This is a genomic window from Caulobacter sp. GW821-FHT10E02, assembly GCF_059415225.1.
Window position 1 is genome coordinate 731302 of the sequence record NZ_JBWKMV010000003.1, and the last position, 52508, is coordinate 783809.

General features: G+C 68.1%; 64 protein-coding genes, 1 other RNA gene and 1 pseudogene (2 of these 66 only partly in view). 30 read left to right on the plus strand and 36 right to left on the minus strand.

Going from position 1 to position 52508, the window contains the following annotated elements; translation table 11 throughout:
• Both AC07NI_RS18550 and AC07NI_RS18555 read left to right on the plus strand, forming a co-directional pair.
• On the plus strand, positions 1-4 hold the final stretch of the coding sequence (locus AC07NI_RS18550; protein WP_494621771.1) for a bifunctional diguanylate cyclase/phosphodiesterase. Its footprint begins 2162 nt before the window's first position; the window shows 4 of its 2166 coding nt (coding positions 2163-2166); the start codon falls outside the window, past its left edge; it ends in the stop codon at positions 2-4.
• A 74-nt stretch (positions 5-78) separates the two neighbouring features.
• On the plus strand, positions 79-1518 hold the full coding sequence (locus AC07NI_RS18555; RefSeq protein ID WP_494621773.1) for a GH1 family beta-glucosidase: 1440 nt from the start codon (positions 79-81) through the stop codon (positions 1516-1518).
• A gap of 4 nt (positions 1519-1522) precedes the next feature.
• On the opposite strand, the gene AC07NI_RS18560 is transcribed toward AC07NI_RS18555, so the two are convergent.
• On the minus strand, positions 1523-2386 hold the full coding sequence (locus AC07NI_RS18560) for a hypothetical protein (RefSeq protein ID WP_494621775.1): 864 nt from the start codon (positions 2384-2386) through the stop codon (positions 1523-1525).
• Between the two features lie 270 nt (positions 2387-2656).
• Here AC07NI_RS18560 and AC07NI_RS18565 point away from each other — a divergent pair, with 270 nt between their 5' ends.
• The 5 genes from AC07NI_RS18565 (at position 2657) to AC07NI_RS18585 (ending at position 6625) form a co-directional block, all read left to right on the plus strand.
• The gene (locus tag AC07NI_RS18565; RefSeq protein WP_494621777.1) at positions 2657-3352 is read left to right on the plus strand and encodes a TerB family tellurite resistance protein; all 696 of its coding nucleotides are present in this window, start codon (positions 2657-2659) and stop codon (positions 3350-3352) included.
• Between the two features lie 99 nt (positions 3353-3451).
• Positions 3452-3766: a hypothetical protein gene (locus tag AC07NI_RS18570; RefSeq protein ID WP_494621779.1), complete on the plus strand. Its 315-nt coding sequence runs from the start codon at positions 3452-3454 to the stop codon at positions 3764-3766.
• A 179-nt stretch (positions 3767-3945) separates the two neighbouring features.
• Entirely contained in the window at positions 3946-4236 is a 291-nt protein-coding gene (locus AC07NI_RS18575; protein ID WP_494621781.1) for a putative quinol monooxygenase, read from the plus strand.
• 6 nt (positions 4237-4242) lie between these two features.
• Complete coding sequence (locus tag AC07NI_RS18580) at positions 4243-5454, plus strand: acyl-CoA dehydrogenase family protein (RefSeq protein WP_494621783.1); 1212 nt, start codon at positions 4243-4245, stop codon at positions 5452-5454.
• A 79-nt stretch (positions 5455-5533) separates the two neighbouring features.
• Positions 5534-6625 carry an NADH:flavin oxidoreductase gene (locus AC07NI_RS18585; RefSeq protein WP_494621785.1) on the plus strand — a complete coding sequence of 364 codons (1092 nt, stop codon included), beginning with the start codon at positions 5534-5536 and terminating at the stop codon, positions 6623-6625.
• Between the two features lie 206 nt (positions 6626-6831).
• Here AC07NI_RS18585 and AC07NI_RS18590 read toward each other — a convergent pair whose 3' ends face one another.
• Together AC07NI_RS18590 and AC07NI_RS18595 are read right to left on the minus strand one after the other, a co-directional pair.
• The gene (locus AC07NI_RS18590; RefSeq protein WP_494621787.1) at positions 6832-7623 is read right to left on the minus strand and encodes an SDR family NAD(P)-dependent oxidoreductase; all 792 of its coding nucleotides are present in this window, start codon (positions 7621-7623) and stop codon (positions 6832-6834) included.
• 106 nt (positions 7624-7729) lie between these two features.
• Entirely contained in the window at positions 7730-8641 is a 912-nt protein-coding gene (locus tag AC07NI_RS18595; RefSeq protein WP_494621789.1) for an SMP-30/gluconolactonase/LRE family protein, read from the minus strand.
• A gap of 347 nt (positions 8642-8988) precedes the next feature.
• Here AC07NI_RS18595 and AC07NI_RS18600 point away from each other — a divergent pair, with 347 nt between their 5' ends.
• Together AC07NI_RS18600 and AC07NI_RS18605 are read left to right on the plus strand one after the other, a co-directional pair.
• On the plus strand, positions 8989-10008 hold the full coding sequence (locus AC07NI_RS18600) for a hypothetical protein (RefSeq protein WP_494621791.1): 1020 nt from the start codon (positions 8989-8991) through the stop codon (positions 10006-10008).
• An 82-nt stretch (positions 10009-10090) separates the two neighbouring features.
• Positions 10091-10519: a hypothetical protein gene (locus AC07NI_RS18605; RefSeq protein WP_494621793.1), complete on the plus strand. Its 429-nt coding sequence runs from the start codon at positions 10091-10093 to the stop codon at positions 10517-10519.
• Here AC07NI_RS18605 and AC07NI_RS18610 read toward each other — a convergent pair.
• Positions 10516-11025, minus strand: a complete 510-nt coding sequence (locus AC07NI_RS18610) for a dihydrofolate reductase (protein WP_494621795.1) — start codon at positions 11023-11025, stop codon at positions 10516-10518. The genes AC07NI_RS18605 and AC07NI_RS18610 overlap by 4 nt on opposite strands.
• Positions 11022-11861: a thymidylate synthase gene (locus tag AC07NI_RS18615; RefSeq protein ID WP_494621797.1), complete on the minus strand. Its 840-nt coding sequence runs from the start codon at positions 11859-11861 to the stop codon at positions 11022-11024. The genes AC07NI_RS18610 and AC07NI_RS18615 overlap by 4 nt, the downstream gene beginning before the upstream one ends.
• Positions 11862-11935: 74 nt before the next feature.
• Between AC07NI_RS18615 and AC07NI_RS18620 the strand changes: the two are divergent.
• Positions 11936-12064: pseudogene (locus AC07NI_RS18620) on the plus strand (hypothetical protein); the annotation flags it as partial.
• 10 nt (positions 12065-12074) lie between these two features.
• On the opposite strand, the gene AC07NI_RS18625 reads toward AC07NI_RS18620, so the two are convergent.
• Both AC07NI_RS18625 and AC07NI_RS18630 read right to left on the minus strand, forming a co-directional pair.
• Positions 12075-13025, minus strand: coding sequence for a CsgG/HfaB family protein (locus AC07NI_RS18625; RefSeq protein ID WP_494621799.1), 951 nt, complete (start codon positions 13023-13025; stop codon positions 12075-12077).
• 79 nt (positions 13026-13104) lie between these two features.
• On the minus strand, positions 13105-13665 hold the full coding sequence (locus tag AC07NI_RS18630) for a DUF924 family protein (protein ID WP_494621801.1): 561 nt from the start codon (positions 13663-13665) through the stop codon (positions 13105-13107).
• 109 nt (positions 13666-13774) lie between these two features.
• Here AC07NI_RS18630 and AC07NI_RS18635 point away from each other — a divergent pair, with 109 nt between their 5' ends.
• Positions 13775-14755 carry an RcnB family protein gene (locus tag AC07NI_RS18635; RefSeq protein ID WP_494621803.1) on the plus strand — a complete coding sequence of 327 codons (981 nt, stop codon included), beginning with the start codon at positions 13775-13777 and terminating at the stop codon, positions 14753-14755.
• A gap of 42 nt (positions 14756-14797) precedes the next feature.
• Here the strand turns inward: AC07NI_RS18635 and AC07NI_RS18640 are convergent, their stop codons facing one another.
• The gene (locus AC07NI_RS18640; RefSeq protein WP_494621805.1) at positions 14798-15733 is read right to left on the minus strand and encodes an NADPH-dependent FMN reductase family protein; all 936 of its coding nucleotides are present in this window, start codon (positions 15731-15733) and stop codon (positions 14798-14800) included.
• A 167-nt stretch (positions 15734-15900) separates the two neighbouring features.
• On the opposite strand from AC07NI_RS18640, the gene ilvC reads away from it, so the two are divergent.
• Entirely contained in the window at positions 15901-16920 is a 1020-nt protein-coding gene (gene ilvC / locus AC07NI_RS18645; protein WP_494621807.1) for a ketol-acid reductoisomerase, read from the plus strand.
• A 128-nt stretch (positions 16921-17048) separates the two neighbouring features.
• Positions 17049-17630, plus strand: a complete 582-nt coding sequence (locus AC07NI_RS18650) for a YceI family protein (protein ID WP_494621809.1) — start codon at positions 17049-17051, stop codon at positions 17628-17630.
• Here AC07NI_RS18650 and AC07NI_RS18655 read toward each other — a convergent pair whose 3' ends face one another.
• The gene (locus AC07NI_RS18655; protein ID WP_494621811.1) at positions 17631-18431 is read right to left on the minus strand and encodes a CAP domain-containing protein; all 801 of its coding nucleotides are present in this window, start codon (positions 18429-18431) and stop codon (positions 17631-17633) included. It abuts the gene before it with no gap.
• Positions 18432-18484: 53 nt separating this feature from the next.
• On the opposite strand from AC07NI_RS18655, the gene AC07NI_RS18660 reads away from it, so the two are divergent.
• A complete protein-coding gene (locus AC07NI_RS18660; protein ID WP_494621813.1) occupies positions 18485-19045 on the plus strand; it encodes a nucleoside 2-deoxyribosyltransferase in 561 nt (186 codons plus the stop codon).
• A 4-nt stretch (positions 19046-19049) separates the two neighbouring features.
• Here the strand turns inward: AC07NI_RS18660 and AC07NI_RS18665 are convergent, their stop codons facing one another.
• Together AC07NI_RS18665 and AC07NI_RS18670 are read right to left on the minus strand one after the other, a co-directional pair.
• Positions 19050-19460, minus strand: coding sequence for a DUF6180 family protein (locus AC07NI_RS18665; RefSeq protein WP_494621815.1), 411 nt, complete (start codon positions 19458-19460; stop codon positions 19050-19052).
• A gap of 70 nt (positions 19461-19530) precedes the next feature.
• On the minus strand, positions 19531-20274 hold the full coding sequence (locus tag AC07NI_RS18670; protein ID WP_494621817.1) for a tRNA1(Val) (adenine(37)-N6)-methyltransferase: 744 nt from the start codon (positions 20272-20274) through the stop codon (positions 19531-19533).
• Between the two features lie 98 nt (positions 20275-20372).
• Here AC07NI_RS18670 and AC07NI_RS18675 point away from each other — a divergent pair, with 98 nt between their 5' ends.
• The 3 genes from AC07NI_RS18675 (at position 20373) to AC07NI_RS18685 (ending at position 22464) form a co-directional block, all read left to right on the plus strand.
• Complete coding sequence (locus AC07NI_RS18675) at positions 20373-21383, plus strand: polyprenyl synthetase family protein (RefSeq protein WP_494622271.1); 1011 nt, start codon at positions 20373-20375, stop codon at positions 21381-21383.
• Positions 21383-21979 carry a hypothetical protein gene (locus tag AC07NI_RS18680; protein WP_494621819.1) on the plus strand — a complete coding sequence of 199 codons (597 nt, stop codon included), beginning with the start codon at positions 21383-21385 and terminating at the stop codon, positions 21977-21979. The genes AC07NI_RS18675 and AC07NI_RS18680 overlap by 1 nt, the downstream gene beginning before the upstream one ends.
• A 98-nt stretch (positions 21980-22077) precedes the next feature.
• Entirely contained in the window at positions 22078-22464 is a 387-nt protein-coding gene (locus tag AC07NI_RS18685; RefSeq protein ID WP_494621821.1) for a YccF domain-containing protein, read from the plus strand.
• Here AC07NI_RS18685 and AC07NI_RS18690 read toward each other — a convergent pair.
• The 4 genes from AC07NI_RS18690 to fumC form a co-directional block, all read right to left on the minus strand.
• On the minus strand, positions 22461-22775 hold the full coding sequence (locus AC07NI_RS18690; protein ID WP_494621823.1) for a CcdB family protein: 315 nt from the start codon (positions 22773-22775) through the stop codon (positions 22461-22463). The genes AC07NI_RS18685 and AC07NI_RS18690 overlap by 4 nt on opposite strands.
• Positions 22772-23002, minus strand: a complete 231-nt coding sequence (locus tag AC07NI_RS18695) for a type II toxin-antitoxin system CcdA family antitoxin (protein ID WP_494621825.1) — start codon at positions 23000-23002, stop codon at positions 22772-22774. The genes AC07NI_RS18690 and AC07NI_RS18695 overlap by 4 nt, the downstream gene beginning before the upstream one ends.
• An 87-nt stretch (positions 23003-23089) precedes the next feature.
• Positions 23090-23533 (minus strand): GNAT family N-acetyltransferase, encoded by a 444-nt coding sequence (locus AC07NI_RS18700; protein ID WP_494621827.1) that lies wholly within the window; start codon positions 23531-23533, stop codon positions 23090-23092.
• Positions 23533-24924, minus strand: a complete 1392-nt coding sequence (gene fumC / locus AC07NI_RS18705) for a class II fumarate hydratase (RefSeq protein ID WP_494621829.1) — start codon at positions 24922-24924, stop codon at positions 23533-23535. Before fumC ends, AC07NI_RS18700 begins: the two co-directional genes overlap by 1 nt.
• 93 nt (positions 24925-25017) lie before the next feature.
• Between fumC and AC07NI_RS18710 the strand changes: the two genes are divergently transcribed.
• Genes AC07NI_RS18710 through AC07NI_RS18725 form a run of 4 tightly spaced genes read left to right on the plus strand, consistent with a single transcriptional unit; the run spans position 25018 to position 27452 of the window.
• Entirely contained in the window at positions 25018-25338 is a 321-nt protein-coding gene (locus AC07NI_RS18710) for a YbjQ family protein (RefSeq protein WP_494621831.1), read from the plus strand.
• Complete coding sequence (locus AC07NI_RS18715) at positions 25339-25878, plus strand: DUF1697 domain-containing protein (protein ID WP_494621833.1); 540 nt, start codon at positions 25339-25341, stop codon at positions 25876-25878.
• A 22-nt stretch (positions 25879-25900) separates the two neighbouring features.
• Positions 25901-27061, plus strand: a complete 1161-nt coding sequence (locus tag AC07NI_RS18720; protein WP_494621835.1) for an acyltransferase family protein — start codon at positions 25901-25903, stop codon at positions 27059-27061.
• Position 27062: 1 nt separating this feature from the next.
• Complete coding sequence (locus AC07NI_RS18725) at positions 27063-27452, plus strand: RusA family crossover junction endodeoxyribonuclease (RefSeq protein WP_494621837.1); 390 nt, start codon at positions 27063-27065, stop codon at positions 27450-27452.
• On the opposite strand, the gene AC07NI_RS18730 is transcribed toward AC07NI_RS18725, so the two are convergent.
• The 8 genes from AC07NI_RS18730 to AC07NI_RS18765 form a co-directional block, all read right to left on the minus strand.
• The gene (locus tag AC07NI_RS18730) at positions 27420-27806 is read right to left on the minus strand and encodes a hypothetical protein (RefSeq protein WP_494621839.1); all 387 of its coding nucleotides are present in this window, start codon (positions 27804-27806) and stop codon (positions 27420-27422) included. The two genes, AC07NI_RS18725 and AC07NI_RS18730, sit on opposite strands and share 33 nt — an antisense overlap.
• A gap of 85 nt (positions 27807-27891) precedes the next feature.
• Positions 27892-30048 (minus strand): serine hydrolase domain-containing protein, encoded by a 2157-nt coding sequence (locus AC07NI_RS18735; RefSeq protein WP_494621841.1) that lies wholly within the window; start codon positions 30046-30048, stop codon positions 27892-27894.
• Positions 30049-30127: 79 nt separating this feature from the next.
• Positions 30128-30898 (minus strand): C13 family peptidase, encoded by a 771-nt coding sequence (locus tag AC07NI_RS18740; RefSeq protein ID WP_494621843.1) that lies wholly within the window; start codon positions 30896-30898, stop codon positions 30128-30130.
• Positions 30899-30908: 10 nt separating this feature from the next.
• Positions 30909-31382, minus strand: coding sequence for a PaaI family thioesterase (locus tag AC07NI_RS18745; protein ID WP_494621845.1), 474 nt, complete (start codon positions 31380-31382; stop codon positions 30909-30911).
• The gene (locus AC07NI_RS18750) at positions 31379-31864 is read right to left on the minus strand and encodes an SspB family protein (protein ID WP_494621847.1); all 486 of its coding nucleotides are present in this window, start codon (positions 31862-31864) and stop codon (positions 31379-31381) included. The genes AC07NI_RS18745 and AC07NI_RS18750 overlap by 4 nt, the downstream gene beginning before the upstream one ends.
• Positions 31865-31990: 126 nt before the next feature.
• Positions 31991-32355: a transfer-messenger RNA gene (gene ssrA, locus AC07NI_RS18755) on the minus strand.
• 5 nt (positions 32356-32360) lie between these two features.
• On the minus strand, positions 32361-32603 hold the full coding sequence (locus AC07NI_RS18760) for an Atu4866 domain-containing protein (RefSeq protein ID WP_494621849.1): 243 nt from the start codon (positions 32601-32603) through the stop codon (positions 32361-32363).
• On the minus strand, positions 32600-32752 hold the full coding sequence (locus tag AC07NI_RS18765) for a hypothetical protein (RefSeq protein WP_494621851.1): 153 nt from the start codon (positions 32750-32752) through the stop codon (positions 32600-32602). Before AC07NI_RS18765 ends, AC07NI_RS18760 begins: the two co-directional genes overlap by 4 nt.
• Before the next feature lie 187 nt (positions 32753-32939).
• Between AC07NI_RS18765 and AC07NI_RS18770 the strand changes: the two genes are divergently transcribed.
• The gene (locus AC07NI_RS18770; RefSeq protein WP_494621853.1) at positions 32940-33848 is read left to right on the plus strand and encodes an AraC family transcriptional regulator; all 909 of its coding nucleotides are present in this window, start codon (positions 32940-32942) and stop codon (positions 33846-33848) included.
• Between the two features lie 97 nt (positions 33849-33945).
• Positions 33946-34608, plus strand: coding sequence for an aquaporin (locus tag AC07NI_RS18775; protein ID WP_494621855.1), 663 nt, complete (start codon positions 33946-33948; stop codon positions 34606-34608).
• A gap of 51 nt (positions 34609-34659) precedes the next feature.
• On the opposite strand, the gene AC07NI_RS18780 is transcribed toward AC07NI_RS18775, so the two are convergent.
• From AC07NI_RS18780 to AC07NI_RS18805, 6 genes are all read right to left on the minus strand, one after another.
• Entirely contained in the window at positions 34660-35100 is a 441-nt protein-coding gene (locus tag AC07NI_RS18780) for a hypothetical protein (protein WP_494621857.1), read from the minus strand.
• A gap of 87 nt (positions 35101-35187) precedes the next feature.
• Positions 35188-36015: a hypothetical protein gene (locus tag AC07NI_RS18785; RefSeq protein WP_494621859.1), complete on the minus strand. Its 828-nt coding sequence runs from the start codon at positions 36013-36015 to the stop codon at positions 35188-35190.
• A 3-nt stretch (positions 36016-36018) separates the two neighbouring features.
• On the minus strand, positions 36019-36576 hold the full coding sequence (gene ilvN / locus AC07NI_RS18790) for an acetolactate synthase small subunit (protein ID WP_454759230.1): 558 nt from the start codon (positions 36574-36576) through the stop codon (positions 36019-36021).
• The gene (locus AC07NI_RS18795) at positions 36573-36917 is read right to left on the minus strand and encodes a GIY-YIG nuclease family protein (protein WP_494621861.1); all 345 of its coding nucleotides are present in this window, start codon (positions 36915-36917) and stop codon (positions 36573-36575) included. The genes ilvN and AC07NI_RS18795 overlap by 4 nt, the downstream gene beginning before the upstream one ends.
• Positions 36918-37062: 145 nt before the next feature.
• On the minus strand, positions 37063-38868 hold the full coding sequence (locus AC07NI_RS18800) for an acetolactate synthase 3 large subunit (RefSeq protein ID WP_494621863.1): 1806 nt from the start codon (positions 38866-38868) through the stop codon (positions 37063-37065).
• A gap of 112 nt (positions 38869-38980) precedes the next feature.
• Positions 38981-39028, minus strand: a complete 48-nt coding sequence (locus tag AC07NI_RS18805; protein ID WP_024265762.1) for a hypothetical protein — start codon at positions 39026-39028, stop codon at positions 38981-38983.
• A gap of 173 nt (positions 39029-39201) precedes the next feature.
• On the opposite strand from AC07NI_RS18805, the gene AC07NI_RS18810 reads away from it, so the two are divergent.
• A complete protein-coding gene (locus tag AC07NI_RS18810; protein WP_494621865.1) occupies positions 39202-40269 on the plus strand; it encodes a serine hydrolase domain-containing protein in 1068 nt (355 codons plus the stop codon).
• On the opposite strand, the gene AC07NI_RS18815 is transcribed toward AC07NI_RS18810, so the two are convergent.
• Together AC07NI_RS18815 and miaA are read right to left on the minus strand one after the other, a co-directional pair.
• Positions 40266-40760, minus strand: a complete 495-nt coding sequence (locus AC07NI_RS18815; RefSeq protein WP_494622273.1) for a CinA family protein — start codon at positions 40758-40760, stop codon at positions 40266-40268. The genes AC07NI_RS18810 and AC07NI_RS18815 overlap by 4 nt on opposite strands.
• 22 nt (positions 40761-40782) lie before the next feature.
• Positions 40783-41676: a tRNA (adenosine(37)-N6)-dimethylallyltransferase MiaA gene (gene miaA, locus AC07NI_RS18820; protein WP_494621867.1), complete on the minus strand. Its 894-nt coding sequence runs from the start codon at positions 41674-41676 to the stop codon at positions 40783-40785.
• Here miaA and serB point away from each other — a divergent pair.
• On the plus strand, positions 41657-42535 hold the full coding sequence (serB, locus tag AC07NI_RS18825) for a phosphoserine phosphatase SerB (protein ID WP_494621869.1): 879 nt from the start codon (positions 41657-41659) through the stop codon (positions 42533-42535). The genes miaA and serB overlap by 20 nt on opposite strands.
• Positions 42532-43212 (plus strand): HAD family hydrolase, encoded by a 681-nt coding sequence (locus AC07NI_RS18830; protein WP_494621871.1) that lies wholly within the window; start codon positions 42532-42534, stop codon positions 43210-43212. Before serB ends, AC07NI_RS18830 begins: the two co-directional genes overlap by 4 nt.
• On the opposite strand, the gene AC07NI_RS18835 is transcribed toward AC07NI_RS18830, so the two are convergent.
• Genes AC07NI_RS18835 through AC07NI_RS18845 form a run of 3 tightly spaced genes read right to left on the minus strand, consistent with a single transcriptional unit; the run spans position 43209 to position 46407 of the window.
• Positions 43209-43388 carry a hypothetical protein gene (locus AC07NI_RS18835; RefSeq protein WP_494621873.1) on the minus strand — a complete coding sequence of 60 codons (180 nt, stop codon included), beginning with the start codon at positions 43386-43388 and terminating at the stop codon, positions 43209-43211. The genes AC07NI_RS18830 and AC07NI_RS18835 overlap by 4 nt on opposite strands.
• Positions 43389-43425: 37 nt before the next feature.
• Positions 43426-45780 carry a putative bifunctional diguanylate cyclase/phosphodiesterase gene (locus AC07NI_RS18840; RefSeq protein WP_494621875.1) on the minus strand — a complete coding sequence of 785 codons (2355 nt, stop codon included), beginning with the start codon at positions 45778-45780 and terminating at the stop codon, positions 43426-43428.
• A gap of 9 nt (positions 45781-45789) precedes the next feature.
• Entirely contained in the window at positions 45790-46407 is a 618-nt protein-coding gene (locus AC07NI_RS18845; protein ID WP_494621877.1) for a cupredoxin domain-containing protein, read from the minus strand.
• 174 nt (positions 46408-46581) lie between these two features.
• On the opposite strand from AC07NI_RS18845, the gene AC07NI_RS18850 reads away from it, so the two are divergent.
• The 3 genes from AC07NI_RS18850 to AC07NI_RS18860 all read left to right on the plus strand — a co-directional run bounded on the left by AC07NI_RS18850 (position 46582) and on the right by AC07NI_RS18860 (position 49137).
• Entirely contained in the window at positions 46582-47454 is an 873-nt protein-coding gene (locus AC07NI_RS18850) for a DUF3034 family protein (RefSeq protein WP_494621879.1), read from the plus strand.
• 13 nt (positions 47455-47467) lie between these two features.
• A complete protein-coding gene (locus tag AC07NI_RS18855) occupies positions 47468-47968 on the plus strand; it encodes a group I truncated hemoglobin (RefSeq protein WP_494621881.1) in 501 nt (166 codons plus the stop codon).
• A 68-nt stretch (positions 47969-48036) separates the two neighbouring features.
• Positions 48037-49137 (plus strand): Mrp/NBP35 family ATP-binding protein, encoded by a 1101-nt coding sequence (locus AC07NI_RS18860; RefSeq protein ID WP_494621883.1) that lies wholly within the window; start codon positions 48037-48039, stop codon positions 49135-49137.
• 58 nt (positions 49138-49195) lie between these two features.
• Here AC07NI_RS18860 and AC07NI_RS18865 read toward each other — a convergent pair whose 3' ends face one another.
• Positions 49196-50494, minus strand: a complete 1299-nt coding sequence (locus AC07NI_RS18865) for an outer membrane protein transport protein (protein ID WP_494621885.1) — start codon at positions 50492-50494, stop codon at positions 49196-49198.
• Positions 50495-50706: 212 nt separating this feature from the next.
• Complete coding sequence (locus AC07NI_RS18870; RefSeq protein ID WP_494621887.1) at positions 50707-51612, minus strand: SDR family NAD(P)-dependent oxidoreductase; 906 nt, start codon at positions 51610-51612, stop codon at positions 50707-50709.
• Between the two features lie 681 nt (positions 51613-52293).
• On the opposite strand from AC07NI_RS18870, the gene AC07NI_RS18875 reads away from it, so the two are divergent.
• A protein-coding gene (locus tag AC07NI_RS18875; RefSeq protein WP_494621889.1) for a S41 family peptidase crosses the window boundary here: on the plus strand, positions 52294-52508 show its 5' end (the start). 1081 nt of this gene lie beyond the right edge of the window; only the first 215 of its 1296 coding nucleotides appear in the window; the start codon lies at positions 52294-52296; the stop codon falls past the right edge of the window.

Genomic DNA, 52508 nt, shown 5'->3' on the forward strand with positions numbered 1-52508 from the left:
CTAGCTGCCGCCGGGTGAACTAGCCAAATCCACAACCCACCCGCATCCTCCCTCCCAACGATAAGACGGGAGGGGACGATGGAACGGTCAGGCGTCAGCCGCCGGGCGCTCGGGGCATTGGCCTTGGGCGGCGCGGCCATGGGTCTTGCGGGCTGCGAGGGCGGTCACGAGACCGACTTCAAGCCAAAGAGCCGGCAGTTTCCCAAGGACTTCGTCTGGGGCGTGGCCACGGCGGCCTTCCAGACCGAGGGTTCGCAAGAGGTCGACGGGCGCGGGCCCAGCGTCTGGGACCTCTTCGAGAAGGTCCCCGGCCACGTGAAGGACAAGTCCGACGCGACGGTGGCCACCGACAGCTATCGCCGCTTCCAGGACGATGTCGACCTGATAGCCGGGGCGGGGCTGGACGCCTACCGTTTCTCGATCAGCTGGTCGCGCGTGCTGCCGACGGGGCAGGGGGCGGTGAACGCCGCCGGGCTCGACCACTATTCGAGGCTGGTCGATGCGCTGCTTGCCAAGGGCGTCACACCTTACGCGACCCTGTTCCACTGGGACCTGCCGCAGGGGCTGCAAGGCATGGGCGGCTGGGCCAATCGCGACACGGCGCTGCGCTTCGCCGACTACGCCCACGCGGTGGTCGAGAAGCTGGGCGACCGGCTCAAGCACTACATCATCCTCAACGAGGCGGCCGTGCACGCCGTCTTCGGACATGTGCTGGGTGAGCACGCGCCGGGGCTGAAGGACATCAACCTGCTGGGCAAGGTCGTCCACCACATGAACCTGGGTCAGGGCTTGGCCATGCAGGCGCTGCGGGCCGCCCAGGGCGATCTGACGGTCGGCACCACCATGGCCTTGCAGCCCTGCCGGCCGGCGGGCGGGCTGTTCTGGAACCGCCTGGCCTCGGACGGGCTCGACGCGCTGTGGAACAAGGCCTGGCTGGATCCTCTGTTCAGGGGGACCTACCCCAAGGACATGGACGACCTGCTCAAGGGCGTGATCCAGGACGGCGACCTGAAGACGGTCCGCCAGCCGGTCGATTTCCTGGGCGTGAACTACTACGCGCCGGCCTATGTGCGGCTGGACCTCAACTCGCCCAGCAAGATCGCCCAGGCCAACCCGCCCAAGGGCGCGGAGCTGGACGCCTTCGGCCGCCATATCGACCCATCGGGCCTGTTCGAGATGCTGGACCGCGTGCGCCGCGAGTATGGCGCGCCCAAGATGATGGTGACCGAGAACGGCTGCTCGGACCCGTTCGGCAGCGGTCCGGCGATCCTGGATGACCAGTTCCGCATCACCTATCTGCGCCGCCACCTGGAGGCGGTGCTGGCCGCCCGCGAGGCGGGCTGCGATGTCGGCGGCTATTTCGAGTGGACCCTGATCGACAACTTCGAATGGGACCTGGGCTACACCTCGAAGTTCGGCCTGGTGGCGATGGACCGGACGACGGGCGTGCGGACGCCGAAGGCGTCGTATCAGTGGTTCAAGGCGTTGGCCGGCAGCGGGGCGCTGCCGGCCCAGTAGACGACTAGTCCGCCTTGCAGATCAGCACGTCGCGGCCGCCGCGTTTGGCGGGGACGAGGCTGCCGGCGCAGGGGACGGGATTGACCGGGTCGACGATGACCTCGTTGCCGCCGATCGGGGGCAGCTTCTTGGCCGGGGCAGGGGCCGTGGTCTTGACCGGCGGCTTGGCGGCGGCGGCCGGCTTGGTCTCGGTCTTCACCGGAGTCGATTTGGCGACCGCCGGCTTCGGCGTCGGGGCCGGCTTGGTTTCGGCGACCGGCGTCGGCGCGGGCTCTTGCACCGGCGGAGCGACAGGCTCCGGAGCTGGGGTCGGGGCCGCTTGGGGCGCGGGGGCGGGAGCCTCCGGCGCCGGCGCGCTCTTCGTCGCCGAGGCGGCGTTGTTGTAGTTCAGCGCCTTGCCCAGGATGCTGGACTTCATCTCCAGCGCCTTGGCGCGCTTCTCGCAGTCGCCGGGCGGGCTCCAGCTCATCCACATCTGGGCCAGGCGGGCCTTGTCGACGGTGTCGGAGCCTTGCCAGACAGCCTGGCCGCGCTTGACCTGCGAACCGCCATATTCCGAGATCGGGCGCGGGCTGGCCTTCTCAGCCGCGGTGATCGCCGAGGCGAAGACCTTGAGGTCCTTCTGCGCCTGCTCGCGCATCTCCGGATAGGTCTTCAGCGAGGCGGCCACGCCGTCCGGACCCGGGAACGCCTTCTCGATCCGCGTCACCTCCGGCATCACGCGGTCGTAGAGATTGGCGTAGCCGCCGAGGGCGCCGTAGCACCAGGCGACATAGCCGTACTCGTCGGTCGGCGGAGCATTGGGCGACTGGGCGGCCTGGCCGTCCTGGGCCAGGAGCGCGAGAGCGAGGAAGAGGGCGTTCGCCATGCGGGCGGATGTCCTTTTTACAATAGGTAGAGTCTGACTAGAGCATTTCGGTCCCGAATGGGACCGTTGCGTGACCATATGAGATCAAGCGTGGCCATAACGAGCGAAGCGCCAATCGGCTCCCTCGTCGCAAGATCGGGCGGTTTCGCCGCATTGCACTAAAGTCATGTGAACGATCATTCTCATTGTGCTAGAAGCACCGTGACGGGGTGATCCGTATCGGCCCGTCATGCGTATTTCTAACGTCTGTCGCTGGTTTCGAGGCGCTCCATGACTTTCTGGCGCAACATCGCGAGCATCGCCGCCCGGCGCCTGGACCTGGCCGACTGCACGGAATGTCCGAGCGGTCTGCCCGGCGAGGACCCGGCGTTCTCGACCGCCGTCACCGCCCTTGGGGCGAAGTTGGCCAAGGTCGACGGCCGCGCCGACGGCAGCGAGTTCCTGGCCTTCACCGAGGTGTTCCAGCCCGACCCGGCGTCGGAGCAGAACATCCACCGCCTGTACGACCTGGCCCGCCAGACGACTCACGGCTTCGAGAGCTATGCCCGCCGCCTGGCCAAGCGCTACAGCACCTGCCCGCAGCTGCTGGAGGACGTGGTCGACGGCCTGTTCCACATCGCCAAGTCCGACGGTGTCGTGACCCAGGACGAGCTGGACTATCTGGAGCGGGTCTCGGACCTGTTCGGCATGTCGCCGCTGTCGTTCCGTCGCCTGCGCGCCACCCACCTGGGCGTCGGCAAGGACGATCCCTACGCCATCCTGGAAGTGCCGGCCGACGCCGACGACGCCACGGTGCGCAAGGCCTGGAAGCTGGCCTTGTCCAGCGCCCACCCCGACCGGGCCCGCGCGCGCGGCCTGCCGACCGAGTTCATCGAGGTCGCCGAGGCCAAGGCCGCCGCCATCAACGCCGCCTTCACGACGGTGATGCAGGAGCGCCGGGAACTGGGTCTGGCCGCGGCGGGTTGAGGCGAGACGATCCGCCGCCCCCGTAAGGAGCCGAAAAAGGCTTTTCTTCCGGGTTCGGCGGGTGTTGAGTTGCGGTTCAGCGCTTGTGAACCAACTTTGTTGATCATGGGCGCGGACGAGAGGATCAAGATGAGCAGCCAAGGCGCCGCAGCTTCGCCCTTCCACAGCCTGGCCTGGATGGCCGGCGCGCTCGCGACCTCGGTCGCTGTGGTGATCGGCGCGGTCTTGGCGGTGATCTTCGCCGCCACCGTTGTCGCCGTCGGCTTCCTGGGCAGCGCCCTGTTCGGCCTCGCCGCCTTCGCCTTCCGCGGCCGCAAGGTCGCCAAGGCCCCGCAAGGCGACCCCAGCCTTATCGAAGCCCGCAACGTCGGCGGCCACTCGTGGGTGGCCTACGGCTGGAACGAGCGGTCGTAACCTAATCCGCTCATCCCCGCGAAGGCGGGGATCCAAGCTGACTCTCCGAAAATCCTCGTGACTCTGAGCGCGCGTCCGACGCCGCATGGGTCCTCGCTTTCGCGGGGATGAGCGGTAAGGGGTTGCTCATGACCGCGCACTGGCCGATGTTGCTTTCAAACAAGCGTTGGGAGGCAAACATGATCGGTGTCGTTGCGGTTCTGAAGGTCCAGCCGGACAAGGCTTCGGATTTCGAGAAGGTGTTCCTGGATCTCCAGAACAAGGTGAAGGCCAACGAGCCGGGCTGCCTCGTCTACCAGCTGACCAAGTCGCGCACCGAAGAGGGCGTCTATAAGGTCCTGGAGCTGTACGCCTCGACCGAGGCGCTGAAGGCCCACGGCGGCACGGACTACTTCAAGGCCGCCGGCGCCGCGATGGGGCCGACCATGGCCGCCGCGCCGGTCATCGAATATCTGGACGCCGTGGAGTAGGCGGCGATGGACCTGGCCTTCTCGCCCGAGGACCTGGCCTTCCAGCAGGAGGTCCGCGACTGGATTGCGACCGCCTATGACGAGGGCCTGCGCAAGCAGTTCAGCCAGTCCAAGAACGGCTATCTCGACAAGGCCGGCCAGGTGGCCTGGCAGAAGAAGCTGGCCGATCGGGGCTGGGCCGCGCCTGACTGGCCGGTCGAGCTGGGCGGGGCGGGGTTCACCCCCTCGCAGCGCTACATCTTCAACATGGAGATGAGCCTGGCCGGCGTGCCGACCTCCTCGCCGATGGGCCTGAAGATGGTCGCGCCGGTGATCATGGCGTTCGGCAGCCCCGAGCAGAAGGCCCAGCACCTGCCGCCGATCCTGAAGTCCGACATCTGGTGGTGCCAGGGCTATTCGGAGCCGGGGTCCGGCTCGGACCTGGCGTCCTTGCAAATGAAAGCCGAGCGCGACGGCGACGACTATGTCCTCAACGGCTCGAAGATCTGGACGACCCACGCCCAGTGGGCCGACTGGATGTTCTGCCTGGTCCGCACCTCGTCCGCCGGCAAGCCGCAGGAAGGCATCTCGTTCCTGCTGCTGCGGATGGACACGCCCGGCATCCAGATCAAGCCGCTGGTCACCCTGGACGGCCCGCCCGAGGGCGAGCAGGAGATCAACCAGGTCTTCTTCGACAATGTCCGGGTGCCGGTCGCCAACCGCATCGGCGAGGAGAACAAGGGCTGGACCTACGCCAAGTACCTGCTCGAGTTCGAACGCGGCAACGCCTATGCGCCGGGCCTGATGAACATGCTCAAGAAGGTCAAGCGCATCGCGGCGATGGAGCTGGCCGACGACGGCGGCCGGCTGATCGACGACGCCGACTTCCGGGGCAAGATCACCAATCTGGAGATCCAGGTCGAGGCGCTGAACGCCACGGAACTTAGGGTCTTCACCGGCCGCACCACCGGCAAGGCGATCGGGCCGGCATCGTCGATGCTGAAATGCGTGGGGTCGGAGTACCAGCAGGCGATCACCGAGCTGACGCTGGAGGCGGTCGGGACCTACGCCGCGCCGTTCGTCGAGGACCCCTGGTCCAAGAGCAACGAACTGCGGGCCGGGCCGGACTACGCGGCTCCCGCGGCGCCGGCCTATTTCAACTACCGCAAGGCCTCGATCTACGCGGGGTCGAACGAGATCCAGCGCAACATCATGGCGAAGATGGTGCTGGGGCTTTAGCGCCTCAGTTTTTCTCTATGGCGCGCGGTCCGAACAAGTGTTTGGATTGCGCGCAACACCTCCTGTTCCGGAACACCCCATGTCGCTCGACGCCCTGTTCAAGCCGTTCGAATTCAAGTCGCTGAAGCTGCCCAACCGGACGGTGATGGCGCCGATGACGCGGTCGTTCTCGCCGGGCGGCGTGGCCACCGACGATGTCGCCGCCTATTACCGCCGCCGCGCTGAAGGCCAGGTCGGGCTGATCGTCACCGAGGGCACGGGCGTGGCCCGTCCGGCCTCGCTGAACGACGCCAATGTGCCGCGCTTCCACGGCGACGCCGAGCTGGCCGCCTGGAAGAAGGTGGTCGAGGAAGTCCATGCCGCCGGCGGCCTGATCGCCCCGCAGCTGTGGCACGTGGGCTCGGCCAAGGGCACGGCGAACCTGGGCAAGGTCGACAGCCCCTCGGGCATCTCCAAGGCCGGCGGCGCGCAGTTCACCGAGCCGATGAGCGACTCGGACGTCGCCGACACGATTGCCGCCTTCGCCACGGCCGCCGCCGACGCCAAGCGCCTGGGCTTCGACGCCATCGAGCTGCACGGCGCCCACGGCTACCTGATCGACCAGTTCTTCTGGAACGGCACCAATGTCCGCGACGACCATCTGAACGGCCCGACCATCGCCGAGCGCAGCAAGTTCGCCGCCGAGATCCTGAAAGCCGTGCGCGCCGCCGTGGGTCCCGACTATCCGGTGATCATCCGCCTGTCGCAGTGGAAGCAGCAGGACTACGCGGTCAAGAACGCCGAGACCCCGCAACTGCTGGAAGCCTGGCTGCAGCCGCTGGCCGACGCCGGGGCCGACATCTTCCACTGCTCGCAGCGCCGGTTCTGGGAGCCGGAGTTCGAGGGCAGCGATCTGAATTTCGCCGGCTGGGCCAAGAAGCTGACCGGCGCGCCGACCATCACGGTGGGATCGGTGGGCCTGTCGGGCGAGTTCATCGCCGCGTTCGGCGGGGAGGGCAGCCAGCCCGCCTCGATCGACGGCCTGCTGGAACGCCTGGAGCGCGGCGAGTTCGACCTCGTCGGCGTCGGCCGCGCCCTGCTGCAGGATCCCGAATGGGTCGTGAAGATCCGCGACGGCCGCGAGGACGAACTGCAGAACTTCGAGCGCGCGGCGCTCGGTACGCTCTACTAGCCGACACCCCCTGTTCCGGGGCTGTGCCTCAGGCCGGCCCCGGACCATCGTCGTCCCGCTCACGAGAGGGAGACGACGATGACCTGGTTGCCCTATCTGTCCGGCTTGCTTGCCCTGCTGGCCATGGCGCTGCTGGTCGCCGGCGCCTTTCCTGCGGGAGTAGGCGGGGGAGCGGGGGCTGACGCTCCTCCCGCCGCTTAGTCCGGTTAGGCGATGGTGGTGACCAGGCCGCCCTCGGCCTTCAGCGACGCGCCGTTGGTCGCCGCCGCCAAGGGGCTGGCGACATAGGCCACCAGGCTGGCGATCTCCTGCGGTTCGATCATCCGTTGCAGCAGCGACGAGGTACGGTGCTTCTCGAAGAACTCCGCCTCGTGCTCGTCCGCCGTGCCGTCCGGATTGGTCGAGACGCTCTTCAGGAACTCGAAGATGCCGGCCGCGCGGGTCGGGCCCGGCAGGACGGAATTGACGGTGACGCCGGTGCCCTTGGTCTGCTGGGCCATGCCGCGCGCGACGGCCAGTTGGGCGCTCTTGGTCATGCCGTAGTGGACCATCTCGCCCGGGATCGCGAGACCCGACTCCGACGAGATGAAGATCACCCGTCCCCAGTCGCGCTCCAGCATGCCGGGGAAGTAGCCGCGCGACAGGCGCACGCCGCTCATCACGTTGACTTCGAACAGCTTCAGCCAGTCCTCGTCCGGGATGTCGGCGAAGGCCTTCATCTCGTAGATGCCGAGGTTGTTGACGAGGATGTCGACCGAGGGAACGGCCTTGAGGATGGCCGCCGCGCCGTCCGCCGTGGCGGCGTCGGCGAGCACGCCTTCGACGTTCTTGCCGCCCGAGGCGCGAATGCTGGCCAGGGCCTCGTCCAGCTTGTCCTGGGTGCGGCCGGTGACGAACACCTTGGCGCCTTCGACGGCCAGGGTGCGGGCGATTTCCAGGCCAATGCCGGCGGTCGAGCCGGTCACCAGCGCGGTCTTGTCGTTCAGTTTGAGGTCCATCGCTGGGCTCCGTTGCTTTGACGGAACCAAGATGGGTCCGCCACGACGCAGAACTACGCCGTGGCCAGGCACAGGACTTGTGACTTCAGTTCACGTTTCGACGGATTCAGCCGTTGAAATTCAGCTTCAGGCCCGGACGCGGCCAGCGGGCCTTGTAGAGCTTGCCGGTTCCGGACGCGGTGATCCAGGCGTCGCGCATATCGGCGCCGCCGAAGCAGATGTTGGTCACGATCACGTCCGGGAAGGCGTAATGCTCGGTCGAGCCCTCCGGATCGAAGGCGGTGATGCCCCCGTTGATGATCGTCGCCACGCAGACCTTGCCGCCGGCCTCGACCGCCAGGCTGTCCAGCAGCTGGTAGCCCGGCAGGTTGCAGACCACATTGCCGGGCTGCAGGGGCAGGGGATCGGCCAGCACGCCGGGCGAGGCGATGTCGAACGACCACAGGCGGCCCAGCATGGTGTCGGCCATGTAGACGGTCTTCTCGTCGGGCGAGAGGCCCACGCCGTTGGGCGAGACGAAGTGGTCGCGCCAGCGGACGACCTTCGAGCCGTCGGCCAGGGCGTAGTACAGCGCCCCGTACTTGCGGCCCTCCGGCGTCGAGCAGCCGTGGTCGGTGAACCAGAAGCCGCCCTGCTTGTCGAAGACCAGGTCGTTGGGACCCACGAGCGCCTTGCCGTCGCACGCGGTGTAGAGCGTCGTGATCGCACCCGTCGCGATGTCCACGCGCTGGATCGAACCGCCCGTGTGCGTCGGCGGGGTGGGGCCGGGGATGTTCAGCCCGTTGGCCTCGAAGAACTGGAAGGCGCCGCCGTTGTTGGTGACATAGATCGCCCCGTCCGGCCCGATCGCCGCGCCGTTGGGACCGCCGCCGGTCTCGGCGACCGTCTCCTTGCGGCCGTCCGGCCAGATGCGGGTCAGGCGCTGGCCCTGGATCTCGGTGAGGATCACCGAGCCGTCGGCCATGGCCACGGGACCTTCGGGGAATTGCAGACCTTCGGCGACCAGCTGGATGTCCATCGACGTCTCCCTATGCGCCTCTGATGAGCGCTGGAGACGACTATAAACGCCCGTTTGAACCTGGCGAGGGTTCCGTTCGGCCAACCGTGGCGTGCAGGCCACAGCCACCATCGCGCGTGCGCGAACGCCGTTCTCGGGACTTGTCGCGAGTCGTCGCCTGTGGGATCAGCCAAGCCTCAACCAGCTCCGGGAGCCGATCCGCCGCATGAAACTCGTCGCCGCACAGCCAGAAGCACCGCCGAAGGCGGGTTGGCGCGCGCCGTCGAATTCGCGCTGCCGATCCACCATCCGCCTCTCGCGTCTCTACCGCTAGCCGCGGCCGCTCCGGCCGCCGCCGGAGCTCTTCAATGACCGTCCTGTCTCTCGCGAGTACGACCTCCGTCGCCTCGCCTTTGCTACGCCTGATCGCGCCGGCCTATGCCGACGTGCTGGCCGCCCTGTGGCCCGCGCCCCATACCGCCTTCGTCACCGCCCCGGCGGCGCGACGCCACCTGATCTGCCTGATGCTGGCCGCCGAACCCCATGGCGGCCCGCCCATCGACGTCGTCGGTCTGATGGACCTGTCCCTGCGCAAGGCCATCGCCCTGGCCCTGGAGGACGCCGCGCCCGCCGGCCTGCGTCGGGCGCTTGAGCACCTGGGCGAGATTGCCTGGGCGTCGGAGGACTACCGCGCCCTCGTGCAGCTCTTGGCCGACCCCGCGCCGGCCAAGACCCTGCGCCACGCCGACGCGATCACGCCGGACCTCGTCCGCGCCCTGGCGGCGCTGCCGGCCGAGCTGCGTGAAGTCGGCGGCGTGGCCCTGCGCGTCAGTCCCGCCCAAGCCGCCCTGTTGGCCGAGGCCCACGCGGTGCTGAAGAAGCGCCTGTCGCCCGAACTACTGGCCCAGCGGATCGCCGCCTGGGGTCACGTCCCCACGCCCAAGGCGCTGTTCACCCTGGTGGCCGAGGACTTCCGCCGCGAGCTGCCGCCGCCGCCCCATCCGGGCACCGAGCGCCTGCGGCCGCTGGAGACGGTCGCCGCCATCCGCGACGCCGCCCGCCGCTACCGCAACTGCCTGGCCAACTATGTCGACTACGCTGTCGACCGGCAGAGCGCGATCTACGAGTGGCTGCCCGCGCCGGGGGCGGTGGTCGAGCTGACGCCCGACACCTTCTTCGGCTGGCGCCTCGACCAGGCGCGGCTGGAGAACAACAAGTCGGTCGACGAGGCCACCCGCGAGGCCATCGTCGCCGAGCTGCGCGGCATGGGCGTCCATGTCGGCCGCAGCGCCTGGCAGATCCGCCGGGCCCTGGAGCGCGCCGCCTCGCCGAAGTTCGAGCTGGAAACCGTGGACGCGGCGATCGCCGACTACTTCACCGACGACTAGAGCTTGCCAAGCGATTGGGGCCTTGCGTCCGCCACGATTTCGCGGTGAGCGTGGGCCGAAGTAAGGACAAGGGATTCTGGGTATGCGGGTATCTTTGATGGCGGTCGCGGCTGCGGGCGTGATGCTGACGGGCTGCGGGACCTTGCCCTCGATGCCTTGGTCGAAGTCGGCGGCGATGCCGACGCGGGCCAGCTGCCCGGCGATGAAGAACGATCAGTGGAAGCCGGTCGTCGACGGCGCCATCCACAAGACCTTCGACCGCGACCTGCAGAAGCGTTTCGGCGACACCGGCATGCATGTGCTGCTGGCCTGGAGCAAGACCGACAAGGGCAATACCGTGATCACCGCCCAGCGGATCGGCCCGGCCAAGTTCGCCATGCCCGAGACCGGCAAGGGCGGCGAGGTCGAGATCGTCTTCCAGGCCTGCACGGGCAAGCTGCTGAAGACGCGCAAGATCGCTGAACTTGAGAAGAAGCCGCTGCCGGCGCCGCCGGCTGAGCCGGCGAACTAGCGCCGTTCCAGCACTCGGAACACGAACGCGTGGTCGTCGCCTTCGCCGGCCGCGTGTTCCTCACGCCGGACCTCGGTCCAGGCGCTCTCGTCGAAGTCGGGGAAGTGGACGTCGCCCTCGACCTCGGCGGCGACCTCGGTCAGGTACAGCCGCTTGGCCTTCGGCAGGGCCAACTCGAACAGGGCGCGGCCGCCGATCACGCAGACCTCGCCGGCCTCGTCGTCGGCCGCCTGCTCCTTGCCGATCTGCACGGCTTCCATCCAGGTCTCGCAGACCACCGCGCCGGCGGCCTCGAAGCTCATGTCGCGGGTCAGGATGATGTTGGTGCGGCCGGGCAGGGGCTTGCGGGGCAGGCTGTCCCAGGTCTTGCGGCCCATGATGATCGGCTTGCCCAGGGTGTTGGCCTTGAACAAGGCGAGGTCCGACTTCAGCCGCCAGGGCAGGTCGCCGTCCCGACCGATCACGCCGTTGGCGGCGCGGGCGACGACGAGGGCCAGACCGATCAAACCGAGACCTCGGCCTTGATGTGCGGGTGGGCTTGATAGCCCTCCAGAGTGAAGTCCTCGTACTCGAAGGCGAACAGGTCGCGTTTGTCGGCGATCTTCAGGGTCGGGAAGTCGAAGGGCTCGCGCTGCAGCTGCTCGCGGGCCTGGTCCAGGTGGTTCAGATAGAGGTGGGCATCGCCGAAGGTGTGGACGAACTCGCCCGGCTCCAGGCCGACGACCTTGGCGACCATCAGGGTCAGCAGGGCATAGCTGGCGATGTTGAACGGCACGCCCAGGAACACGTCGGCGCTGCGCTGGTAGAGCTGGCAGGACAGCTTGCCGTCCGCCACGAAGAACTGGAACAGGCAGTGGCAGGGCGGCAGGGCCATGTCGTCGACATCGGCCGGGTTCCAGGCCGTGACGATGTGGCGGCGGCTGTTGGGGTTGGTCTTCAGGTTCTCGACGAGGTTGACGATCTGGTCGATCACCCGGCCGTCGGGCGTGGCCCACGAGCGCCATTGCTTGCCGTAGACAGGGCCGAGGTCGCCGTTCTCGTCGGCCCACTCGTCCCAGATGCGTACGCCGTTGTCCTTGAGATAGGCGATGTTGGTGTCGCCCTTCAGGAACCACAGCAGCTCGATGAAGATCGAGCGCAGGTGCAGCTTCTTGGTGGTCAGGACCGGGAAGCCCTTGGCCAGGTCGAAGCGGATCTGCCGGCCGAAGACGCCCAGCGTGCCGGTGCCCGTGCGGTCGCCGCGCTGGACGCCGTTCTCGAGGATGTCGGCGAGCAGGGCCAGGTACTGCCGCTCGGGGTGATCGGCGGCGGCTTTCGGGGCGTCGAGGACGGCGGTGGTCATGGCCGCCAGTGTGGTCGCGAATCGGCGCGTTGAACACTGCGGCGCGGTGATGCGTCCACAGGACCGCCGCTGTTTTCCATTGCAAACAAGCTTGTCATCCCGGCCGCAGCGAAGCGGAGAGCCGGGACCCAGGGGCAACCGCGCTGCAACGGCCCCTGGGTCCCGGACAAGCGCTGCGCGCTTTCCGGGATGACAAGATTTAGTTCAGCGAAGTTACTTTCCCGGCTCGAGCGCCGTGTTCAGCACCCAGCCGACATTGTCGTTCTCGTCGGCGACTTCCCACCACAGGTCCTGCTTCTTGCCCGTCGGATAGACGATGGCGCCGGCCGGGAGGGCGCGGATCAGCTTGCCGGCGGCGACCGGGGTGGTGCGCAGGTTGGTGACCCGGGTGGCGACGAAGGTCTTCGACGGCGCGGCGGCCGCGGCCGGGCCGCTTTCCGACAGCAGGCCCAGATCGCCGATCATCTTCGAATAGGCGTTGATGAAAGACAGGGTGACGATGCGGCCGATGTCGGTGTCTTCATAGCCGCCGCCGACCGCGCCGGCGAAGCCCAGGCCGCCGCCCGCGCCCCAGCCGACGTCGTTCTTGACCGCATAGCCCTCGGCCACCGAGGTGGTCTCGGTGGTGCGGACGTTCGTGAGCGACAGGACGGTGTTGGCTTCCAGCTTCTTGGTCTTGATGCCGCCGACCAGGCCGCCGACGCGACCGCCGATCAGGCCGCCGATGGCGCCGGCCACCGCGCCGCCGCCGACATTGCTGTTGCTGCCCTGGACTTCGGCCACGAGCACGTAGTCGGCGGCCTTGATCTGGCCCTGGCCGACGTTGGAGCCGCGCTGCAGGCCGAGACCGCCGCCGATCTCACGCTCCCTCTGGGCCGCGCCCAGACCCGCGCCGCGATCGACCAGGTTGAAACAGCCCGAGCGCTGGACGATGGCGCGCAGCACCTTCTGCGGCGAAGCCAGGTTGTACTGGGTCCAGCCGCTGGAATCGTCGCCGTCGACGATCGACAGCGTGCCCAGCTTGCGATTGCAGTGCGGGACCTCAGCCGAGGCCTGGGTCTGCATCGTCTGGCCCTTGCTGGCCTTGGCTTGCGCGAACACGGCGGTCGGCGCGGCGGTGGTCAGCGCCAGGCCGATGGCCAGCGCGCTACGGAAAGCTTTCATACGTGGTGTTCCCCGGAATATCCCCGACTTGGCCGTCACCCTACAGGCGAGGCCCGGTCGCGCCAAGATTGAGGCGCGGTTAACCGGCGAAACCGCCCTCGTCTAGAAACGCCTGCTCGGCCTCGGTGGTTTTGCGACCAAGACCGGCGTTGCGGTGGGGGAAGCGACCAAACCGGGCGATGATGTCGCGGTGGATGATGGCGAACTTCATCGACTCCTCGTCGCCGGTGTCGGCCTGTAGGGCGGCGAACAGCTGGACGCTGAGCTCCTGGTCGGTCAGCGACTCCGAGTGCTCGAACGGCAAGTAGAAGAACGGCCGCAGGTCGGCCTCGATGGCCGGGTCGGTGTCGTGGCCGGCGGCGATGGCCTCCTGCGCGAACATCCGCGCCAGCGGGTCGGTGGCGAAGGCGTGCGGCGTGTTGCGGTACATGTTGCGCGGGAACTGATCGAGCAGGATCAGCATGGCCAGCGCGCCGACGGGGGTCTCGACCCACTTGTCATAGCGGCGCATCGAGGCGCGGTAGTGGGTCTGCTCGAACTTCAGGGCGATGGCCTGGTCGAAGGCGGGGTCCTTCTTGAACCACTTCTTGGGGCCGGCGCCGCGCCAGAAGGCGACGATGTCGTTGTAGTGCGCGCTCATCGACGGTCCTCACGCGTTCTGTCTGTTCAAGCCCGGTTCATCGGACGAGTCCGACACTGCTATCAAGGGACAAGCCCGGGCCGCGCTTCAAGGCCCTTCGGAGCAAGAAATGAAACGTCTGATCACGACCGCCCTGGCGCTTTCGCTGCTGGGTGGCGCGGCGGCAGAGGCCGGAGCCGCCGCTGGCGTGGTGGCGCAGCAACAACAGTTCGCCCAGCGCGATCGCGGCGACGGTGGCCCCAGAGGCGATCGTGGCGGTGACCGGGGCGGCGGCGATCGCGGCCAAGGTGGCGGCGGTGGCTGGCAAGGCGGCGGCGACCGTGGCGGCGATCGCGGCGGTGGCGGCGGTTGGAACCGTGGCGGCGGCGATCGTCCGCAGGCCCAGCCCCAGCCTCAAGCTCAGCCGCAGCCCCAGGCACAGCCGCAGCAGAACAATGGCGGCAACTGGAACCGAGGCGATCGTGGTGATCGCGGCGGCTGGAACCGTGGCGACCGTCCGCAGGGCCAACCGCAACAGCAGCCTCAGGCCCAGCAGCCGCAGAACAACGGCGGTTCGGGCTGGAACCGGGGTGACCGCGACAACCGTCCGGGCGGTTGGAACCGTGGCGACGACAACCGTGGTGGCCGTGGCGACAATCGTGGCCCCGACCGCAACGACAATCGTCCCGGCGGCTGGGACCGCAACGACAACAACCGCCCGGGTGGCTGGGATCGCGACAACAATCGCGGCAACGACAACCGGGGCGGCTGGGACCGCAACGACCGTCGTCCGGGCCAGGGCCAGTATCGCGATCGCGACCGTGGCCGCCAGCAGTACGACCGCAGCTACTTCCGTCCCAGCTATCGCTCGTCGCAGCGCTACCGGATCGGCGCCTACCGCTATCCCAGCGGCTGGTACGCCCGCAGCTGGAGCTTCGGCGACTACCTGCCGGGCGGCTGGTACGGCAGCTCGTACTACCTGAACTGGGGTTCCTACGGCCTGCCACTGCCGCCGATCGGCTGCGAGTGGGTCCGGGTCGGCGGCGACGCCCTCCTGGTCGACGTCTGGAGCGGCCAGGTCCTGAGCGTCTACTACGACCTCTTCTGGTAAGCATGCGCGGGGCGGAGGAGCGATCCTCCGCCCCGTTTCGCATCAGACGTTCGTCGTCGACAGCGCCGCCCGCTCGTCGTCCTTGGTGGCGACGACGCCTTTCTTCTCCACGTGGCGGATGAAGCCGCTGGCCCAGGCGTCGAAGGCCTTGATGCTCTCTTTCTCGGCCATCATGTGCTCGACCTGGTCGTCGGCGTAAGGCTGACCTTCGCCGAACACGCCGGCCACCCACAGCTCGTCGGGGACCTCGATGCCGCTGTAGCGGCACTGCCAGACCAGGCCCTGATAGGCCAGTCGCTCGTCCTTGTAGGGCTCTTCGCGCGGGTCGAACCACGCCTTCTGCTTCACCAGCGTGGGCCGTGCGTCGGCGCCAAGCTCGTTGGCCCCGCCGTCGCAATAGGTGAAGAAGGCGGCCGTGCGGCCTTCCAGGTGGTTCCTGGTCAGCTGCTTCCACTCGGGCGAGCGCTCCAGGGCCTGGGCCTTCAGGGTGTCCTTCTTGTCGATCAGGTCGGGGCGGGGATTGCCGCCGGCCGCGCAGACCAGGCGGTCGAACATCAGCTTGAAGTTGGTCGTCGGCCCGTACCAGTTGGTCGGCCCGATGAACGCCCAGGCGTCAGCGCGGGCCAGGCGGCCGTAGAGGTCCAGATCCCACATCAGGTCCGGCTGATTGGTCGAGCGCGGGCCGTAGCAGTTGCAGGGATAGACACAGAGCGCCATCGATGAGCTGACGCAGGCGTTGCACGCCTGGATCTTCGGCTTGCCGTGCTGGTTGCCCAGGTCCTCGGTGTCGACCTGCCAGCCGGGCGGCATCCGCGCCGCGGCCCGCAGCATCAGGGCGCGGCCCTTGGAGTCGAGGCCGGGGCAGCTGTTGTGGCGGCGCTGGGATCCCGCGACCAGCAGCACCCGCAAAGGGCGCTGTTCGGTCGGATGGACGGCGGCGGTGGGCGGCTCGTGACCGTCCTTTTCGGGTGTCGGCATGGCGTACGAACGCGCGAGCGCCTAAAACGTGGCCGCAGGGGCCTTGGCATTTCGACGTTCTTCCGGCTTCGCCTTGACGAAACGGCAAAAAAACGCTCAAACGCCCGGCCTTTGTCGCTTCGCCGTTGCGCGGAGTGGCTGAATTGACCAGTCCTTGGAGAAGAAACATGCGCGTCTATTATGATCGCGACGCCGACCTCGCCCGCATCTTGGACAAGAAGATCGCGATCGTAGGCTATGGTTCGCAAGGTCACGCGCACGCTCTCAACCTTCGGGACTCGGGCATCAAGAACGTAGCCGTCGCGCTGCGCGCTGGCTCGCCGACCGCCAAGAAGGCCGAAGGCGAAGGCCTGAAGGTCATGACTGTCGCCGAGGCCGCCGCCTGGGCCGACCTGATCATGATCCTGGCCCCGGACGAGCATCAGGCCGCGATCTACAAGAACGACATCGCCCCCAACATCCGTGACGGCGCGGCCCTGCTGTTCGCCCACGGCCTGAACGTCCACTTCGGCCTGATCGAGCCGAAGGACACCATCGACGTCCTGATGGTCGCGCCGAAGGGCCCGGGTCACACCGTGCGCGGCGAGTACCAGAAGGGCGGCGGCGTGCCCTGCCTGATCGCCATCCACCACAACGCCACCGGCAACGCCCATGACCTCGGCCTGGCCTATGCCTCGGCCATCGGCGGCGGCCGTTCGGGCATCATCGAGACCAACTTCCGCGAAGAGTGCGAGACCGACCTGTTCGGCGAACAGGCCGTCCTGTGCGGCGGCACCGTCGAGCTGGTCCGCGCTGGCTTCGAAGTGCTGGTGGAAGCCGGCTACGCGCCGGAAATGGCTTACTTCGAGTGCCTGCACGAGCTGAAGCTGATCGTCGACCTCATGTACGAAGGCGGCATCGCCAACATGAACTACTCGATCAGCAACACGGCCGAGTACGGCGAGTACGTCACCGGTCCGCGCATCATCACGCCGGAAACCAAGGCCGAGATGAAGCGCGTGCTGGAAGACATCCAGTCGGGCAAGTTCGTCCGTGACTTCATGCTGGAAAACCAAGTGGGCCAGCCCAGCTTCAAGGCGACCCGTCGCCGCGCGGCCGAGCACCAGATCGAGGAAGTCGGCGGCCGTCTGCGCGACATGATGCCCTGGATCGCCAAGAACAAGCTGGTCGACCAGGCCAAGAACTAACCACCGTCTACCCAGTAAATTCCCACGAAGCCCTCGGCCCCCCAAAGGCCGGGGGCTTTTCGTTTGCGGCTGGCGCGGGTGCGCGGCAAGGTCGCCTCCAGGTCCCGCTGGGGACGTGGAGGGAACCCATGAAACGCCTGCTCGCCGCCCTGATCGCCACCGCCGCCGTATCGGCCGCCACCGCGCCCGCCTTCGCCGCCGAGGTCGCCTACAAGCTGGACCCGGCCCACACCGAGACCTCGTTCGCGATCGATCGTTTCGGCTTCACCTCGATCCTCGGCGTCTTCGCCGCCTCGGAAGGCACGATCTGGCTGGACGAGGCCGCGCCCGAGAAGTCGCGCGTCGAGGCCACGGTGACGGTCGACAGCCTGCTGACCGCCAATCCGACCCGCGACGAGCACATCAAGGGCGAGCGCTGGCTGAACGCGGCCAAGAGCCCGACCATGACCTTCAAGTCGACCAAGGTCGTCAAGACCGGCGACACGACCGCCAAGGTCACCGGCGACATGACGATCATGGGCGTGACCCAGCCGGTGACTCTGGACGTCAAGCTCAACAAGATCGGCACCGGGCCGACCGGTCCCAAGAAGATGGCCGGCTTCACGATCACCGGCGCGATCAGCCGCAAGGCCTTCGGCAGCGCCGGCGGCGCGGGCGCGATCGGCGACGAGGTCAAGATCCACATCGAGTCGCTGGCGGTGGCGCAGTAGCTACCCCAGAACGAACACTGGCCCCCAGGCCACCTCGTAGCGATGCTCGCCTGTCGACAGGTGCGGGCGCAGCTGCCAGGCGCCGGGGGCCAGGACGCTTTCCGGGCGGCCCTCGACATAGGTCGTGGTCAGGATCTCGCCGCCGGGCTCCGACACCGAGAACTGCTGGATCGCCGGGGCCGCGTGCGACAGGGCCGAGGCGATGGTGTCGGTCGTGCTCACCCGCAGCGGAGCCGGGGCGGCCAGGCGGGCGGCGACCTCGGCATAGGCTCCGACGGCGATGACGCGCTGGCCCTGGCGGTAGACGCCGTAGCCGACATGGGTGAAGCCCTTGGCCAGCAGGTTGGCGCGGTGGCCGGGGCTGGTGCGCCACTGCTCCATGATCTGCTCGGGCCGAACCGCGCCGGCGGCGTTGCGGCGCATGGCGATGTTCTCGCCCGGCGCGCCGACCAGGTCGCGGGCCAGCAGGCCGACGCGACCGGCGGGGGAATAGCCCTCGCGGGTGACGTGGTCGAAGTCGTCGGTCACGGCCATGTCGGCGGCGTGGGCCCGGGCGGCCAGGGCCAGGCCCTTGTCCCAGGCCAGCGCCGGCGGCCCCTGGCGGTCCCGGAAGATGTTGTTGAGGTCCAGCAGGGTCTGCTCGAAGTCGGCGTCGAAGTCGCCGCCCTCGGGCGGGTCGGCCAGCAGGCCGCGCAGACGGCGGTCATAGGCGATCCATGGCTGGGGCGAGGCGGCGAACGCGGGCGCTGCGACGAGGGCCAGGCCGCCGGTCAACAAGGTTCTGCGCGCGATCGACGACATGGCTTCTTCCGACAAACATTGACAGCGAGGGTCCGGGACCAGACCTAAGGGGTATGCGCCCAGTCCGTTCCCTTTGGCTCGCCGGCCCCGAACTTTGGCTCCCCGATCAAGAAGCCCAGGCGGCGCGCCAGCGCGCCCTGTGCCTGGAATCCGGCCTGGAAGCCATCATTCCCACGCTCCTGCCGCCTGGCGAAGGCGGCGACGAGATGGCGGCGCGGGAGTTCTACGCCGCTCGCATGGCGCAATTGCGCCAGGCCGACGCCGCCGTCGTCAACCTGACGCCGTTCCGGGGCCCCTCGGCTGACACCGCGACGGTGTTCGAGGCCGGCGTCCTGGCGGGTCTGGGGCGGCCGATCTTCGCCTATCTGAACGTCACCAGCGAGATGCAGGCTGAATATGTCGCCCGCGTCGACACGATCCTGGGCGCCAGCCTGGACGCGGCGGGGGTCTGGCGCGACGGCGACGGCTGCATGGTCGAGGACCACGGCCTGCCCGAGACGGTGATGCTGTGGGGCGAGGCCCGCCGCCTGTTCGTCATCGTCACCCAGGACCCCCTGCGCGACCTGACGGGCCTGGAGCTGTGCCTCCAGGCCCTGGCGCTGTACGCGGAGTAGGGGGCTAGCGCCGCGCGGCCGCCAGCAGCGCCCCATGGACGCGGTCGGCGATACGCCTGGACTGCGGGCTATTGGGGCGATTGTAGTCGATGGCCTGGACCACGAAGGCGGTCTTCTGGTCGACGGCGATGCAATAGACGATCAGCGAGGCGCCGCCCTGGCGGGGTCCCGAGGCGAAGGTCGTCAGCTGGCCCGGATAGCGGTTCTCCAGCGCCGGGACATAGCCGATGGCGGCCGACTCGCGCTTGGCGACGTCCAGGCAGGTCGCGATGCTGAGCTTGGCCGAGGCCGTGCGCTCGACCCGGTATTCCAGGGCGAACCGCTCACTGGCGGCGGACGCGGCGACAGGCGCGGTCAGGCAGGCGAAGGCCGCGGCGACGGACAGCACCCGGCCGGCGAACGAAAACGACGTCATGCGATACTCCCGATGGCGGACGCGGCGGGAACGCGCGAGGGGCGGAGAGGCTGCGTAGAGCGGCGCCGCGCTACCAGGCGAGCGCGGCTTCACCGCGCAGAATCGCCTCCGCCTCGACCGAGTGCTTGCCGCCCTCGCGATCGTGCAGGACGAGCGGTGGCAAAAGCACCAGCGGGGCCTTGCCGGTCTTGATCGCCCGCACGATCACCCGCTTGGCCGGGGCGTCGGCGAAGGGCGCGATCGGGCGGATCTTGAACGAGCCGGCCTTGGGGGCCAGCAGGTCGAGAATGTCGGCCAGGCGGTCGGCGCGGTGGATGATGGTGATCGTCCCGCCTTCGCGCACCGCCTTCAGGCAGAAGCCGGTCCAGGCGAGGAGGCCCCCGTCGGCCATCCACGCGCCGCTCTTGGCCGGGGCCGGAGCCCGTAAGGAACCGGGATCGTCGAAGAACGGTGGATTGGTCATCACCGCGTCGAACACCGGCAGGTCCAGCGCACGGAAGCCGGCCTCGACATCGCCCTGCGTGACGCTCACGCGGCCCTCCAGGCCGTTCAGCGCCGCGTTGCCGGCGGCCAGGGCGGCGGCGACGGAATCACGCTCCACGCCCTGGAAGATCGCCTCGGGACGGCGGGTCGCGGCGGCCAGCAAAGCGCCGCCGACCCCGCAGCCGGGCTCGATCACGCGCTGGCCGGGCAGGGCGTCGCAGGCGGCCGCCAGCAGGGCCGCATCCATGCCGGCCCTGTATCCGTCAGGTCTCTGGCGCAGCCGCACGCGGCCTCCCAGGACCCGATCCTCCGTCACCTGCTTGTCGTCCAATGCTTTCTAGGCCTTGTGCTCGCCTTGACCGTGACCTATCCCGCCACCATTGTCCCTCGCAATGGTTCGTGGGGGGCCGCCGTAAGGAGACGATGGTTTTGGACGCAGCCGCAGCGACCCTCACCCGTAAGCCGGGTTCGGTGGATCGTCTCGTGCGCCTCGCCGAGGCCGACATGAAGGGCGTCAACGCCCTGATCACCGATCGCATGCAGAGCGACGTGCCGATCATCCCGGCCCTGGCCGAGCACCTGATCGCCGCCGGTGGCAAGCGCTTGCGCCCGCTGCTGACCGTGGCCGCCGCGCGCCTCGCTGAATCCGACAACGACCACTGCCTGAAGCTGGCAGCCTCGGTCGAGTTCATCCACACCGCCACCCTGCTGCACGACGACGTGGTCGACGGCAGCCAGCTGCGTCGCGGCAAGGTCGCCGCGCACCTGATCTGGGGCGCGGCCCAAAGCGTGCTGGTCGGTGACTTCCTGTTCGCCCGGGCCTTCGAACTGATGGTCGAGACCAATTCGATGAAGGCGCTGGAGATCCTGGCCCGCGCCAGCCGCGTCATCGCCGAGGGCGAGGTGCTGCAGCTGATGCGCAGCCACGACCTGAATCTTTCGCAGGCGGTCTATCTGGAGATCATCCAGGCCAAGACCGCCGAGCTGTTCGCCGCCGCTTCGGAAGCCGGCGCGGTCTCGGCCGGCGTCGACGCCGCCAAGACGGGCGCCCTGAAAGCCTACGGCCTGAACCTCGGCCTGGCGTTCCAACTGGTCGACGACGCCCTCGACTACGGCGGCACGACCGAGACGCTGGGCAAGAACGCCGGCGATGACTTCCGCGAAGGCAAGGCGACCCTGCCGCTGCTGCTGGCCATCGCCCGCTCGGGTCCGCGCGAGGCCGAGTTCTGGGAGCGCGCCATCGGCCGCCGCGAGCAGACCGAGGCAGACTTCCGCCGGGCCCGCGAGCTGATCGTCGGCTCGGGCGCGCTGGACGCCACGCTGGATCTGGCCGCCGACTATGCCGACAAGGCCAAGGCGGCGCTGGCGATCTTCCCGGCCAACGACTGGCGCGAGGCGCTGGAAGACCTGGCCGACTTCGCCGTCAGCCGCAGGGCGTGATGTTCAAGCGGAAGTCACCCTCTTACGGCGGACTTCCCCCGGCGCGTCCTGGCGAGACCCTGCCGCACCTGCAGACGATCATCGCCACCTCGCCGGAGAACCCCGGCGGCGACCCGAACGTGCGCCCGCACGAAGCCGGCGAGGCGGCCGGCAAGGTCATCGGCGGCGGTCTGGGCCTCGTGGCCGGGGCGGTGCTGATCATCCTGATGATGGGCCCGGTGCTGTGGGCGCCGCTGTGGGCGGGCCTGCGCACGGCGCGGTTCGTCGCGGGGCCGTGGCTGCCCTGGCTGATTGGCCTGCTGGCTGGCGGCGTGACGGCCTTCGTCCAGACCGTACTGCTGGTCCAGCGCAGCCCGCTGCTGCGCTATCCGATCGTGCTGCTGCTTTCCCTGATCTGGATCGGCGGGCTGTGGCTGGAGTTCACCTCGCCGCGCCACGACTGGATCACCACCGCGCCGGCCCTGCACATGCCGGGGACCTGGAGCTGGGTGCTGATCGGCGTGGGCACGGTGCTCTATGCCGGTGTCTACCTCCTGGCGCTCGCGCCCTTCGGCAAGAGCCGCTGGGCCAAGCGCTGGCAGCTGATCAAGGCCTAGGTCTCTCGAGGTGAATTCGCCGTAACGCCCTTCACAGAAGCGGCGGACGGGGCCACGTCTAGGGCCTGGGCGGCTTTCGCCTTGCTGGGGACTTCGACGTGATCCGTTTCATCCTGAATGTGCTGTGGTTCATCTTCGGCGGCCTGCCGCTGGCCTTTGGCTGGTTCGTGGCCGGGCTGGTGCTGGCCCTCACCGTCATCGGCCTGCCCTACACCTTGGCGGCCTGGCGCATCGCGGGCTTCGCGCTCTGGCCGTTCGGCAAGGAGATCGTCCACCGCGAGGCGGGCTTGGCCAGCGGCCCGCTGGGCCTGGTGCTGAACGTGATCTGGTTCGTCCTGGCCGGCTGGTGGCTGGCCCTGGGCCACCTGGCGGTCGCCGTCGCCGAGGCCGTGACCATCATCGGCATCCCGTTCGCCATCAAGGACCTGCAACTGGCCTACATCGCCCTGGCCCCGATCGGCCGCGACGTGGCGCGGGTCGACTAGAACCCGGTGAACAGACGGTCGAGCGCGCGGCGGATTTCGTCTTCGTGCTCGACCAGGTTCCCGCGCGAGCGGCCCAGCATGCGACGTTCGATATTGGCCAGGAGCGCTAGGTCCATGACCAGCGTCTCGCCGCCGAACTCGACTTCGAGCAGAACCTTGCTCTCGCTGGACGGCGTTCCGATACGCATGAGCGGCGCGACGACCACGGTCGAAAGCGCTTCGAAAAGATGGGACTGGAGCACCACGATATAGGGAGCTCTGGACCGCGTGGACGAGCCGGGATTGGTGAAAACGTCGAACTGGCGGATCACCAGGTTCGCCATTCCGCGCCGAAGGGGCCGTGTTCTTCGACAAAGCGATTGTGCTCGGCGATCGCCTCGGCGTTTTCTTCCGCCCAGCGGCGAGCGCGCTCTTCACCACCGGCCGGGTCGACCTTCTGAAGGTGCAGCCGCAATTGCCGCTCGGTCATGCCTTCGACCGAGATGCCTATGCGCTCGGCCTGGGCCAGCAATTCCGGATCGATTGGCGACGCGTCCATGGGACGGGAAGCTAGCATGACGCGCCCTCGGCTCACAGCTGCGGCCAGTTTGGCGCGTGATGTTGGCAAATCAACTATGAAGTTAGTCTAGGCGAGTGACTTGCGCATCACGTGCGTCCACGGCCCGCTTGTGTCCGGAGCGAACCCCTGCGTCTCCCAGAACGGCGAAGCGGCCTCTGAGGCTCTCGCATTGACCGTCAGCAGTCCCACGCTGTCGAAGCCCTCATGGATCAGGGCCGAGGCCAGCGCGGTGGCGACGCCGCGGCGGCGCATCGACGGGCGGACGTAGAAGCGTTGCAGGCGGCGGGCCGGTTCGGAGGCGGCGGGTTCGACGCTGAGCGCGCCGATCCCCGCAAATTCCCCGACCAGGAACGCGGCGAGGAGCGCCTCGCCGTCGTCCTGGAAGCGTGCGCCGCTCCGCCAGCCGTCCGCCAGCAGGGCCATGTTGCGCACGCCTTCGCCGGAGGCCTCGGCGAGCAGGTCGTCGAAGCCGTCCGGCAGTTCGTCGAACAGACGAACCAGTTGGAGCATCAGCCCGGCGAGACCATCTTTTCCGGGCGGACGTACTGGTCGAACTCTTCGTTCGACAGATAGCCGCCACCGACGGCTTCCTCGCGCAGCGTGGTGCCGTTCTTGTGGGCCGTCTTGGCGATCTTGGCGCAGATGTCGTAGCCGAGGCGGCCGTTCAGGGCCGTGACCAGCATCAGGCTGTTCTCGACGCCCTTCTTGATGTTGTCGATGCGCGGCTCGATGCCGACCACGCAGTTGTCGGTGAAGCTGATCGCCGCGTCGGCCAGCAGGCGGACCGACTGCAGGAAGTTGTAGGCCATCACCGGGTTGAAGACGTTCAGCTCGAAGTGGCCCTGGCTGCCGGCGAAGGTCAGGGCGGCGTGGTTGCCGAACACCTGCACGCAGACCTGGGTGAGGGCCTCGCACTGGGTCGGGTTGACCTTGCCCGGCATGATCGACGAGCCCGGCTCGTTCTCCGGCAGCGACAGTTCGCCCAGACCCGCGCGCGGGCCCGAGCCCAGGAAGCGGATGTCGTTGGCGATCTTGAACAGGCTGGCGGCGACCGTGTTGATGGCGCCGTGGCTGAAGACCATGGCGTCGTGGGCGGCCAGGGCCTCGAACTTGTTCGGAGCGGTGGTGAACTCCAGGCCGGTGATCGCGGCGATGGCCTCGGCCACGCCCTCGGCGAAGCCGATCGGGGCGTTCAGGCCGGTGCCGACGGCGGTGCCGCCCTGGGCCAGCTGCATCAGCTTGGGCAGGGTGCTTTCGATACGCTCGATGCCGTTGGCGACCTGCTGGGTGTAGCCGCCGAACTCTTGGCCCAGCGTCAGCGGAGTAGCGTCCTGGGTGTGGGTGCGGCCGATCTTGATGATGTCGGCCCAGGCCTTGGTCTTGGCTTCCAGGGCGGCGTGCAGGTGCTTCAGGGCCGGCAGCAGGTCGTGGACGATCTGTTCCGCGCAGGCCACGTGCATGGCCGTCGGATAGGTGTCGTTCGACGACTGGCTCATATTGACGTGGTCGTTGGGGTGGACGGGCTTCTTGGTGCCCATCTCGCCGCCCAGGATTTCGATCGCGCGGTTCGAGATCACCTCGTTGGCGTTCATGTTCGACTGGGTGCCCGAACCGGTCTGCCAGACGACCAGCGGGAAGTGGTCGTTCAGCTTGCCGTCGATGACTTCGTTGGCGGCCTGGACGATGGCGTCCTTCAGGCCCGCGTCCAGCTTGCCCAGCTTGAAGTTGGTCTCGGCGGCGGCGCGCTTGACGATGCCCAGGGCGCGGACGACTGGCAGGGGCTGCTTCTCCCAGCCGATCTTGAAGTTGCCCAGGCTGCGCTGAGCTTGCGCGCCCCAGTAGCGGTCGGCGGCGACTTCGATCGGGCCAAAGGTGTCGGTCTCGATGCGCGTGGCGGTCATGCGGAGATCTCCGGAAAAACGGTCGAGCGCGGTCTAGACCTTGGGGGCGCGAAGGGCAATGTTCGCAAGCGCGAAGACGCCCAGGAGAACACCATGCTCGTCGCCACGACCAACGATCTGCCCGGTTATCGCATCGTCGAGCACTATGGCGTTGTGCGGGGCGTCACCGTCCGCTCACGCAGCGTGATCGGCAATGTCGGCGGCTCGATCCAGGCGATCTTCGGCGGCAACCTGTCGATCTACACCAAGCTGGCCGAGACGGCCCGGCAGGAGGCCTACGACCTGCTGGTGCAGCACGCCCGCGAGGTCGGGGCCAACGCCATCCTGGCCATGCGCTACGACGCCAACGAGATCATGGAAGGCATCACCGAGGTCCTGGCCTACGGCACGGCCGTACGCGTCGAGGCGCTGTAGGTGGCGGCATTCGTCGCGCTCCCGCGCTCGATCAACACCGGCAAGCGCAAGGTGTTGAAGGAAGACCTGCTGGGGATCGCGAAGGACACCGGCTTTGCGGAAGCCAAGACCTACCTGGCCAGCGGCAACCTCCTGCTATGGGGTGACCACGCCGGCGGTGAGGCCCTGGAAGCCGAGCTCGAGGACGCGCTGGAAAAGCGCATGGGCCTGCGCACCGACTTCATGGTCCGCTCGCCGGCGCAGCTGCGGGCTCTGGTCGACGCAAATCCCTTCAAGGCCGAGGCGCTGGACCACCCCAGCCACGTGATCGTCAATTTCCTGAAGGTCCCACTGCCGGACGGCGACGAGGACATCCTGCGGGCGGCCAACACAGGGCCGGAGCGGTTCGTGGTCGGGCCGCGCGAGCTCTATCTGGATTTCCCGATCAGCATGGCCGACTCGCTGTTGGATCGGGACTGGAAGAAAACGAAGCGCAATCCGGTCGGCACCACGCGGAACTGGAACACCGTGCTGAAGCTGACCGAGATGCTGGGGGCCTGAAGAGCCCAACCGGGGGGGACGCATGACGAGTTCGTCGACGGGCCAGCGCATCGTGTCGCTGGACCTGCTGCGCGGCCTGGCCGTGGCCGGCATGATCCTGGTCGACAGCCCTGGCTCCTGGTCCAAGGTCTATGCGCCGCTGGAGCACGCCGCCTGGCACGGTCTGAGCGCGGCGGACCTGGTGTTCCCGACCTTCCTGTTCTGCGCGGGGATGGCCATCGGTCTGATGGTCCCGCGCCTGACCGCCGAGGCGCGGGCTAGCTCGGCGTTCTGGCTGAAGGTCGCCCGGCGGACGGGGCTGCTGATCCTGCTGGGCCTGGCGATCAGCCTGCTGGGCAACGGCTTCGACCTCGCGCACTTACGCTTCCCCGGCATCCTGCAGCGGATCGGCGTCTGCTACGCGGCGGCGACAATCATCTGCGTGCTGGCCGCGCGGCGGGGGGAGGGCGGCCGGCTGGCCTTCAACCTGCCGGTCACGGTGGGCGCGGGCTTCGTCCTGCTGGCGATCTACTGGCTGCTGGTGGCCTTCGTGCCGGTTTCGGGCTTTGGCGTCGGACGCCTCGACTCCTACGGTTCGCTGCCGGCCTATGTCGATCGGCAGGTGTTCACGATCGCCCACCTGTGGGTCGGCGCGACGACGCCGGGGATGGGCGTCACCTATGATCCCGAGGGGCTGCTCTCGACCCTGCCGGCCGTCGTCAACACCCTGGCGGGGGCGATCGTGGCGTGGGCGATGACGCGTGGCAAAGGCCTGACGCCGGTCCTGATCCTGGGTGTGGCGCTGATCGTGCTCGGGCTGGCGCTGAATCCCGTCATGCCGATCAACAAGAAGATCTGGACGCCCAGCTTCGCCCTGGTGACCAGCGGGATTTCCGCCGCTGTCCTCGTCGGTTTCGAGCTCATCGCGCGCTCCGGGCGAGGCCTGGGCTTCGACTTCGTGCTGAAGGTCCTGGGCGGCAACGCCATCCTGGCCTTCATCCTGTGCCAGCTGCTGGGCATCTTCAGCGGCCTGTGGATTGTCCCTGGACCCAACCCGTCGCCGCAGGGCTTCGTCTACGCCCTGGCCCAGAAGGCGCTGCCCGATCCTTATCTGGCTTCCCTTGCCTGCGCGGTTCTGGTTCTTGCCTTCATCACCGCGATCCTGATCCCGCTGCACAAGCGTGGGATCCACCTGAGGCTCTGATTTGCTCGAAGACGACTGGACCCACCACGGCAAGGTCCGCGCCCGCGAGGCCGGGGGCGAGCTGACCATCGTGGTCGACGGCCTGACCACCCAGGGCAAGTACTACAAGCCGCTGATCTACGAGTTCTTCCGCAAGTCCTGGCGCGGTTCTCGGCCGGCCTGGGGCGAGTTCAGCGTCGAGATCGGCATGGAATATGTCGGCGAGCCGCCGTGGATGGACCTCGACAACCTGGCCAAGGCCCTGCTGGACGCCATCAAGGGCTACGCCTTCCACGACGACGCCCAGGTCGCCCGGCTGCTGGTCGAGCGGCGTCCGGGCGAGCGCGAGCGGATCATCATCCAGGTGCGCAAGCTGAACTCAAGCCTTATGCGGCGCACGCTCGAAGACTGAGGCCGCCACGGCGATGTACAGCACCGCCAGGAACGCGCCGTAGCGGCCGGTGCTGACCGGGTCGCCGGTCGGCATGACCTCGGCGTAGCGGGCCACCACCAGGGCGCCGCCCACCAGGCCCGGCGTCGAGAACAGGATCATCGGGAACAGGCGACGGCTGCGCGGCGTGTGCGTCAGCCGGGTCACCGCCCAGAAGGTGAAGGTCAGCGCCGCCGCCGCCGCGAAGGCGTTGATCGCGTAGAACCAGAACGTGCTTTCGAGGATCCCCCCGCCGAAAGCCGCATAGAACAGGGTGGCCGCCGCCCAGGCGATCAGCCCGGTTCCCCCAAACGCCAGACCGTCCAGTTTTGACACGTCGCGTCTCCCTCGCTCGTCTCCTGGAACAGCGATCTGCAAGCAGGGCGCCGGGAGACGAGACTAGGGATGGATCGCGACGGGATTAGCTGCGGGGCAGCAGATAGCCCCACATGCCGAGCAGGACACTGAGCAGCACGAACAGCAGGGCGGTGAAGGTAAAGGCCACCTTGCGGCCGCTGCTCCAGCTGTCGACCCGGCGGCCGCCGCGCCAGACCATCGGCAGGGCGCCCAGGGTCAGCAGGCTGAGCGCCGCGGCGACCAGGGCGCAGGCCGAGCCGCTGAGCAGCCAGCCCGATGGCCAGCCGAAGAACACGGCAGTCTGGTCCGAAGCCTTGAGCGAGAACGCGCCCAGGCAGCCGACCGAGATCAGCCACAGCACCGCCTGCATGGTCTGCATCTGTGCGGCGCGGGCCTGGACCGGGGTCTGGCGAGCCTCGCGGCGATTGCGGAACAGCACGCCCAGGATGGTGGCGATGCTGGCGAAGCCGGCGATGATCGCCGTCCAGCTCAAGAGGCCGGCCGAGCGGAAGAAGCCGATCCGCTCATAGGTCGAGAAGCCCCGCGCCGAGTAGAAGCGCGAGGGCTTGTCGCCGTTGGCGTCGAACACCAGCATCAGTGGGCCGTCGACGGCCTTGAACACGCCGGGGCGGCCCGTGCCGTTGTAGAGACTGCTGACGCCGCCCTCGATCACCGTCAGGCGGCCGTCGGCGGTGGCGCGCACGCTGGCGCGGCCGATGATGCGGTTGGTGAAGCCTTCCAGCCCGGCATAGGCGCGGCGGGTGGTCAGGTAGTCGCCCTCATAGGCACGGGCCTGCTCGTAGCTGATGGCGCTGTCGGCCGGCACGGCGGGGGCGGGGGCGTAGAAGTGCTCGACGATGGTGGCGGGCAGGTTGGCGGTCAGATTGGCGCCGCTGTCGGTGTTGGCCGAGATGAAGATGCCCAGGCCCAGGTCCGGCACGATCACCATGTTCGAGTAGAAATAGAGGGTCGCGCCCTGGTGGCCGATGCCACGGCGGTTGCCCGGCATCGGGCTGTCCTGGAAGCCGGCGTTCCAGCCGGCCGCTTCCGGGGCGGGGCGGTACATCGGCGTGCGGAAGGCCAGGGCCGTCTTGGGCGAGAAGATGGTCTTGCCGTCGATCGTCCCGTTGGCCAGCAGCAGGTTCATGTAGCGGGCCATGTCGCCGGCCGTGCTGGAGGCCGAGGCGGCCGGGGCCACCTGGCCCATGAACTCGCGCGGCTGGGTCTTCCAGCCCATCGGCGTCCACGAGAAGCCGTCCGACAGTTCGGCGGCCAGGGCCTCGTTCATCGGCGCCGGCAGGCCGTCGCGCCACGGGCGGGCCTCGCGGAAGGTCGTGTGGTTCATGCCGGCCGGCAGGATGATCTCCTCGCTGACCAGCTGCTCGAACGGCTTGCCGGTGACATTGGAGACGGCGGCGCCGGCCAGGGCCGCGCCGTAGTTGGAATAGCTGGGCAGCAGGCCCGGCTCGCGCACCCGGCGCGGACGCTCCTGGCGCAGATAGTCGGCCAGGGTGCGGACGCGGTTCGGGTCGCGCTCGAACAGCTGGCCCAGGGCCCGGTCCTCGAAGCCGCCGGTGTGGGTCATCAGGTCGCGCAGGCGCACCTGGGTCTTCTTGCCCTGGTCCTTCAGCTGCAGTGGCTCGGGCAGGTACAGGTTCACCGGACCGTCCAGGCGCATGTGGCCCGACTCGATCTCGTTCATCAGGGCGATCCAGGTGAACGTCTTGGAGATCGAGGCGACGCGGAACAGCGTCTTGTCCGGATCGACCGGCTGGTGTTGGCCGAGGTTGGCGAAGCCGTAGCCCTTCTTCAGCACGACCTGGCCGTTCTGGACCACCGACAGGGTGACGCCGGCGATGTGGTCACGGCTCATGGCGCGGCGCACGACGCCGTCGACGAAGGCTTCCAGCTCCGGCGTCGACATCGGCGTGTGGGCGGTGGGCGGGGGCAGGGCGGGCTGGGCCGGAGCCGGCGTGGCGGCAGCGACGGCGGCTGGGGGCGCGACAGGGCGGGGCGTCGCGGCCGCAGCGGCCGCGACCGGACGGGGCCGCACGCGGCGCGGACGCAGGCTGTTATAGGGGCGTGGGGCGGAATTCAGCACGGGCTCGGTCGCGGCGGGCGGCGGAGACGAGTCCTGCGCCCGCGCCTCCGATCCCGTGATGGACCACAGTGCGATGAAGGCCGCCGCAAGGGCGGCTGCGGGCGATACGCGCGACGTCAACGATGTCCCCTGGGTAAAGCGGAAGAACCCCAAGGGTTTGTGTAGCGTGCTGGGCGCGGGGGTCAAACCCGATAACCGGTCAATCTAATTTGGTTTTCCGATTGAACGCATAGAGCGGCAGCATTGGCCGCAGGGCCGGGCCGATCCACACCTGCGGTTCGGAGGCGGGCTCGGCCCCGGTCTCCTTCTCGCGGCGCGCCACGCAGGCCTGGACGGCCGCGCCAAGGGCCGCGAAGTCATGGGCGCCGGGCGCGGCCGACAGGAAGCAGTCGTCGAAGAACGGATACTTGTCGTCCTCGCCGCAGCCGAACGAGGCGCGGTCGGGCCGGGCGGCGGTGATGATCAGCCGGTTCTTGTCCTGCAGCGGCGGGATGAACACGCCCGAAAAACAGGCGGAGATCACCACGACGCTAGGCCGGTTGGGGCAGGCTTCGTTCACCAGGGCGGCCAGCAATGGGGGACGCAGGACCCGCGGCCCCAGAATCAGGCCCTCGGGGCTGCCGTGGGTGCTGATGTAGAACAGGCATCCGGCCCTGGCCGTCTCGGCCTTGGTCTTGAGCGCCTCGTAGATGGCGCTGCCTTCGGCCCTGCCGGGCGCGTCGGCCGGATAGCGTTCGGGGCGCACCGAGAACTGCTGGATCGCCGCCTTGTCAAAGCCTAGCTCGACCAGCGCCTTGGAGACGTCGCGGCGAGCGTTGTCGAAGGCCTCGGTCGGGCCGCCGGAATGGGCGTGGAAGTCGCCGGCCACCACGACCGCGCTCCAGTTGGCGAACGGCCCGGCGGCGTAGGCGGATGAAAGCGGCGCGAGCAGGAAAGCAAGAAGTCCGATGACCGCCGCCGCCCCTCGCATCGCTCCCTCCCTACTTCTTCTTGAAGTTGGCGAAGGGCGTTGGGATCGCCGTGCCCGTGGACTTGGCCAGTAGCCGCCCCTCGGCGTCGTAGAGCTCGCCTTCCATGAAGCAGACCGTGCGGCCCCATTTCACCACGCGGCCGACGCCGCGCAGCGCGCCGGGCAGGGCAGGGCGCAGGAAGCTGGTCTTCATCTCGAGCGTAGGCACCACGTGTGTCATGCCCGAGGTGATCATGCCGGCCACCGACATGCACTCGTCCAGCATGGCGCAGACGAAACCGCCCTGGATCTGCCCCATCGGATTGCACAGCAGCTCAGCGCGCGCCGTGAAACCGACCTCGACCTCGCGATCGGCCTGGCGCACGGCGAGGAGCTCGAAGCCCAGGGTCTGGGATCCGGTCGGCTGGCTCTTGGATGCGCGGAAGCGCGCGAGGATCGCCTCGTCCGTCAGGGTCTGCGGAGCGTCCGAGGCGATGTCGCTCATTTCTTCCGGAACTGGTCCAGGGAAACGATCTTGGGACCGTCGTCACCGGTCGGCGCGGGCGTCTTGTCCTCGGCCTCGGGTTCCGGCTCGGGCTCGTCCTCGATGACCTCGGGGGTCGAGAATTGCAGGGCGAACTGCACCGACGGGTCATAGAAGCGGGTCAGGGCCGCGTAGGGCACCGACAGGCGCTTGGGCTGGCCGCCGAACTTCAGGGTCACCGAGAAGAAGGTCTCGCCGGGGGCGAGGTCCCAGTACTGGTGCTGCAGGACGATGGTCATCTCGTCCGGATACTTGCCCAGCAGGTCCTGCGGACCCGAGACGCCCGGCGCCTTGGTCTTGAAGGTGATGTACAGGTGGTGCGGCTCGGGCAGGCCGCCGGGCGCGGCGGCCTTCTTCAGGGCCGCCTTGACCACGCCGCGCAGGGCGTCCTGGGCCATGGCCTCGTATTGCATGAGGTCTTCGGGCGGTTCGGTCTGAGACATGCGCGGAGTCGATACTTCGAACTGAAAACGAAGCCCGGAACGTAGCGCGTCGAGAGCTTCGCGCAAAGCGGGTGGCTGCGGAATCCAATGATCCGCAATCGATCTCATTCACAGCGATGTGAGGAAAGTGGAGGGATTCTGTTGGCAGGCTCCCTCCGGGCCCCGCCTAGGGATCTGAACCCCTAGGACTTAAGAGGCGAATTCACCTGCACCGCATTACGCGGCGACGGCGAACTCTTCAGCGAAGTTATCGTTCGCATTTAGAAAAATGACCCGAAACGGTGGATCAAGCCGAGAGAAAGCATACACCTTTACACGTCTGTCGATGCTGATCGGCCCCATGCAGTCCCATGATAACTTGGGAGAGATTGGTGGAGCCGCCGGGAATCGCACCCGGGTCCAGTCCGCTTATTACGTGCGCGTTTATCCCCATAGTCCGACCGAGGTCGGACAGTTCCAATATAGGGTGTTCGTTCGGCTTATGGAAGGGCGGGGCTCAGGCTGTCCCCAGGCTTAGGCGGCCGTCCACCAGCGTGCCGCTGATGACCGCGCCGCGATCCTCGAACAGTTTCAGCCTTTCGCCGACCAGGACATAGACGCCCGTGAAGACGTCGGCGAAGTCGGCGCGGGTCTCGATGAAGCGGCCGTCGGCGCGCAGCTCCAGCGAGATGTGGCCGTCGGGGGAGGTCCAGACGCCGGCGACCGGGATGTGGGGAACGATGGCGGACATCATGGTCATGGGGCGATCCTCCAGGCGGTGGTTGCGGGGGCGGGTGAGGTGGTGGGGAGCATGGCGGTCGCGGCGGTCAGCGCGGCCGTCCCGCCCAGCAGGGCGGCGACGAACCAACGCGGAGCCGTCACGCCGCGCGGGGGCGTGTAGCGTCTCATCGCTGAGCTCAAATTGTGGGGTTGGCCGCGTCGGGGAGCGGAACGAGGTCACTATGATGCATGGACCCGTCCAGCGCGTAGACCGATGCTCCGGCATGATTGCACGAAAATCCAGAACCGAACCGCGTCGCGTGACGGAGGATCGTGCAAGGCTTACTAATAGCCTCGTTCCAACAAGAGAAATCCCATGAGCACGCGCGAGGCGCTGGCCGCCCTGATTGAACGATTCGCGCCGGACGAAGGCCCGGTCGAGACCTGCTGCCCCAGGGTCAATCTCTACCGGGTGCACGCGCCCACCGAGCCCATGCACGCCGTGCACGACCCGTCGTTCTGCGTGCTGGCCCAGGGCCGCAAGCGCGTGCTGGTCGGCGACGCCATCCACGAATACGACGACCTCAACTTCTTTCTGTCGTCGATCGACGTGCCGGTGGCCGGCCAGGTGATCGAGGCCTCGCCGGAGAAGCCGTATCTCAGCTTCCGGATCGTGCTGGACGCCAACCTGATCAGCGAGATGATCATGGAGTGCGGGCTGGCCGCGCGGCTGGACGCCGCCGCGCCGCTGGTCGGCGGCATGTCGGCTGGGGCGATGACGCCGGCGCTGTTCGACGCCGCTTGCCGCATGGTCGGGCTGATGGACTGTCCCGAGGACGCGCCGATCCTGGCCCCGCTGATCGAGCGCGAGATGCTCTATCGCCTGCTGACCGGTCCGCAGGGGCCGCGCCTGGCCCAGATCGCCCGCCGCGACGGCCGCCTGCGCCAGGTCAATCGCGCCATCGGCTGGATCAAGCGCAACTTCGACCAGCCGTTCAGCATCGACGCCGTCGCCGACGAGGCGCGGATGAGCGCCTCGGCCCTGCACCAGCACTTCAAGGCGGTGACTTCGCTGTCGCCGCTGCAGTACCAGAAGCAGATCCGCCTGCAGGAGGCCCGCCGCCTGATCCTGGTCCAGCGCCTGGACGCCGCCACGGCCGGCCACACGGTCGGCTACGACAGCCCCTCGCAGTTCAGCCGCGAGTACGCCCGCCTGTTCGGCGCGCCGCCGCTGCGGGACGTGGCGCGCCTGCGCGATCAGCCGGACGTCGCGGTCGGCGCCTAGACCCGATACGGGTATTCCAAGACTCGAATAAATCCCGCATGGTCGAGCTCACGAGTGCTCCAAATCCTGCGGAAGCAAAAATCGGGGAGATCTTGGAATGTCAAAAATTGTTGCCGAATTCATCGGGACGTTCGCGCTGGTTCTATTTGGCTGTGGCGCGGCTGTGCTCGGCGCGGATCATGTCGGACAGCTGGGCATCGCCCTGGCCTTTGGTTTCGCCATCATCGCCCTGGCCTACGGGATCGGTCCGGTTTCGGGCTGCCACGTCAATCCGGCCGTCAGCCTGGCGGCGTTCATCGCCGGCCGCATGAGCGCCAAGGAGATGGGGCTCTACTGGATCGCCCAGTTCGCCGGCGCCCTGGCCGGCGCCGCCGTCCTGGCCTGCATCGCCGGTGGCACCGCCCACGGCCTGGGCCAGAACGGCTGGGGTCCCGGCTATCTGGGCGCCTATCCGCTGCAAGCGGCCTTCGTGTTCGAGGTAGTGATGACCGCGCTGTTCGTCATCGTCATCCTGGGCGCGACGGGCGCTGACGCCGCGCCGGGCTTCGCGGGGCTGGGCATCGGCATCGCCCTGGCGGTGATCCACATCGTCGGCATCCAGGTGACCGGCGTCTCGGTCAATCCGGCCCGCAGCTTCGGTCCCGCCGTCCTGGTCGGCGGCCAGGCGCTGGGCCAGCTGTGGCTGTTCTTCGTGGCTCCGGCGATCGGCGCCATCCTCGGCGCGCTGCTGTACCGCTTCAAGATTCTGAAGGTCGGCTGACCTCCTCGGGCATGTCCGGCGGCATGAGCGCCGCCGGACGACCCGCGCGGTCTAGTGCGGCAGGTCGGACCAGTTGATCACCACGGAGGCCTTGGCCTGGCCCACCAGGGTCAGCTTCTGACCTCGGTCGTCGCTATAGATATCGAAGATATAGCGGGCGCCGGGCTTCTCGACGTTCTGCAGGACCTTGCCGGTCGCGTCATAGGTGACCAGAGCGAACGAGACGCGGTTGTCGTCGTAGCTGAAGACCCAGGTCGTGCCCGGACCGTAGGCGATGACCGGGCAGCTCTTGCTGGCGGGCGCGCCGTCGGTCGGGGCGTTGAGGCAGGCGCGCTGCAGGCCGGCCGGGGGCGTCGGCGCCTCTGTGACCGGGACGAACTTGACCTGGGGCGTGTTCGGCGTGGCCTGGGCCAGGGCTGCGCTGGCCGAGCCCAGGGCGACGGCGACGCCGGCGACGGCCAGCATGGATTTCAGGGCGACGATCTTGGCCATGGCGTTTCCTCCCGAGGTAATGGCCAAGTTTGATAACGTCGTTATCTTGAAATTGCAATTTCAAGGCGTGGTCCTGGAAACGACGCGCTAAGGGGGCGTCGTTTCCGTCCCGTCTTCGGTCGGCGCAACGGGGACCGCCGGCGGCTGCGGGCGATTGATCTCTCCAGGGATCAGCCGTCCGCCCGAGGCGACGAGATCGGCATAGGCTTGCGCCTGCCGCGAGAAGTCCGCGCCGCGCGGCAGCACCGCGTCGAAGCGCGGGTCGCGGCCCACCGCCGCGCCGACCGCCGCCGACAGGATTTGCGCGATCGAGCCGACCTCGGCGTCGTCGCAGGCGCGGCGCAGATGGCGAGCCTGGCCCGGAACGACCAGGGTCACGTCCCACGACACCCCGTCCACGCACAGGGCTGACACCGCCCCGCCGCCATAGTCGACGATGACCGAGCGTGGCTGGCTCCAGGCGGGATCGGCGCTCAGGGTCTTCAGCGGTGCGATCTGCGGTTCGCCCAGCTCGGCGTCAATATCGACGCGGCGGCCGATCTCCGGCGTGCAGCAGCCCAGGCCGGCGCGGGCCTGGACGAAGGCGTGGCCGTCGCGGCGCAGGGTGACGCGGACCACGGCCTGGCGCACGCCGCGCGAGGGCCGGGCCCAGACCTCCAGGATCAGCTCGCCCTTGCGGACGATCTGGCTCTGCAGGGGCTGCAGACCCCAGAGGCGGTAGAGCAGGGGCTCGACGCCATTGTCGATGGGGATGGGCTGCTCGGCCTTGCCCAGCCGGCGATTGGCGAGTGGCTCGGCCTCGGCGGACGGACGGGGAACGGCCGGCGACCACCAGGTCGCCGGATCAGGCAGTGGCGCGGCCTGCTGGACGGCGGCGAGGGCTATCCCCGCGATCAGTCCGGTCAGGCCGCTCATCGCCTACATCCCTTCGACGCCCCGCTCGATGGAAAGGACGCCCGTGCGGGAAAGTTCCACCAGGCCCAGGGGGCGCATCAGGTCCAGGAACTTGTCGATCTTGGACGGCGCGCCCGAGATCTCGAACACGAAGCTTTCCAGCGTGGTGTCGACCGGCTTGGCGCGGAAGATCTCGGCGATGCGCAGGGCCTCGACGCGGTCGGGACCTGAACCGCGCACCTTGACCAGGGCCAGCTCGCGCTCAACGCCGTTCGGGTCGCGGGTCACGTCGTGCACGCGGCGGACGTTGACCACCTTGTTCAGCTGGGCCTCGATCTGCTCCAGCACCTGGCGGGTGCCGCGGGTCACCACGGTGATGCGGCTGGTGTGGGCCTTGCGATCGGTCTCGGCGACCGTGAGGCTCTCGATATTGTAGCCCCGCGCGGCGAACAGGCCGACCACGCGATGCAGCACGCCCGGCTCGTTATCGACGAGCAGCGCGAAGGTGGCGGTCTGCTCGACCTGGCCCGTGGGGCTGAGGTCGTAGGCCGAGGCGGGAGCGGGTTGGACGTTGGCGGTCATGTCTGAGCTCTGACTTCTGGTTTGTTTTCTGACTTGGGCTTGCCGCCCCGACGGCGTGACAGTGAAGGGAGTTTGTCCCACTCGCCGCGCATCATCGCTTCCTTCTTGGCGCGGGACCAACCTTTGATGCGACGTTCAACGGCGATGGCGTCCGTGATGAACTGGAAGGCTTCGCACCAGACCAATTCCACTGGCAGACGCGCAGAGGTGTATTCACCGCCCAGGCCTTGCTGATGCATCGAGACTCTTGCCTCCACGTCTGGTCCGCGATGGGAGCCGACATAGTACGAGCCGTCTCGGCATCGCAGCATGTAAACCCAAGCGCTTTGAACGTCGTACATCGGCCGTGCGTCCTTCGAGGCCCGCTGCGCGGGCGCCTCAGGATGAGGAAGATTTTGCGAGCCGAAAGCGGAAAAACGGGCCTTCTACTGAATACCTCATCCTGAGGCGCCCTCCGTAGGAGGGCCTCGAAGGACGCAAGGCCGATCAGACCAGCCCCGCGCCCTCGGCCCCGATCACGTTCCCGATGTCCTCGACCTCGCCCATGATCATCTCGTTGTGGGCTTTGCCCGACGGGATCATCGGCAGGCAGTTCTCGTGCTTCTCGACGCGGCAGTCGAAGATCACCGGCTTGTCGCTGTTGATCATCTCCAGGATCTTGCCGTCCAGCTCGGCCGGGTCCGAGCAGCGGATGCCGTGGGCGCCGTAGGCCTCGGCCAGCTTCACGAAGTCGGGCAGGCTGTCGGAATACGAGTGGCTGTAGCGCTCGCCGTGCAGCAGCTGCTGCCACTGGCGGACCATGCCCATCCACTCGTTGTTGAGGATGAAGATCTTGACCGGCAGGTCGAACTGGATCGCCGTCGACAGCTCCTGGATGCACATCTGGATCGAGGCTTCGCCGGCGATGTCGACGACCAGCGAACCGGGGTGCGCCAGCTGCACGCCCAGGGCGGCGGGCAGCCCGTAGCCCATGGTGCCCAGGCCGCCGGAGGTCATCCAGCGGTTCGGTTCCTCGAAGCGGAAGAACTGCGCGGCCCACATCTGGTGCTGGCCGACTTCGGTGGTGATGTAGACGTCCTTGTCCTTGGTCAGCTCGTACAGGCGCTCGATGGCGTACTGCGGCTTGATGACCGTCTCGGAGCGCCGGTAGTTCAGGCACTGGCGGGCGCGCCACTGGTCGATCTGGGCCCACCAGTCGGTCAGGGCCGCCTTGTTCGGCTGCAGGTTCTGAGCCTTCCAGGCGGCGATCAGGTCTTCCAGCACGCTGCCGGCGTCGCCGACGATCGGCAGATCGACGCGGACGTTCTTGTTGATCGACGAGGCGTCGATATCGATGTGGATCTTCTTGCTGCCCGGCGAGAAGGCGTCCAGGCGGCCGGTGACGCGGTCGTCGAAGCGGGCCCCGACGCAGATCATCACGTCGCAGTCGTGCATGGCGTTGTTGGCCTCGAACGTGCCGTGCATGCCCAGCATGCCCAGCCACGCCGGATCGGCCGCCGGGAAGGCGCCCAGACCCATCAGGGTCGAGGTGACCGGCGCGCCAGTCAGAGCCTGGAATTCCCGCAGGGCTTCGCTGGCCTTGGGGCCGGCGTTGATGACGCCGCCGCCGGTGTAGAAGATCGGGCGGCGCGCGCCGGCGATCATCTTGGCGGCGTCGGCGATGCGGCCCGCGTCGCCCTTGGTCTTGGGCGCATAGGCGTGGGTCGAGGCCACTTCCGTCGGGCCGTAATATTCGCCCTTGGCGAACTGGACGTCCTTGGGGATGTCGATCAGCACCGGGCCCGGACGGCCGGTGGTGGCGATCTTGAAGGCCTCATGGATGATCTGCGGCAGGTCGCGGACGTCTTTGACCAGGTAGTTGTGCTTGGTGCACGAGCGGGTCATGCCGACGGTGTCGGCTTCCTGGAAGGCGTCGGTGCCGATCAGGTGCGTGGGGACCTGGCCGGTGATGACGACCATCGGGATCGAGTCCATCAGGGCGTCCATGATGCCGGTGATGGCGTTGGTCGCGCCCGGGCCCGAGGTGACCAGGACGACGCCCGGCTTGCCCGACGAGCGCGCATAACCTTCGGCGGCGTGGGTCGCGCCCTGCTCGTGGCGAACGAGAATGTGCTGCAGGCGCGGCTCGTGGAACAGCGCGTCATAGATCGGCAGGACCGCGCCGCCCGGATAGCCGAACAGCACTTCGACGCCTTGATCCACGAGGCCGCGAACCACGATCTCGGCGCCGGTCATGGCGCGATCGGCGGTATCTGCGGGAGCCTTGCTCTCGATGGTCTGGTGGGCGGTCATGGGACGGGTCCGGGTGGGAAGGGGCGGAAAGCTGAACTGGAAGGAAGCGGAAAAGAAAAAAGGTCCCGAAGGACCTTTGCGCGCGCGACCGAGCTACGACGTGACTTCAAGGTCACCCCGCGAACGGCCGCTCCATAAGTACGATCATGGTTTTGCGCACGAGTCTTGCTCCAAAGCTACGAAAGGGGTGATGACATGCGCCAGCTGGAGCGTCAAGGCGCGCTTTGCCGCAAGGATGTGCCTTTTCGGGCGGTGTGACCTTACCGGAGTTTCACGTGACAGGGGCAGGTTTTCCCCCGCACGGTCGCGCTCCTGGAATGACGGGGTGCATCAGTGTTCGGACGGCGTGAATTTCTGGCGGGCGCGGCGGCGCTCGGCCTGGTCGAAAACGCATCGGCGGCGGTGCTCTCGGGCAACGCGGCGGACCGTGCGGTCGACGCCTTCCTCAAGATCCAACCATTCCAGGGCGTGGTGCTGATCGGCCGGGCCGGCAAGCCGATCTACTCTCGGACGGTCGGGTTTGCCGACATCGAGGCCAAGAAGCCGGCCGCGCTGGACACGCCCTATGTCATCGCCTCGATCTCCAAATGGCTGACCTCGACGGCGCTGCTGAAGCTGGCCGAGGCGGGCAAGATCGAGCTCGACGCGCCGATCACCCGCTACCTGACCGACTATCGCGCCGACACCGGCGCCAAGGTCACGCTGCGCCACCTGATGACCAACACCAGCGGCGTGCCGAACGGCTTCGCTGCCTGGACCAAGGCCAATCCCGATCCGGACCTGTTCAAGAAGACCTTCACGACCGCCCAGGCGGTGAAGCTGTGGTGCTCGGGCGACCTGGCCTTCGAGCCGGGGACCAGGTTCGACTACGTCCTGACCAACTGGGTGATCATCACCGCCATCATCGAGACGGTAACGAGCCAGCCTTTCGCCGAGGCGATGGATGGATTGGTGATCCGCCCGCTGGGCCTGAACCGCACCACGCCGGCCGACCCGGCGGACATCGCGATCTCGTACCGCACGCTGGAGCCGCTGGTCCGGCAGTCCAACGACCGCTTCCCGTTCTTCGCGGCCGGCGGCGGCTATGCCAGCACGGCGGGCGACCTGCTGAAGGCCGCGCATGCGGTGCTCGACGGCGGATTCCTGCCGCCGGCCCGCAGGAAAGAGCTGCTGACCGTCGGCTGGCCGGACCAGGATTACACGCTGGGCGGCCGGGTGAAGACCCTGTTCGCCGACGGCTTCCCGCGCGTCTTCGCCTGGGAGACGGGCCGGGCGGCCGGCTATCGCTCGGTGCTGGGCCACCGCTTCGACGACCAGACCACCGTCGTGCTGCTGAACAACACCAGCATCACCCAGAAGGCCATGGACGAGTTCGCCTACAGCCTGTTTGGGACGGTCTAGGCGTCCAGACCGTCCAGGGTGTCAGCCAGGAAGCCGAGCGCGGTGGCGGCGAAGGCCTGCATGTTGGCGGCGCGTTGGTCGCTGCCGGTTTCCAGCGTCGTGCTGACCGAGACCTCCTCGCCGACGACAGCGAAGCAGCAGTGGCCGGGCGCGTCGCCGTAGCGGTTGCCGTCCGGACCGGCCGCGCCGGTTTCCGACAGCGCCCAGGTCGCCTTGAGGTTCTTACGGGCCACGCGGGCCAGCATCACCGCATAGGGCTCGCTGGCCGAGCGCAGGCCGTCCATGGCCTTCTGCGGGATGTCCATCAGGGTCAGGCGCGCCCGGGCCGTGTAGACGACCGCGCCGCCGACATAGAACTTCGACGCCCCCGGCACCGCCAGCAGCGCGGCCGAGATCAGGCCGCCGGCCGAGGACTCGGCGATGGCGATGGTCTCGCCGCGCGCGGTCAGGCTGGCGGCGACGCGTTCGGCGAGGGCGTGGAGGTCGGACATCATGCTTCTTTCGTAAGGACCATCACGGGGCGCTGATGCGCTCCCAGTCCGGCGTCTGGTTCCTGAACCAGGTCAGTTGGCGCTTGGCGTAGCGGCGGGTTTCCTGGCGGGCGGCGTCGAGGGCTTGGTCCAGAGTGGTCTCGCCGCGCAGGTGGGCGGCGAACTCGCGATAGCCCACGGCCTTGAGGGCGGGGAGGGACGGATCCAAGTCCCGCGCCTCCATGGCCCGCACCTCATCCAAGGCGCCGTGCTCGACCATCGCCGACAGGCGGGCGTCGCAGCGGGCATAGAGTTCGGCGCGGGGCGGGTCGAGGACGCGGCCTTCCCAGGTCCCGGGCTTCAGCGCCGGCTTGGTGTCGGTCTGCCAGGAGGTCAGCGACTTGCCGGTGGCGACAGCCACGGCGTGGGCGCGAACCAGGCGCTGGCGGTCGCCGATCTCGATGCGGGCTTCGGCCTCAGGATCGAGGGGCCGCAGGATGTCGCGGAACTCCGACTCGCCTCGGGCAGCGTAGAGCAGGCCGGAGATCTCGCGCTGGGTCTCGGGCACGGCCGGCACGTCGGCCAGGCCGTGGGTCAGGGCGCGGAAATAGAGGCCGGTGCCGCCGACGACGATGACCGGATTGCCGCGCGCCTCGATCTCGGCGATCGCCTGGGTGGCCGCCTCCAGCCAGCGGCCGACCGACCAGCCTTGGGCCGCGTCGGCCACTTCGAACAGGTGATGCGGGGCCTTGGCCTTCTCCTCAGGGGAGGGGCCGGCGGTCAGCACGCGCAGGCCCGCATAGATCTGCATGGAGTCGGCGTTGACGATCTCCGCGCCCGTCCACTCGGCCAATTGCAGCGCATGAGCGGACTTGCCGCTTGCGGTCGGGCCCGCGATCAGCCAGATGCGGGGCGCGATGTCCGAACTCTCCACCATTCCGACCGTCCTCACCGTCGTGGGGGCTAACCCCGACGCATATGCACAAGCCGTTTCGCGCGTCGAAGCCAGGCTGTCCAGCCGTCGCGAGGACTTGGGGCCGCTGGCCACCGACTTCTTCGTCGAAGGCGGCGACTTGGAGGCGCTGAAGGCCGACCTGGCGGACCTGCCGGTCGACTTCGCGATCCAGCCGGCCGACAACCGCAAGAAGCGGCTGCTGATCGCCGACATGGACTCGACGATCATCAACGTCGAGTGCCTGGACGAGCTGGCCGACTTCGCCGGCGTCAAGGCGCAGGTCTCGGAGATCACCGAGCGCGCCATGCGCGGCGAGTTGGCCTTCGAGGGCGCCCTGCGCGAGCGGGTCGGCATGCTGAAGGGCCTGGGCGTCGAGGCGCTGCAGAGCTGCTACGACCAGCGGGTCCGGCTGAACCCCGGGGCGGAGACCCTGGTCCGCACCATGGCCCAGCACGGCGCGCGCTGCGCCCTGGTCTCCGGCGGCTTCACCTTCTTCACCAGCCGGGTGGCGCAGGCCGCGGGCTTCCACCTGAACCGCGCCAACACCCTGATCGAGCTGGACGGCGCGCTGACGGGCCAGGTCGGCGATCCGATCCTGGGCAAGGAAGCCAAGCTGGCCGCGCTGAACGAAGAGACGGCGGACCTGGGCGTGACCCCAGCCGAGGCTCTGGCCGTAGGCGACGGCGCCAATGACCTGGCGATGATCGAGGCCGCCGGCCTGGGCGTCGCCTACCGCGCCAAGCCGATCGTCGCGGCCCAGGCCGACGCCAAGGTCGATCACACCGACCTGACCACCTTGCTCTACTTCCAGGGCTACAGGACGCAGGAGTTCTATAAGTGAGCTTTCCCCGCCGCGTAGAGGCCGTCGTGTTCGACATGGACGGCCTGCTGCTGGACACCGAGATCGTCTATCGCGCCGCCATGATCGAGGCGGGCGACGTCTTCGGGGTCCACTTCACCGGCGAGACCTACGCGGCGATGGTGGGCAAGACGACGCCCGAATGCGGCGTGATGCTGCGCGAACTCTATGGCGATGAATTCCCGGTCCAGGCCTATTTCGAGCGCGTCTGGGCCGATGTCGAGGACCTGCTGGCGGCCGAGACCAAGCTGAAGGCCGGGGTCATCGAGATCCTCGACTATCTGGACGACCTGGGCCTGCCGCGCGGCATCGCCACCTCGAACGGCATGGTCGCGGTCGAGAAGTATCTGGGCCGCTTCGACCTGCTGCACCGGTTCAACGCGGTGGTCGCCCACCACGACGTTACCAAGCACAAGCCGAACCCCGATCCCTATCTGCTGGCGGCCCAGCGCCTGGGCGTTGATCCGGCCCACTGCCTGGCGCTGGAGGACAGCCACCCGGGCGTCCGCGCCGCCCACGCGGCCGGCATGATGACGGTGATGGTGCCTGATATCCTCGATCCGAACGAGGAGATGCACGACAAGTGCGTGCACATCGCCGACAGCCTGCACCACGTGCTGGACCTGCTGAAGGCCTCGGTCGAAGAGCCTGTCGCCTAGCGGAAGAGGGCGGTGAATGCGGCGGCCGACAGCACCGACTGGTCGGCGGCCTCGGCGTTGCGGCGGCGCGTTTCCTCGCGCTTAGCGGCGCGAGCGTCGGCGGCTTCGGTAAGGATCTCGTGCCAGCGCTGCGGCTTGCCGTAAGCGCCAGGGCTCAGGGGCGATCGTTTGGCCATGCGGTCATCTCCACAACCGAACGCAGCCTAACACGGATCAGGCGGTTTTACGCGCCTCGTCCTGCCGCGTCTCTTTCGGGACTGGCAGCTCGATCGACCACTCGCCCAGGAAGTCGACCAGCTTGTCCAGGCCCATCGGCCGGGCGATGTGGTAGCCCTGCGCCAGGTCACAGCCCATCAGCTGCAAGGCGGCCAGGCCCTCGCGGGTCTCGACGCCCTCGGCGGTGACCTTCATGCCCAGGCTGTGGGCCAGGTCGACCGTCGACTTGACCAGCAGGGCGTCCTTGCCGCCGGCCTCCAGGCTCATGACGAAGGCCTTGTCGATCTTCAGCTCGTCGGCGCGGATCTGTTTCAGATAGGCCAGGGACGACAGGCCCGAGCCGTAGTCGTCGATCGACACCGAGATGCCGGCCTCGGCCAGGCGCTCCAGCACGCCCAGGGCCACGTCGGGATTGCCGATCACGGCGGTCTCGGTGATCTCGAAGCACAGGCGGGCGCCGGGCGAGGCGGCGACCTGGGCGATGGCGTGCTCGGCGAAGTCGGCGTCGTCGATCAGGCGGCCCGAGATGTTGACCGACATCAGCACGTCGTGGCCGGCCGCGCGCAGGCTGGCCTGGTCGGCGATGGCCTGGGTCAGGACGTAGTCGGTGAGAGCTCGGATGTGGCCGGTCTCCTCGGCCATGCCGACGAAGAGGTCCGGGCGCATGAAGCCGCGCGTCGGATGGTTCCAACGCACCAGGGCCTCGACGCCGGTGACCTGGCCGGTGCGGACGTCCAGCTTCGGCTGGTGGTGCAGGAACAGCGACCCGCTGCGCACGCCTTCCAGCATCTCGCTCATCAGGGACAGGTTGGCCGACGGATCGCCATAGGCGACCGGGTCGAAGGTCATGATCTTGCGGTGCGCCTCGCGGCCCTGGTCCAGGGCGATCAGGGCGCGTTCGATCAGGCGCGAGGCGTCCATCTCGCCGTGCTCGGCGTGGGCCAGGCCCTGGGTCATGTGGACGTCGACCAGCTCGCCGCCGACGCGGACAGGTTCGCGCAGCAGGGCGGCCGCGCCCTCGACGCGGACCTGGACGTCCTCAATGGCGGTCAGGTCCGAGACCACGCACAGGATCGAGGTGGTCAGGCGGCCGACGATGGCGGCCGGGGCGACGGCCTTGATGCGGCGGGCGATCTCGGGGAGCAGGGCGGTGGCGTGGTCGTAGCCGATGGCGGCGCGGACGGCGGCGAAGCGGTCCAGGCCGATGGCGTCGACGATCACCCGCTCGCCCGGCTTGGCGGCGGCCAGGCGCTGGGCGATCACGGCCTCGATCGCCGAGCGGTTCGGCAGGCCGGTCTCGTTGTCGTGCGAGGCCTGGTGGATCATGCGGGCTTCGCGCTCGCGGATCTCCGAGGCCATCTGGTTGAAGCTCTCGGCCAGGCGGCCAATCTCGTCCTGGGTGGTGACCTCGACGTAGACATTCTCGCCGTCGCGCAGGCGGCTGGCGGCGACGTCCAGGGCGGTGATCGGCTTGGCCAGGCCCCGCGACAGGGCCCAGCTGGCGGCGGCGACCAGGGCCGCGCCCAGCAGGCCGGCGATGATCACGGCGGCCATCAGGGGCTTATAGGGCGCCAGGGCCTGGGCCATCGGATAGCGCAGCACCAGGGCCGCGCCGCTGGCCTTGTCCAGGGCCTTGATCGGCTTGACCAGCACCAGGCTGTCGGCTCCGCCGCGCAGCAGGGTCGGCGCCAGCAGCTTGTCGTGCATGGCCTTGCCGACGAAGGCGGCCAGCGGCTTGTCGACCGGACCGGCGTCGGCCGAGACCCAGGCGCCGCCGCGCTGATCGAAGACCTGGGCGTCCAGGCCGATGGCCGACAGCTTCTCCAGCCCGCGCATTTCGGGCTCGTCCAGCCGGGCGGCGAAGACGATCCAGCCCGTCAGGGTGGGCGACAGGATCGGGGCCGAGATCAGCTGGTAGGGCTTGCCGTCGATCGTGAACACGCCTTGCGCGCCGTCCTCGGCGTCCAGGGCGCTCCACAGCTTCTCGAGGTTCAGGCGGGCCGGGTCCATGCCGACGACATCGCCGTCGACCCCGACGGTGAAGGCGAGATCCAGGCCCAGGCGCTGGCGCAGGTTGGCGATGGCCGACTCGACGGTCGGGCGGTCATGGGTGGCGACGGCGGCGCGGAAGCCGAAGTCGCGCGACAGCAGCTCGGCGCCGTCGTGCAGGCGTTGGGTGCGCAGCGCCCAGATCCGGTCGAACACGGTGCCCGAGGCGGCCAGTTCCTCGCGGACGGCGCGCTGGGCGTTGCTGGCGATCGCCACATAGACCGTCACCGCCACCACGCTCAGCGCCAGAGCGAAGAGCCCGGCGTAGAGGACGGTCAGCTTGGTCTGCAGGCGCTTGAACATCGGGGCGGCCTAGTGACCCGCCGGGGCGCGGAGGTCGATCGTGACCTGCTCGCGGGCGGCGCCGGCGCCGACGCTGGCCGTCGTCAGGGCCTTCTCGTTCTTCATGGCTCGCATATACGGGTGCCAGACGCTGGCCTTGATGGCGCCGGCCGGGACGTCCTGGATGGTCACCACGCCGTTGGCGTCGGTCTTGGCGGCGTACTGCGTGTCGACCACGCGGATGAAGCCGACCATCTGGTCGTGGATGTTGCAGCCGATGGCCGCGACGCCGACCGTGCTCATCTTGGCGGTGCGGTTCTCTTCGTGGCCGTACAGCTTGATCTCGAACTTGTTGCCCGCCGAGAACGAGTAGACGTGGTGGCGGACCTTATCGAGGTTGGGGAACGCCACGTCGGCGCCGACCGGGACCACCAGCATGAACGGGTTGAACTGGATGTTCTGCTGGGCCACGCGGTAGGGCCAGGGGAACTTGATCGGACCCTTGGTCGGCTGGCCGTTCGGATAGACCATGACCACCGCGTCGGGCACGGGTTTGCCGTCGGACCCACGGACGGTGACGGTGAAATCACCCGCCAGAGCCGGTCCTGCCCAGAGTGCAGCCATCAGAAGTAGAGCGGCGTGTCTCATCAGACTTCTCCTAGCCTTTTCGGGATGAAATGCGCGTTAACGCCCAAGCTGGGGTGCGACGTTTCGCCCGGAACCAGATCTGGGTTTCGGAACTACTTCGAAACCCTCCGTAAAAGCTTTGCCTGCCAGGGTCCGCTCGCCGAGACATGAGCCGTCTCCGGTCTGGAGGGGGCTATGAAGCGACTTGGAATACTGGCCACGGCCGCGCTGGCCTGCGGCCTGGCGTCGACCGCCGCGGCCGGCGAGATCGAGACCGGCGGCAAGCTGAAACTGACCCACGGCGTCAGCGCCCTGGAAGGCGGCGCGGGCGGGGGCCTGTCGACCTGGGCGGTGATCGCCGGCGACGAGACCGACCACGGTGTCGGCGGCGAGGTCCACGGGACCTATGTCGACGTCAAGGACTACAAGCTGCGCGCCTTCGGCGGCGCCGTCGGCTGGCACGACCGCCTCGAGCTGTCGGCCACGCGCCAGGAGTTCGACACCGGCGCGACCGGCGCCAAGCTGGGCCTCGGCAAGGGTTTCACCTTCAAGCAGACGGTGCTGGGCGCCAAGGTCCGCGTCCTGGGCGACGCGGTCTACACTCAGGATACTTGGGTCCCGCAGGTCAGTGTCGGGGCGCAGTACAAGGACAACAACCAAGACGCCATCGTCCGCGCCGTCGGCGCCAAGGACGACAAGGGCGTCGATTGGTACGTGGCCGCCACCAAGGTGCTGCTGAACCAGTCGCTGGTGCTGAACGGCACGGTGCGGATGACCAAGGCCAACCAGACGGGCCTTTTGGGCTTCGGCGGCGTCAACGGCGGCTACAAGCCCCAGTTCGAGGGCTCGGCCGGCTATCTGCTCAGCAAGCGCCTGGTGGTCGGGGCCGAGTACCGCACCAAGCCCAGCAACCTGGCCTTCGCCAAGGAAGACGACTGGATGGACCTGTTCGCGGCCTATGCCGTCAACAAGCACCTGTCGGTCACCGCCGCCTATGTCGACCTCGGCGACATCGCCACGTTCAAGAACCAGCGCGGGGTCTATCTCTCGCTGCAAGCCGGCTTCTAAGGGGAACGCGCCGATGAGAAAGACCTTCGTCTTCGCGGCTCTCGCCGCTTTCACCCTGGCCGGCTCGGCCTTCGCCCAGGACACGGTTCCTCCGGGTGAGAAGCCGGTCGATCCCTATACGCAGTCGCCGGCCAACGCCGCCGCGACGCCGCTGGCCGATCCGGCGACCTTCCAGGCCTTCCACGGCAAGGAGGGGCTGATCCGCATCGCCGCCGACCTGGTTGACCGCAGCATCGCCGATCCACGCATCAAGGACATCTTCGCCACCACCGACGTGCCGCGCCTGAAGCGGACCCTGGCCGAGCAGTTCTGCTACGTGCTGGGTGGCGGCTGCGTCTATACCGGCCGCGACATGGCCGCCGTCCACAAGGACATGGGCGTCACCAATCGCGACTTCAACGCGCTGGTCGAGAACCTGCAGTGGGCGATGGACAAGGAGGGCGTGCCGTTCGCCGTCCAGGGCAAGCTGCTGGCCAAGCTGGCCCCGATGCAGCGCAAGGTGGTCGAGCGCTAGGGCTCTGACGGACTTGTAAAACCGGGCGGTCGCGCGGATATGAGGCCCTCCTGACTGGAGGCCTGCCCGTGACCGCTACCCTCGACGACGCCCGCGTGGCGCTGGACCGTATCGCCGACCCGGCGAGCGGGCAGGGGCTGGTCGCCGCCGGCCTGGTGCAGGGCCTCGTCGTCCGCAACGGCCGCGCCGGCTTCATGCTGGAAGTGCCGGCCAGCCAGGCCGCCGCCTACGCCCCGATCCGCGACGCCGCCGAGAAGGCCCTGGCCGCTCTGCCGGGCGTCGAGCAGGCCCAGGTCGTGCTGACCGCCCAGGCCGCCGAGGGCGCGACCCGGGTCCGCAAGGGCGCAAAGATCAGCGAAGATCCGCAAGCTCGCGTGGTCCCGCCGCCGGAAGCCGAGAAGCCCGCCCACGTCCGCCACGTCATCGCCGTGGCCTCGGGCAAGGGCGGGGTGGGCAAGTCCACCGTCTCGACCAATCTGGCGGTGGCGTTCGCGAAAATGGGGCTCCGCGTGGGCCTGCTGGACGCCGACATCTACGGCCCCTCAGCCCCCAAGATGATGGGCGTCGATGGCGATCCCTCGTTCGAGAACGAGAAGCTGCAGCCGCTGGAGGCCCATGGCGTCAAGCTGATGTCGATCGGCTTCATCGTCGACGAGGGCAAGGCGATGATCTGGCGCGGGCCGATGGCCTCGTCGGCCGTCCGCCAGATGATCCACGACGTGGCCTGGGGCTCGGAAGCCGCGCCGCTGGACGTGCTGGTCGTCGACCTGCCGCCGGGCACCGGCGACGTGCAGCTGACGCTCGTGCAGAAGCTTCGGATCGACGGGGCGGTGCTGGTGACGACGCCGCAGGAGATCGCCCTGATCGACGCCCGCCGCGCGGCCTCGATGTTCCAGAAGACCGCCACCCCGATCCTGGGCCTGATCGAGAACATGGCCTTCTTCCCCGATCCCTCGACCGGCGCCCCGATCCCGATCTTCGGCGAGGGCGGCGGCGTGGCCGAGGCCGAGCGCCTGGGCGTGCCGCTCCTAGGCCGCGTGCCGATCGAGATCGCCGTCCGCATCGGCGGCGACCAGGGCGTCCCGGCGGTGATCTCCGAGCCCAAGGGCCAGGCGGCGGAAGTGTTCGTCGCGGCGGCCAAGACCCTCTGGCAAACCGTTCAACCGTAACGAAAAAGCCCGCCCGGATCGCTCCGGGCGGGCTTCTCATTTCAACGCTGCGTCAGCCTTAGAAGCTGAAGCGGGCGCCCGTCGAGATCACGACGGCCGAGCCGGTCACGTCGCCGTTGAGGCGGACGGTCGAGCTGGTCGCGGTCACGTCGGTGCGGTTGATCTGGCTATCCTTGAAGCTGATGTAGCTGATCGCGGCGTCCAGCTTGATGTTGTCGGTCGCGGCCCAGGTGGCGCCGGTGGCGTACATCATGCGGTCGCCGTCCGGCACGCGGGCGGTGCGGCCGACGTCCGGCGTCGGGGTCGGGTCGTACTGGACGCCGGCCCGCAGGGTCAGGCGCGGCGAGGCCTGGTAGTCGACGCCGGCGGCGTAGGTGGTGACGTTCTTGTAGTCCTGGGCGCTGGTCGAGGCGCCGCCCGGGAAGCTGACGCGGATGGCGTCGAACTCTTTCCAGCCCACGCGGCTGACCGAGGCGTTCAGGGTCCACTGGTCGTTCACCGCCCAGCGGGCGCCGACATTGGCGATCCAGGGCAGGGTGATCTTGGCCTGGCCGTCGACCGAGAAGTTGTTGGCGGCCGGGATCGGGGCCAGCAGGCCGGCGACGGTCACGGTGCCGTCCAGCTTCTGGTCGATCTTCGAACGATAGCTGGCGCCGATGGTCAGGGCCTTGCTCGGATGGATCTGAGCGCCGACCGTGTAGCCATAGGCCCAGCCGTTGCCCTTCAGGGCTTGGCTGCCATCGGGCTGCAGCGGCGAGATGTTCGGCAGGGCGTTGGTCAGCTTGGCGTCGGCGTAGAGCGCCGTGACGCCCACGCCCAGGTCGATCATGTCGTTGACGCGATAGGCGACGACGCCGTCGACATTGACCGTGCGCAGCTGCGACTTCAGGGCGTCGTAACGCGTCCAGCTGTTGGTGTTGTACTCTGTGGTGAAGTTGTACGGCGCGGCGACCGAGATGCCGAAGGCCAGCTTGTCGTTGATGCGGAACGCGGCGCCCGCGTTCGGCACGATGCCGTCATTGATCGGGTCGAAGGCGGTGTTGTCGCCGCCCACCGGGGTGGTCAGGCCGGCCGGCGGGACCGGGCGGGTGATGGTCGAACCGTTGTTGGTGACCTTCGAATCCACCTGGATCATGTTCAGGCCGATATAGCCTTCGTTGCGGTCGATGCCGGCGATCGAGGCCGGGTTCCACCACAGGCTGCCGACGCCCTTGTCGGCGACTTCGCCCGAATAGGCGCGGCCGGTGCCGCGCACCGATTGTTCCTGCAGATAGAAGGCCGAAGCGGAGGCCTGGGAAGCGGCGGCGAGCGCCAGCAGAGCGACGCCGGCGGCGAGGCTGGTACGCGAGAGAGACATGATGACTTGCGACCTTCTTGGGGAGGAAGAGGCTCGCGAGCACCTTGCGGCGCCCGAGGAGCGCCGCCTTTAACGTATCTGCTCAAATAGCGTTGCTATAAATTGTCCAAAACAGCAATTTTGTCGGTTTTGTTAAAGAAGCGGGGCCGTAGAGGCCCCGCATCAATCGTTGTTCTGTCAAAATGGGCCGAAGTCTGGCCCATTACCTAAGGTCAGCCGCCCGCCATCTTGCGGAAGAACTTCTGACCTTGCTCGCCGCCGTTGAAGTAGGCCTTCTGGCCGTCCTCGGCGGTGATCTTGTCCCAGCTGTCGCGGACCTCTTCGGCCGACAGGCCGTCCTCGCCCAGATAGACGCCCTCGGTCTCGTAGATGCGCGACAGGGCGAAGGCGCCGGCGCCGGCGGTCAGGATCGCGCCGGTCGGGGCCTCGTCCGAGCACAGGTAGACGACGCCCGGCGTGACATATTCCGGGGCCAGCTTGGCCAGCACTTCCGGCGGCATCAGGCCCTCGGTCATGCGGGTGGCCGCGACCGGGCTGATGGCGTTGATCTTCACGTCGTTCTTGGCGCCCTCGAGCTTGAGGGTGTTCATCAGGCCCAGCACGGCCATCTTCGCCGCGCCGTAGTTGCTCTGGCCGAAGTTGCCGTACATGCCCGACGAAGAGGTCGTCACGACGATGCGGCCGTAGTTCTGGGCCTTCATGATGTCCCAGACCGCCTTGATCGGCTTGAAGGTGCCGAACACGTGCACCTGCATGACCAGCTCGAAGTCGGCCAGCTCCATCTTGGTCAGGGTCTTGTCGCGCAGGATGCCGGCGTTGGCGACCAGGATGTCGATGCGGCCCCACTTTTCCATGGCCGTCTGGACCATGTTGGCGACGCCGGCGTCGTCGGTCACCGAGGCGCCGTGGGCGATGGCTTCGCCGCCGAAGGCCTCGATCTCGGCCACGACCTTCTGGGCCGCTTCGGACGAGCCGCCCGAGCCGTCGACGCTGCCGCCCAGGTCGTTGACCACGACCTTGGCGCCGCGACGGGCCAGTTCCAGCGCGTGCTGTCGGCCAAGGCCGCCACCGGCGCCCGTCACGATCGCCACCTTGCCGTCGAAGCGGATGTCCGCCATGCCGAAGTCTCCCTCAAACGCGTGTTTGGTTTGGCCGTGTTGTGCGGCGCGGGAGAGGGGGCGTCAAGGGCGCGCGCTCTCGACTTCACGCGGCCAAATCCGCTGAAGGCATGGAAGGGAAGCGGAGCGCTCGGGCGACGCCCGGAGTGTAAGTAGTGAATACCGTTTCGACGAAGCCTTAGCGCTCCGCGTAGTCCGTTATCCGGAAGCCTTCGAGAGCGCGGGGTCTTAACCCGCTCACGACGTTTGGGCCTCCGACGGGCGGGCCAGGGCGACGACCCCAGTCCCGGAATGCTCGAGCGATTTCAGCCCGAGCCTGCTGCGTTCGCCGAACCCTCGCCGCCAGGGCTTCGTCCCATGTTTCAGGGAACCCGCCGCTGGATCCGTCGCGAAGGCGAGTCTCCGAAGAGACCCGGCGAGCGCTTCCCGCTCGACCACCCCTGACAGCCGTCACGATCGCCGGCCGGACGTCCCTTCCAAACCATCAGGTGCAGTCAGTATGAGGGCGGATCTGAGCGCGGATCATTCAAGGCCACGTAAAATCGGCAAGCGGTTGATTTCGCTGGGTTCGAGATCGCGAATTCCGAGCATCTAGCCGCGCCAATCCCCGTGATGCGCGCGCAGAGCTTGACGTGAAAACGATATACAACATATTGTGCAATATATTGCAAAAATGGATCGATGATGCTCGCTCGCCTTCTTGTTCCGCTGTTGGCCCTCGCCACCCTGGCTCCCGCGTCGGCCTTGGCCGACACCCTCGACGCCCAGGCGCAGCGGGAGGTCGTCTCCCACCTCAAGGCGGCGCTGAAGCAGAACTACGTCTTTCCGGACCGCATCCCCGCCATCGCCGCCGAGCTGGACAAGCGGGTCCAGGCCGCGCCGATCGACGGCGAGCC

Excerpts from the sequence above, each read along its gene's own strand:
- AC07NI_RS18555 (WP_494621773.1), top strand. The coding sequence starts at position 79 with ATGGAACGGTCAGGCGTCAGCCGCCGGGCGCTCGGGGCATTGGCCTTG.
- AC07NI_RS18560 (WP_494621775.1), bottom strand. The coding sequence starts at position 2,386 with ATGGCGAACGCCCTCTTCCTCGCTCTCGCGCTCCTGGCCCAGGACGGC.
- AC07NI_RS18565 (WP_494621777.1), top strand. The coding sequence starts at position 2,657 with ATGACTTTCTGGCGCAACATCGCGAGCATCGCCGCCCGGCGCCTGGAC.
- AC07NI_RS18575 (WP_494621781.1), top strand. The coding sequence starts at position 3,946 with ATGATCGGTGTCGTTGCGGTTCTGAAGGTCCAGCCGGACAAGGCTTCG.
- AC07NI_RS18580 (WP_494621783.1), top strand. The coding sequence starts at position 4,243 with ATGGACCTGGCCTTCTCGCCCGAGGACCTGGCCTTCCAGCAGGAGGTC.
- AC07NI_RS18585 (WP_494621785.1), top strand. The coding sequence starts at position 5,534 with ATGTCGCTCGACGCCCTGTTCAAGCCGTTCGAATTCAAGTCGCTGAAG.
- AC07NI_RS18590 (WP_494621787.1), bottom strand. The coding sequence starts at position 7,623 with ATGGACCTCAAACTGAACGACAAGACCGCGCTGGTGACCGGCTCGACC.
- AC07NI_RS18595 (WP_494621789.1), bottom strand. The coding sequence starts at position 8,641 with ATGGACATCCAGCTGGTCGCCGAAGGTCTGCAATTCCCCGAAGGTCCC.
- AC07NI_RS18600 (WP_494621791.1), top strand. The coding sequence starts at position 8,989 with ATGACCGTCCTGTCTCTCGCGAGTACGACCTCCGTCGCCTCGCCTTTG.
- AC07NI_RS18605 (WP_494621793.1), top strand. The coding sequence starts at position 10,091 with ATGCGGGTATCTTTGATGGCGGTCGCGGCTGCGGGCGTGATGCTGACG.
- AC07NI_RS18615 (WP_494621797.1), bottom strand. The coding sequence starts at position 11,861 with ATGACCACCGCCGTCCTCGACGCCCCGAAAGCCGCCGCCGATCACCCC.
- AC07NI_RS18625 (WP_494621799.1), bottom strand. The coding sequence starts at position 13,025 with ATGAAAGCTTTCCGTAGCGCGCTGGCCATCGGCCTGGCGCTGACCACC.
- AC07NI_RS18630 (WP_494621801.1), bottom strand. The coding sequence starts at position 13,665 with ATGAGCGCGCACTACAACGACATCGTCGCCTTCTGGCGCGGCGCCGGC.
- AC07NI_RS18635 (WP_494621803.1), top strand. The coding sequence starts at position 13,775 with ATGAAACGTCTGATCACGACCGCCCTGGCGCTTTCGCTGCTGGGTGGC.
- AC07NI_RS18640 (WP_494621805.1), bottom strand. The coding sequence starts at position 15,733 with ATGCCGACACCCGAAAAGGACGGTCACGAGCCGCCCACCGCCGCCGTC.
- ilvC (WP_494621807.1), top strand. The coding sequence starts at position 15,901 with ATGCGCGTCTATTATGATCGCGACGCCGACCTCGCCCGCATCTTGGAC.
- AC07NI_RS18650 (WP_494621809.1), top strand. The coding sequence starts at position 17,049 with ATGAAACGCCTGCTCGCCGCCCTGATCGCCACCGCCGCCGTATCGGCC.
- AC07NI_RS18655 (WP_494621811.1), bottom strand. The coding sequence starts at position 18,431 with ATGTCGTCGATCGCGCGCAGAACCTTGTTGACCGGCGGCCTGGCCCTC.
- AC07NI_RS18660 (WP_494621813.1), top strand. The coding sequence starts at position 18,485 with ATGCGCCCAGTCCGTTCCCTTTGGCTCGCCGGCCCCGAACTTTGGCTC.
- AC07NI_RS18665 (WP_494621815.1), bottom strand. The coding sequence starts at position 19,460 with ATGACGTCGTTTTCGTTCGCCGGCCGGGTGCTGTCCGTCGCCGCGGCC.
- AC07NI_RS18680 (WP_494621819.1), top strand. The coding sequence starts at position 21,383 with ATGTTCAAGCGGAAGTCACCCTCTTACGGCGGACTTCCCCCGGCGCGT.
- AC07NI_RS18695 (WP_494621825.1), bottom strand. The coding sequence starts at position 23,002 with ATGGACGCGTCGCCAATCGATCCGGAATTGCTGGCCCAGGCCGAGCGC.
- AC07NI_RS18700 (WP_494621827.1), bottom strand. The coding sequence starts at position 23,533 with ATGCTCCAACTGGTTCGTCTGTTCGACGAACTGCCGGACGGCTTCGAC.
- fumC (WP_494621829.1), bottom strand. The coding sequence starts at position 24,924 with ATGACCGCCACGCGCATCGAGACCGACACCTTTGGCCCGATCGAAGTC.
- AC07NI_RS18710 (WP_494621831.1), top strand. The coding sequence starts at position 25,018 with ATGCTCGTCGCCACGACCAACGATCTGCCCGGTTATCGCATCGTCGAG.
- AC07NI_RS18720 (WP_494621835.1), top strand. The coding sequence starts at position 25,901 with ATGACGAGTTCGTCGACGGGCCAGCGCATCGTGTCGCTGGACCTGCTG.
- AC07NI_RS18740 (WP_494621843.1), bottom strand. The coding sequence starts at position 30,898 with ATGCGAGGGGCGGCGGCGGTCATCGGACTTCTTGCTTTCCTGCTCGCG.
- AC07NI_RS18745 (WP_494621845.1), bottom strand. The coding sequence starts at position 31,382 with ATGAGCGACATCGCCTCGGACGCTCCGCAGACCCTGACGGACGAGGCG.
- AC07NI_RS18750 (WP_494621847.1), bottom strand. The coding sequence starts at position 31,864 with ATGTCTCAGACCGAACCGCCCGAAGACCTCATGCAATACGAGGCCATG.
- AC07NI_RS18760 (WP_494621849.1), bottom strand. The coding sequence starts at position 32,603 with ATGACCATGATGTCCGCCATCGTTCCCCACATCCCGGTCGCCGGCGTC.
- AC07NI_RS18765 (WP_494621851.1), bottom strand. The coding sequence starts at position 32,752 with ATGAGACGCTACACGCCCCCGCGCGGCGTGACGGCTCCGCGTTGGTTC.
- AC07NI_RS18770 (WP_494621853.1), top strand. The coding sequence starts at position 32,940 with ATGAGCACGCGCGAGGCGCTGGCCGCCCTGATTGAACGATTCGCGCCG.
- AC07NI_RS18775 (WP_494621855.1), top strand. The coding sequence starts at position 33,946 with ATGTCAAAAATTGTTGCCGAATTCATCGGGACGTTCGCGCTGGTTCTA.
- AC07NI_RS18780 (WP_494621857.1), bottom strand. The coding sequence starts at position 35,100 with ATGGCCAAGATCGTCGCCCTGAAATCCATGCTGGCCGTCGCCGGCGTC.
- AC07NI_RS18785 (WP_494621859.1), bottom strand. The coding sequence starts at position 36,015 with ATGAGCGGCCTGACCGGACTGATCGCGGGGATAGCCCTCGCCGCCGTC.
- ilvN (WP_454759230.1), bottom strand. The coding sequence starts at position 36,576 with ATGACCGCCAACGTCCAACCCGCTCCCGCCTCGGCCTACGACCTCAGC.
- AC07NI_RS18795 (WP_494621861.1), bottom strand. The coding sequence starts at position 36,917 with ATGTACGACGTTCAAAGCGCTTGGGTTTACATGCTGCGATGCCGAGAC.
- AC07NI_RS18800 (WP_494621863.1), bottom strand. The coding sequence starts at position 38,868 with ATGACCGCCCACCAGACCATCGAGAGCAAGGCTCCCGCAGATACCGCC.
- AC07NI_RS18815 (WP_494622273.1), bottom strand. The coding sequence starts at position 40,760 with ATGTCCGACCTCCACGCCCTCGCCGAACGCGTCGCCGCCAGCCTGACC.
- serB (WP_494621869.1), top strand. The coding sequence starts at position 41,657 with ATGTCCGAACTCTCCACCATTCCGACCGTCCTCACCGTCGTGGGGGCT.
- miaA (WP_494621867.1), bottom strand. The coding sequence starts at position 41,676 with ATGGTGGAGAGTTCGGACATCGCGCCCCGCATCTGGCTGATCGCGGGC.
- AC07NI_RS18835 (WP_494621873.1), bottom strand. The coding sequence starts at position 43,388 with ATGGCCAAACGATCGCCCCTGAGCCCTGGCGCTTACGGCAAGCCGCAG.
- AC07NI_RS18840 (WP_494621875.1), bottom strand. The coding sequence starts at position 45,780 with ATGTTCAAGCGCCTGCAGACCAAGCTGACCGTCCTCTACGCCGGGCTC.
- AC07NI_RS18845 (WP_494621877.1), bottom strand. The coding sequence starts at position 46,407 with ATGAGACACGCCGCTCTACTTCTGATGGCTGCACTCTGGGCAGGACCG.
- AC07NI_RS18850 (WP_494621879.1), top strand. The coding sequence starts at position 46,582 with ATGAAGCGACTTGGAATACTGGCCACGGCCGCGCTGGCCTGCGGCCTG.
- AC07NI_RS18855 (WP_494621881.1), top strand. The coding sequence starts at position 47,468 with ATGAGAAAGACCTTCGTCTTCGCGGCTCTCGCCGCTTTCACCCTGGCC.
- AC07NI_RS18865 (WP_494621885.1), bottom strand. The coding sequence starts at position 50,494 with ATGTCTCTCTCGCGTACCAGCCTCGCCGCCGGCGTCGCTCTGCTGGCG.
- AC07NI_RS18870 (WP_494621887.1), bottom strand. The coding sequence starts at position 51,612 with ATGGCGGACATCCGCTTCGACGGCAAGGTGGCGATCGTGACGGGCGCC.